The sequence below is a fragment of the Bacillus sp. AFS018417 genome (genome assembly GCF_002560985.1).
Taxonomy (GTDB): domain Bacteria; phylum Bacillota; class Bacilli; order Bacillales; family Bacillaceae_G; genus Bacillus_A; species Bacillus_A rhizoplanae.
Genome location: NZ_NTTM01000017.1, coordinates 1 through 49,371, shown reverse-complemented (window position 1 = coordinate 49,371; position 49,371 = coordinate 1). Strand labels below are relative to the sequence as shown.

At 36.2% G+C, this 49,371-nt stretch carries 42 protein-coding genes, 5 pseudogenes and 1 riboswitch; of the genes and pseudogenes, 11 read left to right on the top strand and 36 right to left on the bottom strand.

Features of this window, described 5'->3' with window-relative positions:
* Positions 1-156 precede the first annotated feature (156 nt).
* Positions 157-1,794, top strand: coding sequence for a peptide ABC transporter substrate-binding protein (locus CN326_RS09395; protein ID WP_098308579.1), 1,638 nt, complete (start codon positions 157-159; stop codon positions 1,792-1,794).
* A 448-nt stretch (positions 1,795-2,242) separates the two neighbouring features.
* On the opposite strand, the pseudogene CN326_RS24130 reads toward CN326_RS09395, so the two are convergent.
* The 8 genes and pseudogenes from CN326_RS24130 to CN326_RS09355 form a co-directional block, all read right to left on the bottom strand.
* Positions 2,243-2,338 (bottom strand): annotated as a pseudogene (locus CN326_RS24130) (recombinase family protein); the annotation flags it as partial.
* A 193-nt stretch (positions 2,339-2,531) separates the two neighbouring features.
* Positions 2,532-3,629: a HupE/UreJ family protein gene (locus tag CN326_RS09390; protein WP_098308577.1), complete on the bottom strand. Its 1,098-nt coding sequence runs from the start codon at positions 3,627-3,629 to the stop codon at positions 2,532-2,534.
* A 97-nt stretch (positions 3,630-3,726) separates the two neighbouring features.
* Positions 3,727-4,104: an S-layer homology domain-containing protein gene (locus tag CN326_RS09385; RefSeq protein WP_255258113.1), complete on the bottom strand. Its 378-nt coding sequence runs from the start codon at positions 4,102-4,104 to the stop codon at positions 3,727-3,729.
* Positions 4,105-4,373: 269 nt separating this feature from the next.
* Positions 4,374-7,568 (bottom strand): DUF7402 domain-containing protein, encoded by a 3,195-nt coding sequence (locus CN326_RS09375; RefSeq protein WP_218007845.1) that lies wholly within the window; start codon positions 7,566-7,568, stop codon positions 4,374-4,376.
* 598 nt (positions 7,569-8,166) lie between these two features.
* Positions 8,167-8,490: an abortive phage infection protein gene (locus CN326_RS25035; RefSeq protein ID WP_255258112.1), complete on the bottom strand. Its 324-nt coding sequence runs from the start codon at positions 8,488-8,490 to the stop codon at positions 8,167-8,169.
* A 21-nt stretch (positions 8,491-8,511) separates the two neighbouring features.
* Positions 8,512-9,348 carry an alpha/beta fold hydrolase gene (locus CN326_RS09365; protein ID WP_098308574.1) on the bottom strand — a complete coding sequence of 279 codons (837 nt, stop codon included), beginning with the start codon at positions 9,346-9,348 and terminating at the stop codon, positions 8,512-8,514.
* A gap of 171 nt (positions 9,349-9,519) precedes the next feature.
* Positions 9,520-9,969, bottom strand: coding sequence for an amidohydrolase family protein (locus tag CN326_RS09360; protein WP_255258111.1), 450 nt, complete (start codon positions 9,967-9,969; stop codon positions 9,520-9,522).
* 40 nt (positions 9,970-10,009) lie between these two features.
* Complete coding sequence (locus CN326_RS09355) at positions 10,010-10,129, bottom strand: DUF1427 family protein (RefSeq protein WP_253629201.1); 120 nt, start codon at positions 10,127-10,129, stop codon at positions 10,010-10,012.
* Between the two features lie 325 nt (positions 10,130-10,454).
* On the opposite strand from CN326_RS09355, the gene CN326_RS09350 reads away from it, so the two are divergent.
* The 5 genes from CN326_RS09350 (at position 10,455) to CN326_RS09330 (ending at position 15,120) form a co-directional block, all read left to right on the top strand.
* Positions 10,455-11,012 carry an NADPH-dependent FMN reductase gene (locus CN326_RS09350; protein ID WP_098308572.1) on the top strand — a complete coding sequence of 186 codons (558 nt, stop codon included), beginning with the start codon at positions 10,455-10,457 and terminating at the stop codon, positions 11,010-11,012.
* A 203-nt stretch (positions 11,013-11,215) separates the two neighbouring features.
* Positions 11,216-11,860 carry an isochorismate family cysteine hydrolase YcaC gene (gene ycaC, locus CN326_RS09345; protein WP_098308570.1) on the top strand — a complete coding sequence of 215 codons (645 nt, stop codon included), beginning with the start codon at positions 11,216-11,218 and terminating at the stop codon, positions 11,858-11,860.
* A 176-nt stretch (positions 11,861-12,036) separates the two neighbouring features.
* Positions 12,037-12,681: a hydrolase gene (locus CN326_RS09340; protein WP_098308568.1), complete on the top strand. Its 645-nt coding sequence runs from the start codon at positions 12,037-12,039 to the stop codon at positions 12,679-12,681.
* A complete protein-coding gene (locus CN326_RS09335; RefSeq protein WP_098308566.1) occupies positions 12,678-13,271 on the top strand; it encodes an antibiotic biosynthesis monooxygenase in 594 nt (197 codons plus the stop codon). The genes CN326_RS09340 and CN326_RS09335 overlap by 4 nt, the downstream gene beginning before the upstream one ends.
* Before the next feature lie 13 nt (positions 13,272-13,284).
* The gene (locus CN326_RS09330) at positions 13,285-15,120 is read left to right on the top strand and encodes an amidohydrolase (protein WP_141525012.1); all 1,836 of its coding nucleotides are present in this window, start codon (positions 13,285-13,287) and stop codon (positions 15,118-15,120) included.
* 196 nt (positions 15,121-15,316) lie between these two features.
* Here CN326_RS09330 and CN326_RS09325 read toward each other — a convergent pair.
* The 6 genes and pseudogenes from CN326_RS09325 to CN326_RS24575 form a co-directional block, all read right to left on the bottom strand.
* Positions 15,317-15,445 (bottom strand): annotated as a pseudogene (locus CN326_RS09325) (DDE-type integrase/transposase/recombinase); the annotation flags it as partial.
* A 64-nt stretch (positions 15,446-15,509) separates the two neighbouring features.
* Positions 15,510-16,388: a LysR family transcriptional regulator gene (locus tag CN326_RS09320; RefSeq protein WP_098308562.1), complete on the bottom strand. Its 879-nt coding sequence runs from the start codon at positions 16,386-16,388 to the stop codon at positions 15,510-15,512.
* Positions 16,389-16,441: 53 nt separating this feature from the next.
* Positions 16,442-16,651: pseudogene (locus tag CN326_RS09315) on the bottom strand (DMT family transporter); the annotation flags it as partial.
* Between the two features lie 151 nt (positions 16,652-16,802).
* A complete protein-coding gene (locus tag CN326_RS09310; RefSeq protein WP_098308560.1) occupies positions 16,803-17,249 on the bottom strand; it encodes a MarR family winged helix-turn-helix transcriptional regulator in 447 nt (148 codons plus the stop codon).
* Positions 17,250-17,653: 404 nt separating this feature from the next.
* Positions 17,654-18,844 (bottom strand): MFS transporter, encoded by a 1,191-nt coding sequence (locus CN326_RS09305; RefSeq protein ID WP_098308558.1) that lies wholly within the window; start codon positions 18,842-18,844, stop codon positions 17,654-17,656.
* On the bottom strand, positions 18,837-18,980 hold the full coding sequence (locus CN326_RS24575) for a hypothetical protein (RefSeq protein WP_176524567.1): 144 nt from the start codon (positions 18,978-18,980) through the stop codon (positions 18,837-18,839). The genes CN326_RS09305 and CN326_RS24575 overlap by 8 nt, the downstream gene beginning before the upstream one ends.
* Before the next feature lie 232 nt (positions 18,981-19,212).
* Between CN326_RS24575 and CN326_RS09300 the strand changes: the two genes are divergently transcribed.
* Positions 19,213-19,791, top strand: a complete 579-nt coding sequence (locus CN326_RS09300) for a TetR/AcrR family transcriptional regulator (RefSeq protein ID WP_176524565.1) — start codon at positions 19,213-19,215, stop codon at positions 19,789-19,791.
* A 525-nt stretch (positions 19,792-20,316) separates the two neighbouring features.
* Here the strand turns inward: CN326_RS09300 and CN326_RS25030 are convergent.
* A pseudogene (locus CN326_RS25030) lies at positions 20,317-20,430 on the bottom strand (DUF6262 family protein); the annotation flags it as partial.
* 114 nt (positions 20,431-20,544) lie between these two features.
* Between CN326_RS25030 and CN326_RS09290 the strand changes: the two are divergent.
* On the top strand, positions 20,545-20,970 hold the full coding sequence (locus tag CN326_RS09290; RefSeq protein ID WP_098308554.1) for a MarR family winged helix-turn-helix transcriptional regulator: 426 nt from the start codon (positions 20,545-20,547) through the stop codon (positions 20,968-20,970).
* A gap of 3 nt (positions 20,971-20,973) precedes the next feature.
* Complete coding sequence (locus tag CN326_RS09285; RefSeq protein WP_098308552.1) at positions 20,974-22,011, top strand: beta-carotene 15,15'-monooxygenase; 1,038 nt, start codon at positions 20,974-20,976, stop codon at positions 22,009-22,011.
* A 263-nt stretch (positions 22,012-22,274) separates the two neighbouring features.
* Here the strand turns inward: CN326_RS09285 and CN326_RS09280 are convergent, their stop codons facing one another.
* From CN326_RS09280 to CN326_RS09260, 5 genes are all read right to left on the bottom strand, one after another.
* Positions 22,275-23,207 (bottom strand): response regulator, encoded by a 933-nt coding sequence (locus CN326_RS09280; RefSeq protein ID WP_098308550.1) that lies wholly within the window; start codon positions 23,205-23,207, stop codon positions 22,275-22,277.
* 4 nt (positions 23,208-23,211) lie between these two features.
* Positions 23,212-24,522, bottom strand: coding sequence for an ATP-binding protein (locus CN326_RS09275; RefSeq protein WP_141525011.1), 1,311 nt, complete (start codon positions 24,520-24,522; stop codon positions 23,212-23,214).
* 95 nt (positions 24,523-24,617) lie between these two features.
* Positions 24,618-26,351, bottom strand: a complete 1,734-nt coding sequence (gene malS / locus CN326_RS09270; RefSeq protein ID WP_098308581.1) for an oxaloacetate-decarboxylating malate dehydrogenase — start codon at positions 26,349-26,351, stop codon at positions 24,618-24,620.
* Between the two features lie 51 nt (positions 26,352-26,402).
* On the bottom strand, positions 26,403-27,842 hold the full coding sequence (gene aspA / locus CN326_RS09265) for an aspartate ammonia-lyase (RefSeq protein ID WP_098308546.1): 1,440 nt from the start codon (positions 27,840-27,842) through the stop codon (positions 26,403-26,405).
* 176 nt (positions 27,843-28,018) lie between these two features.
* Positions 28,019-29,290, bottom strand: a complete 1,272-nt coding sequence (locus CN326_RS09260) for a cation:dicarboxylate symporter family transporter (RefSeq protein WP_098308544.1) — start codon at positions 29,288-29,290, stop codon at positions 28,019-28,021.
* 378 nt (positions 29,291-29,668) lie between these two features.
* Between CN326_RS09260 and pyrH the strand changes: the two genes are divergently transcribed.
* The gene (pyrH, locus tag CN326_RS09255) at positions 29,669-30,412 is read left to right on the top strand and encodes a UMP kinase (RefSeq protein ID WP_098308542.1); all 744 of its coding nucleotides are present in this window, start codon (positions 29,669-29,671) and stop codon (positions 30,410-30,412) included.
* Positions 30,413-30,534: 122 nt separating this feature from the next.
* Here the strand turns inward: pyrH and CN326_RS09250 are convergent, their stop codons facing one another.
* The 15 genes from CN326_RS09250 to CN326_RS09180 form a co-directional block, all read right to left on the bottom strand.
* Positions 30,535-31,203 (bottom strand): nucleoside/nucleotide kinase family protein, encoded by a 669-nt coding sequence (locus CN326_RS09250; protein ID WP_098308540.1) that lies wholly within the window; start codon positions 31,201-31,203, stop codon positions 30,535-30,537.
* Positions 31,204-31,543: 340 nt separating this feature from the next.
* Positions 31,544-32,755 carry a phospholipase D-like domain-containing protein gene (locus CN326_RS09245; protein ID WP_098308538.1) on the bottom strand — a complete coding sequence of 404 codons (1,212 nt, stop codon included), beginning with the start codon at positions 32,753-32,755 and terminating at the stop codon, positions 31,544-31,546.
* 212 nt (positions 32,756-32,967) lie between these two features.
* Complete coding sequence (locus tag CN326_RS09240; protein ID WP_098308536.1) at positions 32,968-34,113, bottom strand: ABC transporter permease; 1,146 nt, start codon at positions 34,111-34,113, stop codon at positions 32,968-32,970.
* A gap of 1 nt (position 34,114) precedes the next feature.
* Positions 34,115-35,224: an ABC transporter permease gene (locus CN326_RS09235; RefSeq protein ID WP_098308534.1), complete on the bottom strand. Its 1,110-nt coding sequence runs from the start codon at positions 35,222-35,224 to the stop codon at positions 34,115-34,117.
* A gap of 37 nt (positions 35,225-35,261) precedes the next feature.
* On the bottom strand, positions 35,262-36,197 hold the full coding sequence (locus CN326_RS09230; RefSeq protein ID WP_098308532.1) for an ABC transporter ATP-binding protein: 936 nt from the start codon (positions 36,195-36,197) through the stop codon (positions 35,262-35,264).
* A 133-nt stretch (positions 36,198-36,330) separates the two neighbouring features.
* The gene (locus CN326_RS09225; protein ID WP_098308530.1) at positions 36,331-37,434 is read right to left on the bottom strand and encodes a sensor histidine kinase; all 1,104 of its coding nucleotides are present in this window, start codon (positions 37,432-37,434) and stop codon (positions 36,331-36,333) included.
* Positions 37,435-37,438: 4 nt separating this feature from the next.
* Positions 37,439-38,077 carry a response regulator transcription factor gene (locus tag CN326_RS09220; RefSeq protein ID WP_098308528.1) on the bottom strand — a complete coding sequence of 213 codons (639 nt, stop codon included), beginning with the start codon at positions 38,075-38,077 and terminating at the stop codon, positions 37,439-37,441.
* 194 nt (positions 38,078-38,271) lie between these two features.
* Entirely contained in the window at positions 38,272-39,159 is an 888-nt protein-coding gene (locus CN326_RS09215; protein ID WP_098308526.1) for a Vgb family protein, read from the bottom strand.
* A gap of 264 nt (positions 39,160-39,423) precedes the next feature.
* Positions 39,424-40,671 carry a DUF445 domain-containing protein gene (locus CN326_RS09210; protein WP_098308524.1) on the bottom strand — a complete coding sequence of 416 codons (1,248 nt, stop codon included), beginning with the start codon at positions 40,669-40,671 and terminating at the stop codon, positions 39,424-39,426.
* 189 nt (positions 40,672-40,860) lie between these two features.
* Positions 40,861-42,528 (bottom strand): potassium-transporting ATPase subunit KdpA, encoded by a 1,668-nt coding sequence (gene kdpA / locus CN326_RS09205; protein ID WP_098308522.1) that lies wholly within the window; start codon positions 42,526-42,528, stop codon positions 40,861-40,863.
* A gap of 125 nt (positions 42,529-42,653) precedes the next feature.
* A riboswitch (cyclic di-AMP (ydaO/yuaA leader) is annotated at positions 42,654-42,793 on the bottom strand.
* 145 nt (positions 42,794-42,938) lie between these two features.
* Entirely contained in the window at positions 42,939-43,367 is a 429-nt protein-coding gene (locus tag CN326_RS09200) for a DUF3995 domain-containing protein (RefSeq protein ID WP_098308520.1), read from the bottom strand.
* 273 nt (positions 43,368-43,640) lie between these two features.
* Positions 43,641-44,870, bottom strand: a complete 1,230-nt coding sequence (bcbE, locus tag CN326_RS09195) for a bacillibactin exporter BcbE (RefSeq protein ID WP_141525010.1) — start codon at positions 44,868-44,870, stop codon at positions 43,641-43,643.
* Positions 44,871-45,058: 188 nt separating this feature from the next.
* Positions 45,059-46,387 carry an MATE family efflux transporter gene (locus CN326_RS09190; protein ID WP_255258114.1) on the bottom strand — a complete coding sequence of 443 codons (1,329 nt, stop codon included), beginning with the start codon at positions 46,385-46,387 and terminating at the stop codon, positions 45,059-45,061.
* A gap of 63 nt (positions 46,388-46,450) precedes the next feature.
* Positions 46,451-46,807 carry a GIY-YIG nuclease family protein gene (locus CN326_RS09185; RefSeq protein ID WP_098308514.1) on the bottom strand — a complete coding sequence of 119 codons (357 nt, stop codon included), beginning with the start codon at positions 46,805-46,807 and terminating at the stop codon, positions 46,451-46,453.
* Positions 46,808-46,842: 35 nt separating this feature from the next.
* Positions 46,843-47,607: a DUF2087 domain-containing protein gene (locus CN326_RS09180; RefSeq protein ID WP_098308512.1), complete on the bottom strand. Its 765-nt coding sequence runs from the start codon at positions 47,605-47,607 to the stop codon at positions 46,843-46,845.
* A gap of 773 nt (positions 47,608-48,380) precedes the next feature.
* Here CN326_RS09180 and CN326_RS09175 point away from each other — a divergent pair.
* Positions 48,381-48,905, top strand: coding sequence for a GNAT family N-acetyltransferase (locus tag CN326_RS09175; RefSeq protein WP_098308510.1), 525 nt, complete (start codon positions 48,381-48,383; stop codon positions 48,903-48,905).
* A 244-nt stretch (positions 48,906-49,149) separates the two neighbouring features.
* Here the strand turns inward: CN326_RS09175 and CN326_RS09170 are convergent.
* Positions 49,150-49,371 (bottom strand): annotated as a pseudogene (locus CN326_RS09170) (DinB family protein); the annotation flags it as partial.

Sequence of the window (49,371 nt, the reverse complement as noted above, 5' to 3'; positions counted from 1 at the left end):
AAGTGGGGGAGTATTCATATTTCATGTTCATTTCTTTTACTCTGCACGAACTATATCATACAATCCCTATAAGTTTTTATTAATCCTAAGTTTATTTTATTGAATTTTCAGAAATATAAGTTTATACTTATGGACAAATAAACAGGAGGACGAAAAATGCAACCAAAACTAAAACTGTCCATTGTTCTTATTCTTATGATTTCTATTATTTTATCAGCATGTAACCAAAACAAATCAGAAACAGCCACTACTCAAACGCAAGAAAAAAGAAAACCAGTTTTAAATATTGTAGAATCAGGCGAAATCTCAACTTTAGATTCTTCAATTGCCTCAGATGGCTTATCCTTTGGCGCTCTCAATAACGTCATGGAAGGCTTATACATGCCTGGCCTTGAGGGAAAGCCTGTACCTGGAGCTGCAGAATCTCATACAGTGAGTAAAGATGGATTAACCTATATATTTAAACTGCGTGATACGAAATGGTCAAACGGCGATCCTGTAACAGCTCATGATTTTGTGTATGCATGGAAACGTGCAGTAAACCCTGAAACAGCTTCAGAATATGTACAAATTCTATTTGATATTAAAAATGCGAAAAAAATTAATAAAAAAGAACTTCCTTTAAATGAATTAGGTGTAAAAGCACTCGATAACAAAACATTAGAAGTTCAACTTGAACATCCTGTTCCATACTTCCTTGGATTAATGGGATTTGCCACGTTTTATCCTTTAAATCAAAAGTTCGTAGAATCACAAGGGAAAAATTTCGGATTAGAAGCTAAAAATGCAATCTATAACGGACCATTCGTACTAAGTGAATGGAAACATGAACAAGAATATAAAATGACGAAAAATCCAAATTACTGGGATAATAAAAATGTAAAATTAGAAGAAATTAATGCTCATATCGTCAAAGATATTTCAACAGCTGTCAATCTATTTGAAGCAAAACAAGTAGACCGAGCAACTATTAACGCTGAATTCGTAGATAAATACAAAGATAGTGATAGCTTAAAAAAATTAGCACGACCAACAACAGTTTTCTTACGTTTCAATCAAAAAAATCAAGTTCTTGCAAATAAAAATGCGCGAAAAGCCATTAGCTTAGCTTTTGATAAAAAAGGCGTTGCTAATACAATTTTAAACAATGGTTCTATTCCAGCCAATGCACTCATTCCACAGGGATTTGTAAAAGGACCTGATAACAAAGATTTTCGCAGTACAAGTAATGTAAAAATAGAGACGAATGTTGCAGAAGCAAAAAAATTATGGGAACTTGCTAAAAAGGAATTAGGCACCCAAACTATAACATTAGAAATTTTAAGCACTGATGATTCAAATGATAAAAAGATTACTGAATTTTTAAAAGGTGAACTCGAAAAAAATTTACCAGGATTAAGCATTACATTAACGCAACTTCCTGTTAAAGTATATTTAGAACATGAATCTAAAGAGGATTACGAAATTTCCCTTTCTGGATGGGGTGCTGATTATCCAGACCCAATGACATTCTTAGATATGTTTATAACAGGTAGCTCATTTAACCGAATGAACTATTCCAATCCAAAATACGACGAGCTTATCCATAATGCTGGTTCTTCCCTACTAACAGATTTACCTGCTCGCTGGAAGGCTTTCCAAGATGCCGAAAAAATTCTCATAGAAGACGATACAGCCATTGCTCCTATTTATCAAGCTGGACTTGTGTATCTGGAACGACCATATGTGAAAGATGTTTGCATTAGACCTTTTGCTGGAGTGTATAGTTATAAATGGGCGTATATTAAACAGTAAGGGAAATTATCATTGTAACTAAATAAGAAAGTTGTTTAAAAAATATTATCAAGACCTAATTCGTAAAAAGTCATAAAAAATAAAGGGTGATACATATTAGTCATATATAATATGTATCACCCTTTTACTTCTTGTTCAACAATCGCGCCCTTTAATTGAATAACTAAAATGTAGGGGCTTTTTTATTATTTCTAATTTTAATTCAAGTAAAAAGAAGAGCTTCAGCAACTCGTGCCTGACCATTCGAACCTATTGTTCTAATTTAATGTTTTCTCTTGAATAATATTTAACTAGCATACTGAAGGTTCTTTTTAAAATTCCAGGAAAACGACTAGTAGGCAGCTGGCCTTTTCTCTACAAGGATACTGAAAAGATATAAGACAGACATAGTGATTTTGGCCACTTAATTATCCTGCGTTTCAAATTATTTAATTGAATCCTGCTAATATCATTTTATAAGTATCTTTCTTTTAGCTCGGATTAAGGTACTTTTAGAAATTCCGGTCATTTCCTCTACATGTCTATAAGAGTGGGTTTCTAATAATCCTCCAACACATACTGTGAACCCCGATCAGATAGGATCTCTTCACGAGCTGCCTGTCAGCTACGAGCCGACTAGGCTCTTACCTCGACCGGACTATACCAGCTAGTTGTGCCTGACTTGGCTAGACACGCAATAATAAAAAAGAGCTAGCAAAAATACCGCTAACTCTCGTATTGATCAATAAATAGCCTAATTACAATCTTTGAATCAACCAATAAAATGCCAGCACAAAAATAAGGCAAGACGTTGAGATCATCATTTTACGATACCAAGGGAACCTTCGTAGCCATATCAAGAGGGGCAGTACTAGGCATAAGATCAATAGTTGGCCTGTTTCCACACCTAAATTAAACATCAGGAGTGAGCCAATCAGATTTTCTTTTGGAAGTCCTGTTTCAGCTAAAGCCCCGGCGAAGCCCATACCGTGAATCAGGCCAAATATGGCTGTCAATATCCACCTCCATTTCGCCTTTTGAACAAACATATTTTCCACTGCCACATAACAGATCGTCAGGGCAATCAAGGCTTCGACCCAATGCGAACTGACCTGAATACGGTCGGTGGCCACCAAGAATAGTGTTATGCTGTGGGCGATTGTAAAAGCAGTAACAATTTTCAACGCATCCTTGAAGCGAGATGCGATTAATACTAAGGATAACAAAAACAACAAATGATCATAACCTGTCAAAATGTGTTCGATTCCAAGCTTAAAGTATTTCCACAAAACAGCGCCAATCTTAGGCTGGGGAACGTCGCTCAGATTATCACTTTTAGTGCTATCAATATGGGGAAGGTTGATCAGAATATCTCTATTAGTGCTATCAATCATATCCTGCTGAAAATATTCCCCTGCATGGACCATGAGTACACTCGTATGAGCAGGCGCATCGTCAAACACCAAATCGTAATGAAGATTAAATTGTTTGATTTCTTCATCGGCGATAAACTTCAGTTGAAATTCCATGCCTCTTACGGTACCCTTTTGCGCCATGTTCATCGAAACCAATTCCATCATTAAGGGCTTCGAATCCGCATCTATGCGAAGACCTTTCTGTAGATAGGATTCGATTTTTTGCTGGGCCAGTTCATCGTTCACCAGATTATCCAGGTCAGTACCGAATTTTGGAAACAAGTCTGTTTGTTCAATAAAAAGATCATAGAGAATCTCGTTCCCTTCAATGGTTAAATCCGAGTAATTCATATTTACGGAATGCGCAAGTGAAGTTGTGGCAGTCCCAAAAAATAATAAGATCATGATGATGAACATGGACAGAAATGAACGCTGCTTCATAGCGGAACCCCTTTTCATGAAATGTTAGTAATACAATCTGCAATATAGCTTATCCGGTTACGAACGTTCAATCTGCAACTTGAACATGTCGCTCGACTTATTTCAAGCTGTCCAAGAGTGTTTTTACTTGTGGGTTAAGGGTCAATGCGTTCAGAACGATCGTAAGTACCTCTGCGCGTGTGGAGTTGCCCTTCGGATCAAATAAGCCATTGCCCTTGCCGCTGATGATTCCCGCTTTTTCCGCATCCTTGACTTGGTTTGCTGCATAAGAGCTTGCGCTTGCTATATCCGCAAAGTTGCCCCTTTGGCAAGCATCTTTGTCCACTTTACTTAAGTCCACAATACGGGATAGAATAATAACCACTTTTTCACGGTTAATCGTTTTGTTCGGTTTGAACGTCCCGTCATCATATCCGGTAATCACTCCTGCGCTAGCAAGCTTCTCAATGGCGTCTTTACCCCCAGTGTCTGTCAATATCTTTCACAACAACCGACTGACAACAATTAGGTCAATTTCTACACCGACGGCGCCAGCGACTGTCACATTACATATGAAATATGAGCCGGTATCCCGTTGCAGAGCGAGGAAATGCAGCTTTAGTACACCTTGGGTACCATTAATCGTCCAAATAATGAGGGGGAGAAAATTGATCTCCCCCCGTTTCATTACCGATCCATCCTAAATGTCGCTAATGTGATGACACCTGTGTGAATTCAATACAATAAATTCTTTTAAGTTAGAAGCTAATTCTTTACAGTTTCTGTTTCAAGGACGCTAATCTCCGCAGCCGGAAGCGCCGGCGCGAAAATTTTCATTTCCGACAAACCGACATTTGGTCCACTTCCACCGGATACCTGGAATTTGACCCATGTCACCGTCTTTTCAGGGAAAGTTACAGAATAAGCGCTCCCGTCATTCGGGATTCCTGAAACCGTCACAGTGCTTCCGTCGCTAAAGGTAAGCGTTCCGCCGGGCGCCCAGTCATCTAAATTGGGCCGATCATTGAAGATAATCTTGTTGAACGTTTGATTCGTCGTCCAATTCAGCTGGATCCATGGATTCTGTTCTCCCTTGGACGCCCATTCGCCTCTACCCGATTGCCCTATGGTGCCATCGAACGCTTTGTCGGGAGAATAATCGGCATTGTAATACGATGAAGCGGTAACTGCGGCGGTCCACGCTGGGATCTTATTAACCGTTACTTTAATACTTGTTGTCAAAGGCACGTTATTGGGATTTTTCACCCCAGCTGGCAAAGTTACAGTTCCATTTACAGTAAAGGTCTGTGCAGTCTTTACAGTGGGATCATAGTTTGAAGCATCTACATTCCATGTCACATCGGCATCCACCCTGTTTTCTAGATCGGAAACCAAGGATACTGTCTTTGGCAATCCAAGGGCGTCCGCTGTCTTCGCCGTTCCGATTGCCACCCCTGTTATGTCAGCAGGCGTAGTGATGCTGTTTAAATTAACACTTTGAGCCTCAATGTCAATATCCTGTGACGAACGGTTATACATGGAATCGTCGGCGAATACCCTGAGTATATATGGAGTAGTCGGCGACAAATCTGTAAACTTATAATGTCTGTATTCATCGAATGGTTTGTCTAACGGCAGCGAAAGGCTGTTAAACGATTTGTCCACTTTCCCCGTGAGCTTGTTGATAAGCTGAATATTATATTCCAAAACGCGCACATTGTCTTTTGCTTGCTTTATTGTAAAAGCAAGTTCGTTGTTTTTGTAGGAATCGACCGTAATACCCTCTTCAAACTGCGGAGCTATGAGTTCTCTTATATCGCTCCTGCTATAGGTAAAGGCCTCTTTGCCTTCACCAACGACTTTTACAGAAGGTGTGCCTACATATTCATCTGTACTTAAATTATACTGTTTGATGATAATTTTTGAACCGTAAACCTCTATGAAATTCGCGATGCGAGGTGTGGTTTTGTAATTGATATACGAGCCTTCTATATATCCGCCGTACGGACCGTTATCAATATAGCTGGAATATGAACTCGCACCGCTGTCGAGATACGTAGCCGCACCTTGATAGTGAGAACGTTCGTCGGTCGGGTCGTATTGCGTATGACCTGACATATATACCACCTGCGAAAAATTATTGTCGGCAATATATTTACCTACATTATTACTTGCCGCGCTGCTCCATGCCGATCCCCACACGGTTCCGCTTATAGGGTAGTGAGAAGATACAAATATGGGTTTGGTTGGATCGTAATCCGCTTCTTTTTTAATTTGGTCAAGGAAATTTTTGGTTTTCCCCACCGTATTGTCGTTGTTATAATTTCCGTCAAAACCCACAAAATTATATCCTTTTACCTTTACCCTATAAGCACTATTAAAGAAATCGTTATCGTATGAATTCGTTGAGGCGTTCCACGCGCCCGCCGAACCGACAGGTATAAATTGTTCGGCGCCGCCCATATCATGGTTGCCTCTTACCATATAAAGCTTCGTATTGTCAAACAGACCCTCACCTTTAAGTTTATTGTATATGTCTGTGAGATTTTTCATCCACACATATTCATTGGCGTTGTTACCGCCGGTAACGTCGCCAGGAATAAAGAGTACGTCGGCCTGTGGGAATAGTCTCAGTTCTGTTCTGTAATCTTTTTCAATGCGCGCGATTGTTGCGGGATTAGCACTTACTTCCGGGTCGCTGTCCACAATCATATTTAAACCGGCGGGAGTTAATGTTTTATTGCTTTTTTGATAGATGAATATGGCGTTGTTTAGTTCACGTTCGTAATAATTGATGGTTTCCTGTGTATATAATTTTTCTTTTTGCGTTGTTGCAACCGTATTTGCCGTATTCAAGACCTTTTTCAAATGATCAAAATCGGTTTCGCTGAAGCCGTTGCCGAGACCGTCTGCTATTATTTTATTTGCTTCTGATATTTTGTCGTTAAGTGCCTTCATATCTACTTTATTTACAGCGTAACTATTATAATTCGCTTGAACTACATCACCGCTAAATGCACCTTTCCAAACATTAAGATCAGCTATATCGAATGAATTACCGCCATGTTTGCCCAATCCGTCGCTACCTATATTTAATGGGTTCGATGTATCTAAAGTTCCGACCCCCAGCGAAGTTTCAGTCATTTTGTAACCATCAATATACAACGATGCGAGCATTTTATCTCTGTCTACAACAAATGTCACGTAACGCCAATCGGAAGCATTAAACGTGTCGCGCCCAAATTTTACTGATGCGGTCGGGAATCCTAAATTCATATTGACCGAATTAGCTGATGTATAAATCGCCCAGCCTTCGTTAGAGCTCTTAGTAAAATCCTTGTTTGATAATATTACCTGATTATTGTTAGTGTCACCCTTATACCAGAAGGATGTGGTAAAACTGTCATTACCAAAATTCAAGCTATGCTTCGTACCGACATAATTGCCGTCTCCGCTTTCTAAGTGCAGAGCTTTGGTCCCTGGTAACACACCGTCTACATAACTATAATTTCCATTTGCTGTCAAATCCTCTTGATTTACATCGTCCTTTAAATTATTATCGAATTTCATCGATGCAATAAGGGGGTTGGCATTTAATACTGCGTTCGTGGGTAATGAAGTTTTTTTGTCACCATTTGATGGTAAACTAACTACAACGCGTAATTTTTTACCAATATCATTTAACGTTACGGTGTAGCTTTTGGATGTACCACCCGATTTGACATTAATATATTTATCGCTTATACGTGATTCCTGTACTTGCCATTGAAATGTGAGATTTTTGCCATCTGACCCATGACCCATGATTGCACTGGCGGTGATCGTTTGACCGTAAACTGGCTGCATATTGTCGATTTTGACGAGTTTGTCGTCCGATTCGTTTGCAAGTGCGTCTGTGGTGGTCGATAACATAACGAATATCATCGTGAATACGAGGGAAATAGATAATATTCTTTTCATTACAGAAAACCTCCATATTTTAAGTATTTTAAGAGTCTGTTCAAAAAGCTTGTAAAATTGAGTAAAAAAACAGAGCCGTAGTGAAACTTTGATGCGGAACTCATTGATTATATCAATCATGTCGACGACTCCATTGTGCTGGAGAAGGTCGCCCCGCTTTACAAGGATGGCGGGCATCCTCCCATCGATCGGGATGAGAGGAGATTTTTCGTCACGGAAATCCCCCTTTCGTTTCCAAAAATGGTACTTTTTTAATAGGCTCTTTTTGAATTGTAATGTAAAAATATTATATTTATATTTTCTCAGAGTTAATTTATTGTAAAGTATGAAAATTTAGATTTATGTAAAATAATGGTATTGTAGGTAAAAGTATCTAGTATATTCAAGGGAAACTTAATAGTTTATCAACCAAATATTTTATTTAAGGGGTACCGCCACATGTCCATCAAGCTAAGGTTTTGAAATATCCCCAAAACGAAAAAACGTTATTCTCTCTGTAGAAATATACAGGAAGAATAGCGTTTTTTGACCTCTTCTATTAAATGTGCATGCTATGTTTACACATGATGTGATGGCTTGTATTAACCCTTTATTATTACTAAAGTAGGAAGTATACCAAAATAACATGTCCCAAAGCGTGTGCAATCATCGCATATTGTAATCCCAGCTTCTGGTACATCCAACCAAAAGCCATTCCAAAAATGCTATTGAGTAAAAAGCAGCGTATCAGGATAAGGTTGTTCAGACCGCCAAACATCGTAATTGTTGCATTATTTTTAAATAGAAAAACGTTATCTTTTCTTGCAACAATATAAAAAAGATAACGTTTTTCTTTATTATGATAAAAGTTGATATTTAAGAGTGTAACTAATCGCTTACCAACAACCTTTTCAGAAAAGGTAAAATGCCCCTCTTCTATCAATTAACAACTATTCATTTGTAATCAGTCCTTTAAAAATGATAGCAGTGCTTCATTAAATTCTTTAGCATGTGTTGCATTTAACCCATGTGGACCACCCTTTATTAAAGCTACCTTAGAATTAGGAATTGCTTCATGTGTTAGCTTCCCACTATATTCAAATGGAACAGTTGCATCTGAATCACCATGAATAACAAGGGTAGGTATATTAAACTTGGCTAAATCTCCTCTGAAGTCCGTTTTGCTGAAAGCAGCGATACAATCTAGTGTTCCTTTAGGCGATGCACCCGCTGCAATATCCCTATTGTAAAGTCGGAATGGTTCACTGACTAAGTCAGTTCGATCTCCAGCAGCAAAAAATCCTCTCGTAAACTCATCAAGAAATGCTAGGCGATCACTTTTTACTCCATTTTCAAATCCTTGAATTGCTGCATCATCTAATACTCCCTCAGGATGATCTGCTGACTTGTAAAGAAATGGTGGTACAGCTCCTGCAAATACAGCCTTCTCTACTCTATTTGTTCCATAGTTTCCGATATAGCGAGCTACTTCTCCACCACCCATTGAAAATCCGACCAGTGTGACATCTTGGAGATCCATATGCTCTAGTAACAGATGTAAATCAGTAGCAAATGTATCATAGTCATAACCGTTCCATGGCTGAGAAGATTTCCCGAACCCTCGACGGTCATAAGTTATGACTCTGTATCCAGCCTCGACGAGAGCAGGAACTTGGTATTCCCAAGATCGACCACTTAATGGCCAACCGTGAATTAATACTACTGGCTTCCCTGTACCATGATCCTCATAATATAGCTCAATGGGTGCTTGATTTTCGGTTCCTACAGTAATTTTTGCCATTCTTCTACCTCCAAAAAATATTCTAATATATATTCTTTTCTTCAATAATCCGGATGAATCTCGTAACCTATTTATGCACGTTTATGTTGTGGACTCTAAGCATGAAACTCTATTGTTTCGATGAATTCATTTTCTGTTTTTGTAACAATTCCCCATCTAATACTTTTTTCATCATGAAATTAACCTAAAAGACGAAGCAATCCGATTAATTTCCTCTAAGGTCGGCATCCGTCGTTCCTGAAATTGAAACTCAGTCCACCTTCCAACTACTCGAACCCAATGAGGGGCGAGGGTTCGATCCACTTGTTTTTTCAACTTGCGCAAAGCATCAGCCACCGATGGAACTCCATCCCAACGTAGCTCTAAATTTAAATTTAATCCTCCACGTATGAGATGAATGTGGGAGTCATTTAATCCAGGAATTAGGAGTCGCTTATTTGCATCAATCACTTTAGTCGAAGACCCTTTGTATTGCATTACATTTGAATCGTTACCCACAGCTAAGAAACGGTCACCTCTAATCGCAACTGCTGTTGCCATCGGATTAGCTATGTCCATAGTCACAACATTTGCATTGTGAATCAATATTTCTGCCTCTAAAGTGTTTGTTTCATGCGACATAATCTAATTACCTCCTTATTAAATAACGTTATGTTAATAATCATTGATGGTTTAACCACATCTTAGTCCAAGGAACTAACCGTTCTCCTAAGAACATGCTAATTAGACCTATTAATCCTAGAATAGGAGGAGCAGGTCCCAGAATACGAAGTGTTTGCAAAAAAAGCCAAGGATGATACCTGTACCTAAAACTAATAAAGCAGAACAAATTAACTATCTTCCTTAAACAAATGGTCTTAATTGCTGAACATTCCTCATATTCAATTCTAATAACAAAAATAGGTGACTATCAATATTGTTCTATCTATAGAATGTATAGGTAAAACCAATCAATTTTATGGTAAAAATAACTATAGTTACCATCTATAGAAATTATAGATAATTTAGAATTGATTAATGAATTGGTTTTCAAATACTATAAATTTGTATAGCGCTTCATGTTCTGTGAATGCTGCTATAACTAATATAACGAAAGGAGGAAATATATGACTAAGACCATAGGCCTTATTTGTGGTAGTTTAAGAAAAAACTCTTATAATCGAATCATTGCTCAATCATTAACAGGGATGGATGATTCCCATCAATTTCGTTGGATCGAGATAAATGATCTACCTTTGTTCAATGAAGACTTAGAAATAAGTGTTCCAGAAACAGTGACATCATTTAAATCTGCTATTCAGGACGTTGACGGTATCATTATTGTAAGTCCAGAGTACAATTCTGGAATTCCAGGCGTATTAAAGAATGCATTGGACTGGGCATCAAGACCTCGGGAATCTGCTGTTCTTAGCAGAAAACCAGTTGGTTTAATTGGTGCAACTCCTGGGGGATTAGGTACTGTTTATGCTCAAATGCAAATCAGAGAAATACTAGAAGCCATGCAAGTTCATGTTATTCCATTTCAAAAAGTACTGATTTCCCAAGTACATGAAAAGATTGATTCCGATCAGAAAGTACTTACTGACGAACAAACAAAACGTTATCTTCAGCGTTATTTACAACAATTTATAAATTGGATAGATAAAGCTCCTATTTTAGATTAATAAAAGGAGATCAAGCATTTTAAAAAATTAGTCTAACTTTTTTCTGATTTTTAAGAAAATTATTGACGTGTCATAAGCTTATAGATAAATTAATTTTAACGGTCAGTTTAGTTATAAACTAATCGTAACAAACGAAGAAATTTATGATAATATTCCACTTTTTAAACTTTCTTCGATTACTTAATTTTTAGGAGGAATACATAATGTCTGATCTCTATTCTCGTATTAACAAAGATGATGCTGTCGTTCTTTTAGTAGATCATCAAACTGGTCTTATGTCCGGACTAGTACGTGACTATGGTGTTGATGAATTCAAGAACAATGTTTTAGCTCTTGCTCACACTGCTAAGTTTTTTGATTTACCAGTTATTTTAACAACAAGCTTTGAAAACGGACCTAACGGACCTTTAATGCAAGAATTGGTTGATCTCTTTCCTCACGCACCAAAAATAGCTCGACCTGGACAAATTAACGCATGGGATAATGATGATTTTGTAAAAGCAATCGAAGAAACTGGAAAAAAACAACTTATCATCGCGGGCGTAGTTACGGATGTTTGCGTTGCTTTCCCGGCACTTTCCGCTATAAAAGCTGGATATGAAGTATTTGCTGTTACTGATGCTTCAGGAACTTTCAGTAAACAAGTTGCAGATGCTGCCAATACGCGTATGGCACATAGTGGCGTGCAACTTATGAACTGGTTTAGCGTAGCGTGCGAATTACAACGCGATTGGCGCAACGATGTCGAAGGTTTTGGCAATTTGCTTGCTAGTAATCTTCCAGGTTATCAAAATATAATTGGAAGCTATATGGGAGCTCAGCGAGATCTTAGTAAACAAAATGCATAAATTTATTCCTAAGAAATAGCTATAAATCACTTTTTTTAAAAGTGGATAGTATAAATTTAGCGCTGATTTAATCAGCGCTCCCTTTTAAATTAAGAAGTATAGCAAGCTTTTATTTTTACGATTACAGCTGAAATTAACAGAAAATATAATTGTTTCAAAAAAAGGAGTGTTTTATTATGAGTAATTTAGAATTGTTAACCCCGGAGAACAGTGCATTAATTTTGATCGATTTTCAGCCTCAAATGACTTTTGGGGTTGCAAGCATTGACAGACAAACATTGATTAATAACGTTATGCTGCTTGCTAAATCAGCAAAAGCTTTTAACGTACCTACTATTCTTACTACAGTTGAAACACGCAGCTTTTCTGGTTATTTTTGGCCACAAATTCTTGACATATTACCAAACCATGAAATTATAGAACGTAGTTCAATGAACTCTTGGGAAGATTCAAAATTTGTTGAGGCAGTTAAAGCAACAGGTAGAAAGAAATTGATATTTGCAGCACTTTGGACTGAAGTTTGCCTTGCATTCCCTGTGCTTGAAGCAATTAAAGCTGGCTATGAAGTTTATGCAGTTGATGATGCTTCAGGTGGTACTAGTTTGACAGCACATAATGCTGCTATGCGTCGTGTAGAACAAGCTGGAGCAATTCCAGTGACAGCAATTCAAGTTTTACTTGAATACCAACGTGATTGGGCACGCAAAGACACTTATGATGCTGTTATGGAAATTGTAAAAGAACACACTGGCGCTTATGGTCAAGGCGTGGAATACGCATATACTATGGTACATGGCGCGCTTCCAAGCAGGAAAATATGAAACAAGAAAGAGTAACTGTCGGAGAAACTCATACAGGGAACACGATGGATGCTGGCGGTGCAGTAACAACGATTGTTACATGGGAAATTCAAGAAGGTAGAGAAAAACAGTTTGAAACATGGAGACATGAAATCGAAGCTGCCGCTACTAAATTTCCAGGGCATTTAGGCGTAAATCTAATAGTCCCCAATAACGGATCCAGGGAGTATACTGTTATTTTTCGCTTTGATACGTATGAGCATCTACGTGCTTGGCAAGAATCAGATATTCGTCGAGATTTGTTAAAAAAGGCAGAACAATTTCAAGCTACTAATCCAACTTACAAAACTGAAAGCAGTTTGGCTTATTGGTTTGTTACTCCGAAAACGCCAGTTCCACCGCCAAAATGGAAAATGTCTATTGTTACCCTTCTGGGTGTATGGCCTCTTAGCATGTTGGTTCCTAAAGTGATAGGACCTATTATAAAAAATATGAATCCTATTATGTCAGCTTTTTTTGTTTCTGTATGTATAGTGTCCTTACTATCATGGGTAGTCATGCCGATTCTCGGTAAAACATTTCATCCATGGTTACAGAATAATAGGAAGTAGATGAGGTGTGAACATGAATTTACCGGATATGATCTTATATAACGGAAAAATCACTACCCTTGACCCATCTCAGCCTGAGGTATCGGCTATCGCCATAACTGATGGTTTAGTCACTGCAGTAGGTGGAGATGAGCTTCTTGATAGTGCCACAGAAAAAACCCAAAAAATAGACCTTAAAAGAAAGAGAGCTATTCCGGGCTTGAATGACTCTCATATACACGTTATTCGTGGAGGTCTTCATTATAATATGGAATTGCGCTGGGAAGGTGTGCCATCACTTGCTATTGCTCTGGAAATGCTCAGAGAGCAGGCAAGGCGTACACCTGCTCCTCAGTGGGTAAGAGTAGTTGGAGGTTGGTCTGAATTTCAATTTAAAGAGAGACGGATGCCAACTTTGGAAGAGATTAATGCTGTTTCTGAAGACACGCCTGTCTTTGTGCTACATCTTTACGATAGAGCACTTGTAAATCGTGCAGGGCTGCGTGCACTGGGATACACAAAAGATACCCCAGACCCTCCAGGCTGTTTAATTGAGCGGGATAAACGAGGTAATCCAACGGGGCTTTTAATTGCCAATCCTAACGCTTCTATTCTTTATTCAAGTTTGGGTAGAGCTCCAGTACTTAATTTTGACGACCAGATTAACTCAACTCGCCATTTTATGCGCGAATTAAATAGATTAGGTATTACAAGTGCCATTGACGCAGGTGGTGGGTTCCAAAATTATCCTGATGATTACAAAGTTGTTGAACATTTAGCCGAGAAGGAACAATTAACTTTGCGTATTGCGTATAATCTATTTACGCAAAATCCAAATCATGAATATGAAGACTTTGCTTCATGGGCAAAAATTGTTTCTCCGGGTCAAGGAAATGATAAGTATAAAATGAATGGTGCCGGAGAAATGTTAGTATTCTCGGCAGCCGATTTTGAAAAATTTCAAATGCCGCGGCCCGAACTAGCTACGGTGATGGAAGCTGACTTAAAGAAAGTAATTTCTCTATTGGTGGAAAACCGTTGGCCATTCCGTTTACATGCAACTTATGACGAGTCAATAACACGTTTCTTAAATGTTTTTGAGGAAGTCAACAGAGAAATTCCTTTTAATGGTCTACGCTGGTGGTTTGATCATGCAGAAACAATCTCAGATCGTAGTATGGAACGTGTTAAGGCTTTAAATGGCGGTATCGCCATCCAAGACCGCATGGCTTTCCAAGGTGAATACTTTGTTGATTTATACGGAAAAGAAGCTGCAAAGCGTACTCCTCCGATTTATCGTATGCTAGACCTGGGTATACCTGTTGGCGCCGGTAGTGATGCAACCAGGGTTTCCAGCTATAACCCTTGGGTTGCTCTTTACTGGATGGTTGCCGGAAAAACCATTGGTGGTCTTTCGATATACGATAAAAAAAATAAACTTGACAGAAAAGTAGCCCTGGAACTATATTCCAAAGGAAGTGCGTGGTTCTCTGGTGATGAAGGTAAAAAGGGAACCCTTGCAGTAGGTCAGTTTGCTGATATTGCTGTATTGTCTGCTGACTACTTTACTGTGCCGGAAGAAGAAATCAAAGACCTTGAATCATTACTCACCATTATGGGTGGGCAGGTTGTTTATGGAAATGATGAATTTAAAAATTTGTCACCTGAATTGCCGCCAGCATCACCTGATTGGGCACCGACGGGAGTTTATGGTTATGGTGGTGCTAACCTAGCCCACAATATACTTTCTCACGATGCCCATGATCACAAGTTACATAGTTGCAGTAACCCTCTCCATCAACACACTCATACCGTAATAGGAAAAGATGGAACTAAATGGGGTATTGGTTGTACTTGCTTTGCTTTCTAAGTCAGAACCACCGGTCTAATGCCGGTGGTTTTCTTTCTACAATAAGGGTTTGGGACCGAGGACGGACCCAAATAGTAATGGTATTAAGATCATATGCATGACTGCTAATCTCAAAATAATAGATGTAGCCGTGTCAAGAGACTTGAATCTTAACATTGGAAGGACTCAGCTCTTAATAAAATGAGGAACAGGCGCATATGAAAAGATACTTGGCTAATTTGATTTTTCCATTTTTCCTTAAATAAAAGTCAATGGTATTCCCTTTTGAATCGACTGCACCATACATATACATCCACCGCCCTTTGACTTTAATATAGATCTCATCCCAAGATTTATAGATTATTTTCAATTTTCCTGAAATTTTCACACTAGAATCATTATTGTATCTATTATACTGATACTTTTTCAGGATCATTTAACTTCTGCATAAAGATACGTGCTGCAAAACTTAAAAATTTATCATCAAAGTGAATAAGATTAATATCTTGACTTGGTGTTGGATCAACAATACGAACTATGCTCAAGGAATCATTATTAACAAAATCAACCAGTGAGAGTGGTATTATGGCAACCCCATGTCCATTGCATACAAGACTCAATAGAGAAATAGAAGATTTTGTTTCTATATTTGCCTCAGATAAAGATAACCCTAAATTTTCACAATATATCTTAATTGATTCACGACAACTGCTTGAAGCCATTATTCTACTCAGCCCTACTAATTCTCGAAAAGAAACAAATGATTTTTCATTCAAAGGATGATTTTTTGGAACCACAAGGACGAGCTCTTCCCTATACAAAAGAGTGCTTATTAATGTGTCTGGAGTTTGAAAACTACGTGTGATCCCTATATCAATATTTTTTTCAACGATTTGATTTACAGCAACTTCTGATTCTATGATTTTTACTAAGATGTTGGGATAGTGTTGTTGAAATTGCATAATATAAGGTGTTAAATAGGTGAGGTCCTCTAATAACCCTCCTATAGTAATCACACCTCTTTTCACACCCTTTAATTCAAAGATCTCATTATGAACCTCGTCAAATAGCTGCATGATAAATTTACCTTTATCAAATAGTAACTTACCTGCTTCTGTAATTTTGATACCTCTTCCAACTCGATGAAATAAAGGTGTATCAAGTTCACCTTCTAACACACGTATTTGTTGACTTAAAGTCGGCTGTGAAATACCTAGAACTTCCGCAGCTTTAGTAAAACTACCATTATTACAAACTTGAATAAAATACTCTAAATGGCGTAATTCCATTGTTGACACCCACTCTCAGCTTTTATTAAAGATTCACTCTTAAAAGAACACTTAGCCCCCGCACTATATAAGTAGAGCGGGATTCCTTTATGAATCTTAATTTTTAATTTTCTCACTAGTAAAATGATAATAACCGCAATCAATCCAACAATGTGAATAAGAACGCTGGCTTTATAGTTTCCTATAACTTCTGATAAGATGCCGTTTAATGGGATTATAAGTGCGATGAGAGCACCAATAAGTGCGGAAAGTAATTTATACATACCGCTTCTCCCTTGCATTTTTAAGGTTAATTTATCATGATTAGATTAACGAGTATTATGACATATGTCATAATCCAGAGGGGATTTTTTACTTTTATTCAATTTATATTTAATTAGGATATTACTAATTCGAGATATATGTTCAAAAAATTTATAGTTCTTGCGCATAATATCCTAATTTTTTCAACTGTTCGATTATCACTTTTTTCTCACTAGAGTCCAAACCACCAAATATTTGCCGAATCGCCTCTTTATGCTGAGGGAAAATAGTATCCATCAATTCAATACCTTCTGAAGTAATTGACGCATACGTGACACGGCGGTCTTTAGGACATGGTTTTCGTATTAAGAACCTCTTCTTTTCCAACTTATCAACTACATACGTGATACTGCTACTTGCAAGTAATATTTTGTCTCCAATTTTTTGTATAGGCTGATCGCCTTTATTGTATAGTAACTCAAGAACTGCAAATTCAGTTGGATTAAGTCCATAACTTTTTATATCTTCTTCAATACGCTTTGTGATTGACTGTACTGCTCGTGATAATATAACAAATAACTTTAAAGATAAATTCTCATCATTATTAATCACACTCATAATCACCAATCCTTTGTAAAATATTTCTAATTCGAGATTTATTATATGATCGTCAAAATATTATGTCAATAATTCATTTTAGTTTTATCAAACCACTTATAATTTATTTCTCAACATGAGACGTATGGAATCGTAATAAGTCAATTGGTAATATATAGACATCTCAATTACGTTATTTCTTTTAAAGAGAGCTTGTTTTTTGACACAAGCTCTTTTTTTATCATAGTCTACATAGAATTCAGACATATTTTACATGGTGAGTTTTGTCCCCTTACAGCGATAGAGACAAAAAATCTGGTTCTGGTGCAAAAAGCTCAAAACAATTGCAATTAATCTCTAAAGCTTGGACATACCAAAACTTAAGCAGTCAGACGAATCCTGACTGCTTAAGTTTAATTAAAGAACTATTTCTCTGTGGCAAAATAAAACAGTGCTATGATTGGAAAAGCGATTCCCATCCATAATGCTGCACTCCATCCCCCTGAGGCGTATGCCCATCCTCCGATAGAGGATCCAACAGCACCACCCAAAAAGAAAATAGCCATGAATAATCCGTTTAATCGACTACGAATTTCTGGCTCCAAAGAGAAAATCAAACGTTGACTAAGCACAAGATTTGCGGATACTCCCATGTCCAACAGAATAGCTGCAACTACTAAAACAGCTATTCCAACGGGCGAACTACTCTGAATCATGAGTGGTAGTAATAAAGAAACGATAACAACAGCGAGAGCTATCCCAGTGGCAAGCCGAGTCCATCCGCGATCAGCTAGACGGCCACCTACTGGCGCAGCTATCGCACCCGCAATTCCGACAAGAGCATACAGTGCTATATCTTTCTGAGAAAAATGAAAAGTAGGGCTAGACAATAATAACGGAACAGTAGTCCAGAATAAGCTGAAAGTCCCGAATACACACGCATGATAAATTGCGCGACGGCGTAAGATCGGGGTAGTTCGCAGTAGTTTCCACATTGAACCGAGTAAGGCCGTATAGTTTGTGTTTGCCATTGGCCTCCTAGTAGGGAGTACTTTTGATAATATGATCGCTAAGAGAAGAATTACTGCCGCAGACAAGGCAAATATTGCATTCCATCCCCAAATGTCAGCTACTAGGCTTGATATCGGACGTGACAGCATGATGCCAAGTAACAGACCACTCATGACATTACCAACAACGCGACCGCGTGTAGCTTCTGATGCAAGGTATGACGCAAAAGGTACGAGAACTTGTGCTGCGACCGATCCCAATCCGATGAAGAATGAAGCCACTAGGAAAAGAATTCCGTGTTTCACAAATACTGTGGCAGTCAGGGCGACTGTACTTAGAAGTAAAGATATAACTACTAGCTTTCGGTTTTCAACAATATCTCCTAAAGGCACAAGAAATAGTAAGCCGACAACATATCCAATTTGAGTTAGCGTTACAATCAATCCAGCACTACTAGTAGAAAGTCCAATTGCAGAGCTAATTAACCCAACCAAGGGCTGTGCATAATAAAGATTAGCTACAATGATACCACATGCAGTTGCTAGAAGTATGGTTAACCCCGTTGAAATATCTTTATCAATTGTTTGATTTTTTAAATTAGACATAGTTAACTCCTCCTATACCATTATCCCGAAGTTCTTGGATCATCTTGGCAAATGCTGCCGCAGTGTCAGACGCCATTTTACTAAATTGAGTCTGAACTGCATCCAACTCTTCTTTCAAGACTTTCAATTGTGCCATCTCTCCCCTCTCTTTTCCCATGTATTATTGTAATAAGTTCTTGTGGAGTCTTAGGCTTAGTTGCATCAGTTAACATCGTAAGATTTTTTAGCTATTAAATACTAAACGTTTAGTTCATTAATTAAAATAAATAATATACTAAACGTTCAGTTTTGTAAATAGGTTATTTTATTTTGTATTCAAATTAAGTATACTAAACGTATAGTTTATATTTTTGAAAGGAATGATTAATGTGCAAAGTAAAAGAGGTCGGCCGCGTAATGTCGAAACGCATAAGTCTATCCTTTCCGCATCCTATGAGTTATTGTTGGAAAAGGGCTTTAAAGCGGTCACGGTCGATAAAATTGCAGATCGTGCTAAAGTTAGCAAGGCCACGATTTATAAATGGTGGCCTAACAAGGCAGCTGTGGTAATGGATGGTTTTCTTTCTGCTACCGCTGCCAAGTTGCCTGTGCCTGATACGGGCTCGGCATTAAATGATATTCTAATTCACGCCACGAGTTTAGCCAGGTTTTTGACAAGTCGGGAAGGGATCATTATTACGGAGTTAGTAGGCGAAGGGCAGTTTGATTCAAAATTGGCTAAGGAATATCGTACCCGATATTTTCAGCCCCGGCGACTCCAAGCTAAGCATCTTCTGGAGAAGGGAATTCAGAGAGGAGAATTGAAAGAAACTCTCGATATTGAAGTAAGCATCGATCTCATTTACGGGCCGATTTTCTATCGTTTGCTCGTAACTGGCGAAAAGTTGGATGATTCCTATGTGCATCATTTGGTGATGAATGCATTTGAAGGAATCCGATTGACCTGAATAACATTCGAACAAAAATTTATTTACCATGAAATTGCCGATTCTCCACTCTCTCGATATAAACCGTCATGACCTTTCATCACTTTAATATAGCTGAGCGATATCGACCACCGGAGAATCAAAGAGCACTTTTTGAATCTATACCTGACCGATAAACTGGGTTTCCAACCACATTAATGAATTGGATAGTGTGAATTTAGAGAGTATTGAGGAGCATTATATTTTACGGATACAAATTTATCTTAAGTTGATGGGCATGGGGTACCGCCAACATTTCGGAAATTTTGTACGCTAAGCGAATTTTAACCTAAAAAAAGTCGAATTCCTGTACGCTAAGGAACCGACTTTTTTAGATTGGCTTGTTCAACTATCCTGCTCCGTTAGTTTAAGTACATTCCTTCACAATATTATCTATATATTAACATGAATATCCAGTCTTCTTTAAAGTTGTTGTTCAATTATATGGCCCGATTGTGGAAAAACAAGAGCTTTTTTGTCCCACTAAATAAGATCTGCCTTATCAAACTAGAACTTTTTATAAACCTCCGCGTATACACTTTTCAATTGCTCACGTAATTTTTTATTTTCTTCCTCTAACTTCTTATCCTTACGTTTAAGCGATTCAATAAGAGCCTCCTTTTATTATACAACAAACGCGAAAACATTCTGATTATTAACATTTATTCTATGTACTTTTAATTTAGTTTACTTTATAGTTAAGTTAACTTAATTATTAAGCGAGGTGTTTTATGTATGAAAAATGATCTTATTCAACAAATTAACAGTTTACAAAATCATTTAAACGTTCAATTAGCAAGTAGATTTGAGCATAAAATTGATAATCAACTTACAGCTAAGCAAGTTTTATTATTAGAGCTAATCCGGATAGGTATCACTTCAACGAAAGATTTAGCTACCCAATTGAATATTTCAACGAGTGCAGTTAGTCAACTTCTTAATAAATTAGAAACAAAAGAATACATTACCCGCAATATTAATAAAGAAAATCGTCGTGAAATCATATTAAAATTGGCGATAAAAGGCGAGCGGTATTTCGAAGAATTGCAAATGCTCGAAGATGAAATCAATCACAATGTTTATGGACAGCTACCCTTAGAAGACTTGAAACATTTGGTCCGTATACTTGAAAAATTAAATACGATTGTAAAAGGGGAATAATCTATGTATGTGATTAAAAGAGGAAAGTACATTTGGTTATTATTGCTTTTCGCTATTTTTTGTAGTAATTATATGCTCTATCACACGCAAATAGGAAATAATCTTCTCCCACCAGAAACAAATATGGTAGTATTAGGGTCATTATTAGACCTAATTATTATGTTGCCTTTATTCTTTATGTTGTATAGCAAGAAGTTTTCTGTAAAAACAGCGATTATTTTATCAGCGACAGGATGTATATTAGCTAGGTTTCTAATTCCAAATCATCTTTTAGAACCATTTGTAGCTATTACTTGGGCTGGAATTGTAATAGAGGCTGCGTTAATCATCTTTGAAATTATATTAATTGTTACATTTGTTCGTTACATGCCAAAAATCGTGAGAAAGGTGAAAATGAGCAAATTACCGGTAGTTTTTTCTTTCCCACATGCAATTGATGACTATGTAAAGAAAAATTCAATTATCCATGTGATTTGTTCAGAGGTGATGATGTTTTATTATGCTTTCTTCAGCTGGGAAAAGGCGCCACCTACAGGTATAACACTATATAAAAGTTCAAGTTACATAGCATTTCAAATCATGATGATTCATGCAATTGTTATTGAAACATTAGGTTTCCATTGGTGGCTTCATGATAAATCGATGGTTATTTCGATCATCTTATTAGTTCTTAATATTTATTCTGTAATTTTTTTCTTAGCGGATATTCAAGCTATTCGATTAAATCCAATTTATATAAACAATGGATCTATGTTTCTCTCTCTTGGATTATTAAAGCGTACAGAAATTCAATTTAAAAATATTGAGTGTATTATCGAAGATCCAGCGATTCTAGAAAGTAAGTTATCGAAAGATACGATTGATTTTATTGTACGAGATTTTGAAAAAGTTTATCCAGACATGATTTTAAAAATGAAAAAACCTGTAAGAGCAACACTATTTATGGGAATTCAAAAAGAATATTCACAAATAGCTATTCGTTCTGACAATCCAACACAACTTAAAGAAATTATTTTAAATAAAATAAGAATAAAAACCTAGATTTTTAAAATAGTCTATTAAACTATCTATTTGAGCTGCTGGTCCTTCTTGAATAGAACCAAAATAAAAAATCCATATTTTCTTTTAGATAACTAACTTTAAAGAGCCTTGCTACATAAAAATTGTAGGAAGGCTCTGATTTTTTTAGCTAAAAATTAAACGACCTTATTAGCTCTATATAATCCTTATATATACATAAAGATGTTTGCTACAAACGAGCAAACATCTTTTCTTTCAGCATTCTTTCTCAGAACAGTATTCACTTAGTCTACTTCGGTCAACCGCTTCGCTTCAAAATATAATACTTGAATAAATTTCTTCGTATTAATTCTCGTATGTCCAGATGGGGCTGGTTCATCTTTTGTCAGTTCTGTCATACGTTTTCGTATAATTGTAAAATCAAAAAATTTCGGAGCATAGCTTTCAAACTTCGGATTTGAAAAATCTGTTAAACCGAGAGAAGCTAAATGATTTAACGATTGATAAATCGCTCGGCGTACCCGTTGTTCAGAAGCTTTTCTTTCTTTATCAACCTCCGCTTCCGAAGCCGTTTCTCCTAATTTTTTAACGGTAATATGTTGAAAAATATCTTTTAATGCTGGGAATCCATACTCAAAGGTTTCTTTCTTTTCTTGCCCAAATAAATATTCTAACATACTCAGTAAATCTTTACTTCCGTTCTCTCCGGCAATTCCGAGTTCCGATAATAAATACTGGCCCGAATCAATAATTTTTTTCTCTTCTAACTGTGGTTCACTTCGTAAACCAGGCTTCTCCCACTGAAATACATTATTCAATGATTTTTGAATATCTTGAATGGATCGTTCTAAACGAATACGTTCTATTACTTTTCGTACAACCGACACAACTTCAATTTTATTAAGAGGTTTTGTAATATAATACTCTACCCCAAGGGAGTAAGCTTCACCAATTAATTGCTTTGATTCTACTTGAGAGATCATAACCACTTTTCCTGCAAATGACGGGGCAATGTTTCGAACAGTTTCAATCCCATCTCGAAGGGGCATTAATAAGTCAATAAATAATATATCTACTTTTTTAAAATTCAATTGATCTCCTTCTATGAAAGCACCATCTTCTGCTTCTCCTACTATTTCTCCAAGGTCTTCATCTTCAATGATTTGTGATAGCATAGAACGAAATACTTCGTCATCATCTACGATGTAATAAAACATCCCCTCACCCTTCCTTAGTCAGACTAGACTCCGGCAGTCTCACAATAAACTTGCAGCCTCTTTCATTGTCTCCGTCTTGTAGTATAACCTCTCCTCCGAGTTCCGTCACCATCTCTTTTATATAAGACAGTCCAATTCCTGTTGATGGCGTTCCTGTTTGATCATACTTTGAGGTAAAACCAGGCTTAAATACTAGCTCCTTATATTTTACTGGGATTCCCGGACCATCATCCATCACTTCAAATATGACGAACGCATCCCTCTTCTTTACATGAATTGTAATGGCACCAGTGCTATCAACTGCCTCTACAGCATTGGCAACTAAATTATTTAAAATCGACAAAACAGTGTATACATGATACTGCGTATGCTCCCCTTCTAAACGTTTAGAAAATGATATTTCTTTCTCTAATAACTGCGCATACTTCTCGTTAATTCTTATAATCATTTCTATTAGTTCATTTCCATTTATATATTCTGAAAGATTTTTATCTAAAAGAAGTTTGGATAACCCCGCAAAAATTCTTTGATTATCTTTTTTTATTTCGTGTACTTCCCCTGCAATTTTCAGCGCCTTTTTACTATACGCTTCTATATCATTTTCAGTGTTTCCTACTTTTTTCTGTTGTAAGTTCCGATATAGTTGATACGCTTCTTGTGTGATTATTTCCGCATTTTGCAGCGTTTTCTTCAAATGAACAGATTCCACATACAAATTAGAAAGATGCATAAACATCTTTTCATTTTCTTTCCGAACCTGAGCTTCTTTTAATTTTGTTTCATATAAATTCATCATATTTAAAAAACCAAGAGCAAAAAAGCTCCGAAAAATAGCAATGATAATAATTTTATTGAATTCTGAAACTGTAACCATCGTGCCAAGCACAAAAACATGATAGAAAGCAAGTTCTGACATACTCGAGATAATTTCAATCGTTATCCCAAAACATCCAATGATAAATGGTTTTTGGTGAAATCTGTTTACTTTACATAGTGAAAAAAGACTTCCATAAACGAGATAGTAAAAAAAGACTGGGTAACGCATAGAAAAGGAGGTTGAAAAATGAAAAGAACCTTGCAGCATCCAGTCAAGACCAATGCGAAATGTTACAACAGCCGCACCAACAAGTAAACCTGCTAAAGCAGCTGGAATTTTCCTTAAAAATAATAATAAAAAGAAAAAAATTGGTGTTCCAAAGCTAACACGAAACGTATCATTAAATGGATGAAAATTCAGTTCTCCAGCTATCGGAACAATCAAAATTGCAAGGATTAAAATTGAAAAATCTTTCTTCCATAATTGGTGCCAGCTCAAATATGCCACTTCCTATTATTTAGTATTCTTATTTTGACTCGTAATATTGAAACATAATAAGGAAAGCCCGCTTATTATATAAACGGGCTTTATTTCTATATTGTTACCTTTTCAACTGCTTTTATTTGACGATAAACAGGTTGCCACATTGCAGCTTGAACAGCCTTCCTGATATCGTTATCATTTAATTCCTCACGAGCAACGCCTTCAGAAACTGCCGCTTTTGCCACTGCAATTGCAACTATCTCTGAAATATTACGCAGTTCTTCTACTTCTGGAAGAATCGGTGCACCAGGCTGACTTGTATCTACCATACTCGCTACCGCTTCTGCCGCTGCTGCAAACATGCCATCCGTCATCACACGAGCATGAACAACAATTGTACCGAGACCAAGACCCGGGAAGATAAGCGCATTGTTAGATTGTCCAATTACATAAGTAACACCATTATATGTAACTGGCTCAAACGGACTTCCCGTCGCAACAAGTGCTCGTCCTTCTGTCCAAGAAATTAAATCTGCCGGCTTCGCTTCTGCAAGAGGTGTCGGATTAGACATTGGTAAAATAATTGGTCGTTCCACATGAGCTGCCATCTCTTTTACGATTTCTTCTGTAAATGCCCCAGCAACTGTTGATGTACCGATTAAAATAGTCGGTTGTACATGTTTCACAACTTCAGCAAGACCAATCGTTTCAGCTTTCTTCCATTCTTTCACTTCTGATTCTTCACGCGCATACGGACGTTGGAAATCAAGAAGATCCTCCATGTTATCTGTAAGTAAACCATAACGGTCAATACACCAAAAACGGCGATTTGCTTCTTCCTCTGATAAACCTAAGCGAACCATCGCATCACGTACTTGATCTGCAATTCCAATTCCAGCAGTACCCGCACCGAAGACAACAACGCGATGTTCACAAAGCGGAATACCAGAAGATTTCACAGCTGATAACACTCCTGCAAGTGAAACAGCACCTGTTCCTTGTATATCATCATTAAATGTACATACATTATCGCGATATTTATCTAAAATTCTACGTGCATTTCGTGAGCTGAAATCTTCCCAATGTAGTAATGCATTCGGAAACTTGTTACATACAGCCTTTACAAATAAGTCAATAAATGAATCATACGCTTCTCCAGTTACACGCGGATGACGATTTCCAATATAAAACGGATTATTTAATAAATCTTCACGGTTCGTACCAACATCTAAAATAACAGGTAATACACGGCTTGGATCGATACCAACTGCCGCTGTATAAACGGCTAGCTTACCAATGGCAATATTAATACCACCTACGCCCCAGTCTCCAATTCCTAAAATACCTTCACCGTCTGTCACAACGACTAAATCGATGTCTTCTGCAGTTGCACCAATGTTAGAAAACGCTTCTTCAATGCCGCTAGGATCATCGATTGATAAATATACACCACGTGGTTTACGATACTCATGACTATATCTTTGAATCGCTACACCAACAGTTGGTGTGTATACAATTGGAAGCATTTCTCGCAAATGATCTGTAAGCAAACGATAAAATAATACTTCATTACGATCGTGCAATGCTGTTAAATATACGTTCTTTAATAAGTCATCGGGCTGTGAACAAAACTGCTCATACGCACGTCGCGCTTGTTCATCTAACGTTAACACAGCTGGTGGTAACAATCCTTTTAATCCTAGTTCTTCTCTTTCTTCAGCTGTAAAAGCGACACCTTTATTTAAAAGTGGTGTTGCTAATACTTCTACTCCTCGTAGTGACGTTTTTAACGTTCCATCCGAGGAAACCATAAATTTACTCATACAATCCCTACCTCTATTTATATATGCCATTTCTATATTGTAAATAAAAAAAGGGGGAAAATCCCCCCTCTTTTAATTTTTCTTTAAAAGAGTTGCTCCCGCAATTCCTGGGTGCGTCATTTCATATGGATCTAAAATTAAGTCTAATTCTTCTTGTGTTAATACACCGTTTTTCAAGCAAAGTTCTCGAACAGATTGACCAGTTGCAATTGCTTCTTTTGCTAAACGAGCTGCTGCTTCATATCCAATATGTGGATTTACAGCTGTAATAATACCAACGCTTTTCTCAACATACTCTTTTAAGCGTCCTTCATTTGCTTCAATTCCTTTTAGACAGTTATCTGTAAAAGCACGGAATCCATTATTCATAATGCTGATGGATTGAAGTAAGTTAAAGACAAGTACTGGTTCCATTACGTTTAGCTCTAATTGGCCCGCTTCTGAAGCAAGACAAATCGTATGATCGTTCCCAATTACTTGGAACGCAATTTGGTTAATAACTTCTGGCATTACAGGATTTACTTTTCCTGGCATAATAGAAGAACCAGGTTGACGAGCTGGAAGCATAATTTCACCTAATCCAACGCGTGGACCGGATGCCATTAAGCGCAAGTCATTTGCAATTTTGGACATATTCATCATACATACTTTCAGTGCAGCTGATACTTCTGTATAAGCATCTGTATTTTGCGTTGCGTCAACTAAATCCTCAGCTCCAACAAGAGGAAGCTCACTAATAGCAGCTAATTGTTTTACTACAGCCTCAATATACTGTGGATCTGCATTTAATCCTGTACCAACAGCTGTCGCTCCCATGTTTACTTCATATAAGTGTTGACGAGATTGCTCAATACGCTTCATGTCACGTCCAAGTACACGAGCATACGCTTTAAACTCTTGTCCAAGACGAATTGGTACAGCATCTTGTAAATGTGTGCGTCCCATTTTAATTACATGATCAAATTGTTCTGCTTTCAATTCAAAGATATCATGCATATATCCCATTGTTTGCAATAATTCTTCTAATGAATTTAACGTTGCAATATGAATTGCCGTTGGGAATGCATCATTTGTTGATTGTGCCATATTTACATGACTATTTGGGCTAATATAATGATAGTCACCCTTTTCCATTTCTAATAATTCAAGGGCACGATTGGCAATGACTTCATTTGCGTTCATATTCATAGAAGTCCCTGCTCCTCCTTGAATTGGGTCAACGATGAAATGCTCATGCCATTTTCCTTCTAAAATCTCTTGTGCTGCTTGTGCAATTGCTGCACCTTTCTTTAACTCTAATCGTCCAACATCTGTATTCGCAAGCGCAGCCGCTTTTTTCACGATTGCTAATGCTTTAATTAATCCTTCATGGATTTTATAACCTGTAATCGGAAAGTTTTCAACTGCACGCATCGTTTGAACACCGTAATACGCATGCATCGGTACTTCTTTTTCACCTAAAAAGTCTTTTTCAATTCGTACATCTTTTTTAGCTTCAGTTATTGTTGCCATGTTTGTTCACTCCTCAATCTATTTTGTCCCTCATTAACAAACAATCATTCCCATACCTCAAAAATTGTGCAAGAAATAAAAAATTGGGCAGGAGATATACTACTCGTAAAGATCCGATTCGTTCAACGAATAATCAGCGAGAGATAAAAATCCCTCACTGATTAAAATTTCATTTTTTACGCTGCTTCTGTTGTGTTTACAGTTTCTAGATAATTCTTCGCTTTCTCTTGATCGAATTCACCTTCCCATTTCGACATGACAATTGCTGCTAATGCGTTTCCTAACACATTGACAGCCGTACGAATCATATCTAAAATGCGGTCAATACCAGCAATTAAAGCAATTCCTTCTACTGGAAGTCCCATAGAACCTAACGTTGCCAATACAACAACAAAGGAAGCACCAGGAACACCAGCCATTCCTTTAGATGTTAACATTAGAACAAATAACAATGTAATTTGTTCCGTCAATGACATGTGTACATTATACATTTGTGCTACAAATAGTGCTGCCAGCGCTTGATAAATAGCTGATCCAGTTAAGTTAAATGTATAACCAGTTGGTATAACGAAAGAAGCAACAGCCTTCGGACAGCCGAACTCTTCCATTTTCCGCATCAGATTTGGTAAAACCGCTTCTGAACTTGCTGTTGTAAAGGAAAGAATCAGTTCTTCTTTTAAAACTTTCATTAAGGTGAAGATATTTACTCCCACCATTTTTGCATTAATGCCTAATACAACAACAACAAATAAGATAACTGTTACATAAACGGCAAGCACTAATTTTCCTAGCGGAAGCAGTGTACCTACTCCAAATTTCGCAACCGTTACAGCAATAAGTGCAAATACGCCAACCGGAGCAAATTTCATAACTTGGTTTGTCACCCAAAACATCGCTTCTAATACACCTTCAAAGAAATTAAAGACCGGTTTGCCTTTTTCTCCAATTGCAGCAACCCCTAGGCCGAATAAAACTGAGAAGAAAATAATCGGTAATAAATCACCTTTTGCAATCGACTCAAATACGTTTGTTGGCACAATATGAGTAATTGTATCTGCAAAGCCTTTTTTCTCCGTTGCCTCAGCCGATGCTTGGTATGATGAAATATCACTATGCTGCAAATGGCTCATATCAACGCCCGTTCCCGGATGGAACACGTTTGCTGCGATTAAGCCCATTAAAATTGCAATCGTTGTAATAATTTCAAAATAAAGTATTGTCTTTCCGCCTAATTTGCCGAGCTTTTTCATATCTCCTACACCAGCTACTGCTACAACAAGTGCAGAAATAACAATTGGAACAACAATCATCTTAATTAAATGAATAAAGATATCTCCAAGCGGTTGAATATAGGAAATAGCTGTTTTATTACCAGAAAAGATTGCCCCTACTACAACCCCTAAAACAAGTGCTACAAAAATTTGTGTAGCTAATCCGAATTTTTTCATGTATTTTCATCCCCTTCATGCGAACGCTTTCAATTTGAATGTATAAAAGCTTTATTCACATGATATAGATAAACCTACAAAATCAGACAAAAATCTACAAGTTCGTCACAAAACTTTCAAAAATTTTTCTTAAAATGTTCATTGATGCGCATCTTCAGTATACAACTAAAAAATAGTATTGATAAAACATCTAATTATTTTGTATAATCTAAAAAATACGTCTATTTTAAAAATGAAACAAAAAGGAGTGGATGTTATGAAAAAACATACAATGACTTTCATTATATACCGTTCTTTTTTGTTTCATTTTCTCGTAAAGGAGCAAAGGCATTCGCCTTCGCTCCTTTTTTATTGTCATTATTAAAGGGGGAAGTAACAATGAAGCCGTATAAGCGAGTATTAATCAAACTAAGTGGAGGCGCTCTCGCCGATCAAGATGGAAACAGTTTTGGTTCCAAACACTTAGAACATATCGCAACTGAAATTTTATCTATTGTTGATTTAGGTATTGAAGTTTCTATTGTTGTGGGTGGAGGGAACATTTTTAAAGGGAATTTAGCTGAAACATGGGGTATTGATCGCGTAGAAGCAGATAATATAGGTACATTAGGCACAATTATTAATAGCCTAATGTTACGTGGTGTCTTAAAAAGTAAAACAAATAAAGAAGTTCGCGTCATGACATCTTTTCCCGTTACAGCTGTTGCCGAACCCTACATTCATTTACGAGCTGTTCATCATTTAGATAGAGGATATATTGTTATTTTGGGCGGTGGAAATGGCCAACCTTTTGTTACAACTGATTATCCAAGTGTACAACGAGCAATCGAAATGAATAGCGACGCCATTTTAGTCGCAAAACAAGGCGTAGATGGTGTCTTTACAAGTGACCCTAAACAAAATAAGTCAGCAAAAATGTATCGTCATTTAAATTATAATGATGTTGTTCAGAACAATATAAAAGTGATGGATCAATCAGCCTTATTACTTGCTCGTGACTATCATTTACCAGTCCATATCTTTAACTTTGATGAATCAGGAGTAATGAAAAAAATATGTTTAGGAGAACATATCGGCACCTTAATCAGTCATAAGTTAACAAAGCTTGAAGATGAAAACTAGCCTTTTCAAAAAATTCTACTGCCATTATGAAATAAGGTGCGAATTATACCGCACCTTATACTTTCTACAAGAGGGAGCGAGAACATAGAAATATTCAACTCCCATAGTTCATAACCCTACAATCACAAACCATTAAATACAACTACCGGTTCTTCTATATTATTATTAATCAAAACTACATCTGCACATTCCTTTGGCGCATGCTCTTCTATGTACATGTGACAAGCCGCATGATATCGCTGTAAAAACATTTCGCCTGCCTTCTCTTCACTTCCAAAAGCTTGCGCCTCTCGCTTGGAACCACGTTCTCTAGCAATATTAAAATCTGTTTCTACAAATATTCTATAATCAAACAACTGTTTTAGTTCTTGCTTAAATAAAAAGGTTCCATCTACTATAAATATCGTATCTTTTGAAGCCAATATTGGGTCTGAAGGAATATACATATCTGTCTCTAAATCATGTGATTTTATCTCATAACGCATCGTACCATTAGGCCCTAATGGCATTAATAACCGTTCAGAAAATGCTTTATAATCATGAGCATCTTCATAATACCCTTTCGCTGATTCCTTCCCTTGTGAATATCTAATTGCCCTCGGATGATGGAAATAATCTATACTTGTTCGAATTACTTTTCTTCCTTGATTTTGGATTTCTTTTGCCAATTCATTTGCAAATGTTGTTTTCCCTGAAGCTGTAATGCCGCTAACACCTACTCTTACAGGATGATTGAATTCAAGCATACATATATACTCTGCAACCTCACGAATAGCAGTTTGACGTTTCACAATAATTCCTCCTCATGGAATCTCATCACATATTTTCCCGTATTAATGGAAAATAATTGCTCCCTGCCATTTTAGTTTATCATCCCAAATATATGTTGTAAAAATATGTTTTCGTTTCTCGAAGGATTATTATAAAGTGAAACTTCCATCAGTGGGGGTTTTCTTCCCTCCCACTGATGGTTAGTTGAACCAATCGGGCTTTTACGGGCAGTTATCCCCCACCTATCTTCTTCGCTTCTCTCTCATTCTTGAGGTGGGGGGTCATACTGCCCGTTAATGCGGGATAAACAAGAAAAAATGCCGCATTACGCCGCACTTTTTCTTATTTATATTACTACTTCTATAAATAATAATTAAACAACCCTGCTATCTTTTCTTTACACCGATCCCAAAAAGATAAATTATCAAAGAATGATATCGTCATTTCTTTTGAATCTTGAAAATCTTGTGCTAATACCTTATTTAATTGTTGAAGAATAGGACCACCCTTTATATAGAAATTCATCTCGTCATTAATACGAAAACTACGTGAAGTAAAATTTGTTGTTCCTGTAACGATTGTTTCATTATCAAATACCATAGCTTTTCCATGAAACATTCCTTTTTTATATCCGTATACGGAAATGCCATTCTCGATAGCTTGACGAATATAAGGATATGCAGCCTCTTTTATAAGAGGGATATCCGGTTTGAAAGACCAAAGTATTTTAATGGAAACACCACGCTGCCTCGCTTGAATTAAGGCATTCATAAGTTTTTCATCTTTTGGTATAAAATACGGTGTGGCAATAATGATAGATTGCTTTGCCTGCTTTATTAATTCAATGTACTTATTTATCACATCATGACCATTATAACAAGACAATGTGTGTAATGTTTTTCCTGGGACAATCTGCTTAGAAGTACTTGTTATTCCTTCAGAAGTATCTCGTTTCCAGTCTAATACAAACTGTTCTTCTAAATCTTTCACTCCTTCTCCCTGTATTCGTACATGATAATCTCGCCAATATCCAAAACGCTTGTCTTTTCCTAAGTACTCATCGCCTATATTGAAACCACCGCTATACCCTATTTTTCCATCAATTGTTGTAATACGGCGGTGATTCCGATGATGCAGTGAATAAAAAAAGAATGGAAATTCAGGTTTTCTACTATATGTAAAATGAACACCGCTCGCTTGTAATTCATTTTTCATTTTTCTTTCGAAAGACAAATCATTAATCCAATCTACTGATAAGTATACTTGTACACCTTCTTCTGCTTTTTCTTTTAACAAATTCAAAAAAGAATGACTGCTTTTATCATCTGAAATAATGAAGAAATAAGTGAAGATGGAATGTTTCGCCTCTTTTATATCAGAAAATAACTGCTCATATAAGGATTTCCCCTCAGCATATAATTGGAAATCACTATAGTGCAGCTCATATTCTTTAGATTGATTTTTTTTCGCTTCTATTTTTCTCCCTAGTGTTACATCAATATGCATCCAAATAATGAGAAAAGCTAATATGGCAATAATAATAGAAATAATCCGAAATATCTTTTTCACCATTTTGTTTTCCTTCCGCACAAAATAATTTTCTCTACATAGTATTTCAAAAGTTGCTTGCTTTAATGCTTAACGTCATTACGAATAGTATTTTTCTTTTAGAAGGAGACTGTATAGAACTCTATAAAAGCATATCAATATTACATAAGCTGCTTTAGTTAGCCAAGATACAAAAAGGGATGCAGTATCAAACTGCATCCCTTTTGTATCTTGAATTAAATAAAATTCCTCGCATCGTTATTACGCCCAAACTTATAAATTGCGATTAGGAAAAAGGCAATGGCAAAGGCAAATAAGATTAAAATGTTTAAATATAAATCTGCGAAATGTGTTCCTTGCTGTAATTTCATGATTGTGTCTAATAGCCAACGCTGCGGAAGAAATTCAGCAACTTTTTGCACAGATGCTGGCATAATTTCAAATGGAAAGAAGCATCCGGCAAGCAAGCATGTTGGTGTAATAATAATATTTTGCATTGCATTCGCAGAAGTTGAGTTTTTCGCAAAAGATACAATCGCTAACGATAAACCAATTGCGACTAAGCCAAATAGCATCAGTACTCCAATCATAACAATTAAAGGCATATTTATATCAATATGAAACACATTGGTCATAAATAATACTGTTATAACAATTTGCACGATCAAAATAAGCATATTAACAGCAACATTAGATAAAATATATTTCTTCCCATCTATCGGTGTTGATAATAACCTGAAATACGTTCGGTTCTCTTTTTCTTTCAAAATTAATTCTGAGAAATTCACTGCTGAAAAAAGCATAAACATAATGAGATAGCCAACTGTTTGATTCGTCATATCTTTATTTTTCGAAGTATCCTTAAGCGTCTCGGCTGTTAACTTAAATGAATTTTTTTGATAACTTGCATACATCTTCTCAAACTTACTTTGATCATCTTGTGCTACTTTACTAATTGCCGTTATATTATCAATATAATTATACAAATACGATTTTATAAACCCTGTTACTTGAGCACCTTTAATTGAAGAAATTTGAATGTGACTCGGTTTACCATTTCGAACACTTTCTGAAAAACCTGAATCTAACGTAATCACTGCATCAAGTTTTTTCGAGGCAAGCTTCTCTTCGACTTCTGATTCTTTAATTTTACTCACTTTCACATGATTTAATCCTTCTATAAATTTCACGGTATCATTTGCTATATAATGATTTTCATTATTTACAACCCCGATGTTTAATGTCCCTTGCCCTGCATTTCCATACATCAGAAAAGAAATTAGTGCTCCCGCTATCGGTAAGCCGATAATAATAAGTAACCCTTTTTTATTTTTCAAAAGTACCGATAATGTTTTTTGTATGAGCCATAAAATATCTTTCATATTATAGCCCCTCCCGTCTGCGTAATACGATAATCGCAATCAATAAAAACAATGCTGAAATTCCAATATTCAAAGAAATTACCGGAAGTGCTGCCCCTAAATCATTCGCATAAATAATTTTCATAATTGCTGTATTTGCCCATGTTAATGGCGACATATTTGTAAGCACATTTTCTTCGACTACAAAATATGCTCCACCAAAAATAGAAGCCAATTGTACAACAACCATAATCACCGCTTTAGCTGCCTCACCCGTTTTCGTAATATATCCAATCCCTAATCCGAAGCTAATTGCAAGGAATACTTCTGTTAGTAAAATCAGAAAGACTACTCCAAGATGGTCCCCCCAATTTGCGCCATAAACAAATTTACTAAAGACAACGACAAGAAGAAGACAAAGTGCATTTACTACAAGACTACCGAGTATTTTCCCAACGAAGATTTCCGCTTTACTAACAGGCGCGGCAATTAAACGATCTCCCGTTCTTCGTAATCGCTCTCCGCGAATGAGATAACTCGCTCCCATCGCTCCATACAAGGCAATCATCGTCGTCATCACAACCGCATAATAATCCATAGAGCTTGGTTTTTTAGCAGCTTGTAAAGATGTCTCTTTTATATAATCATCATGATTTCCACTTGAAATAACTGTGCTAACTTTCCCTGGATCTACTTTCGCAACTTCTACCGCTACGTTGTACTTATCAACAAATGTAGTAAGCATCCCCTCAACAATACTTCCTTCAATACTATTTCTATCACTCTCATATAACTTCACGCCATCTTGATTCATTTCTACATAGCCAGCATATTTATTTTGTTTCACTTCTTCTTTTCCATCTACATCAGTTGAAGCTTTTTTAAAGTGAATTCCAGATTTATCTGCTTCTTTTATAAACGCTTCAAAGGCCTGCGAAAACTGACTATTAGCTTCATCTTTATATAATACCTGTATATTTTCAATAGAAAGACTGTCACTATTAAATGCATTTGTTAAAGCTGTTCCCAAGACTAGCATAAGTACAATTGGGAATGCTAACATAAAAACTAATGTTCTTATATCTCGAAAATCTCTTTTAATTTGCACGATAGCAATATTGAAGATGTTCAAGCGATGAACCTCCTTTTTCTATTTACTATTAATCTTGTTAATCTCGTAATTTTCTCCCCGTTAACGTCAGAAACACTGTTTCTAAGTTGGGTGCCTGTTCTTCTACCGATCGTATTTCTATATCATGACTAATAAAATATTGAATAATTTTATTTAAATTGTTCACTCCTGTATCGGAATTCACTTTAATTACGTTTTCTTCTATTTGAACAGCTTTAACCCCGCTAATTTCTTTTAGTTGATCCATATCCATATCTTCAATTGCTTTTACTTCAATCCAAATATCTTTCGTATCAGTAATGATTGCTTTTAACTGTTCTTTCGTTCCTTCTGCAATAATCTTTCCGTGATCAACAATCGCGATTTTTGTACAGATCTCCTCCACTTCCTCCATATAGTGACTTGTGTAAATGATTGTGCTACCCATTTCGTTTAATTTTCGTACAGACTGGAGGATGTAGTTTCTTGACTGTGGATCAATCCCTACTGTCGGCTCATCCATAATAATTAACTTCGGACGATGTGCAAGCGCACAAGCAATGTTAAGTCTTCGCTTCATTCCACCAGAGAAGTTTTTCGGATAGCTTTTATGTCTATCACTGAGCCCTACAAACTGGAGCGCTTCTTCTACTCTCTCTTTCAATTCAGTTCCTCGCAATCCATATAATCCTGCAAAGAATTTTACATTTTCATAGGCGGTTAACTCCTCGTAAATCGCTATGTCTTGCGGCACAATACCAATGTTCATTTTTGCAAATCGGCTATACTTCTTACTATTTTTTCCTAATATGTTAATCTCACCTTCATTACTTCTTAGCAATCCAGCAATCATATTAATTGTTGTACTTTTACCAGCACCATTTGAACCTAAAAATCCAAATATTTCTCCTTGTGCGATAGATAAAGACATATTATCAACTGCGATGAAATCACCAAATTTTTTCGTTAAGTTTTTTATCTCTAATGCGTTCATCATTTCACCCCTATTTCGGTTTCTCTGCTGTTATTATAAACAAAAAGAATGAACCTGCTCAGTGCATAAGTTCATTCTTTTCACATGAGAATATTCACTTTTTTCCAGTGAGATCATTCATCTTATCTATTCCTTACTGTATCGGCAATAACATTGTTACTGAAAAACCATTGGTCCCATCTACAATAATTTTCCCATTAATAGACGCTGTTCTCTCCTCCATCCCAATGATACCGAGGCCTTTCTTAACAATGGTTGCCCCTTTTCCGTTATCTTTCACCTGCACCTTTACCATCTTGTTAAGCACATTAATATCTATTGAAATGACCGTCGCATCAGCGTATTTCATCGTATTCGTTAACGCCTCTGTAACATTTTCACCAATGATCTTCCATTGGATAGGAGAAATTGTATCCAAATTTCCTTTATGCACAAACGGAATTTTTATATTATGCTTGCTCGCAAATTCATCTATGAATAATTTCATACGATGAATTCCAATTTGTTCAGTTGGCGGTTTCATATTTTTAAGGGTAATTCTAATACTTTCAATACCATCTTTAGAAATATGAATCGCATTTTGAAGTAACTCCGCAGCTTTGTCTTTATCTATTTCCATTAACCTCTTTGCTGCTTCCATTTGAATAAGTGCCCCTGTCATGGAATGACCAATTTTATCATGAATTTCTTGTGATAATCGATTTCGTTCTTCTAGCTTAAATGTGTATTCAGATTGCCTTATGTATTCTTTATTTTCATGCAAACTTTTTGTGAGCCTTTGCATATCTTTTCGCATGATGTCATTTTGCGTTTCAAATTTCACCAATTTTTCCGTATATAGCCTTGCCATTGTGAAAATAACAAAACTAAATACAGCGATTAAACCGTATGTCATACGTATATCTTCCTCAACAAACAGAACCGGAAGAAGCATAATGAAAAACATCAGCCATTTTTCATATATGTAATAAAAAGTAAATTCATATAAATTCAGAGGTAAAAATAAAAATAATAACGGATGAACCTGTCCATATGAAACAATTGTAATGACAATCGATGCCAATATAACTACTTTCTTCGCTGTATCTTTTTTCAAAATATAAATCGTAACATTTACACAAAGATAAAGAAGTAAAGTAAATACAATCCATGGTAGATTCGTAACGTTGGAATGGGCATAACTGAACACAATATATAGGAAAACTATGAGCTTACTAATAATGATCCAAAATTCCATATTTCTAATCCACTGTTCCCGTTAAATAGTAAATGGCGATTTGCGTACGATGCTCAAGCCCCGTTTTACTAAGAATTGAGGTAATATAGTTCGCAATCGTCCCTTCTGATATAAAAAGCTGTTTTGAAATCTCTTTATTTGAAAAACCTTTTGCAATAAGAGCAATAATACTAAGTTCTCTTTCTGTGAAAAGACTCTTATCTATTTTCGGTTCTTCTTCTTTATTTTCTTGTAAGTTTGATTTAATTTTATCGAGGACTACATCTTGTATCACAGTATGTCCGTGATAAACACTTTTTATCGCATCTCGTATTCGCTCCGGATCATTATTTTTTAATAAATAACCTTTCGCTCCATTTTTTACTGCATCTAAAATGTATTCGTCATCATCAAATGTCGTTAATATGAGCGGCTTTGTTTTTGTTTGTTCACAAATTAATTTCGTTGCTTCCACGCCGTTCATATTCGGCATACGTACATCTAAAAGGGCAATATCAACATCATGTTTTTTGCAATACTCTAGTGCCTCTTGCCCATCATTTACTGTTACTAACACTTCAAATTCCGCGTATGTACTTAAAATGATTTTCATACCTTCTCTAATAAAAGAATTATCATCAGCTATTATCACTTTTATTTTCATAGTTGTTAGTAGGTGTTACCTTACTAACATTCGCCTCCTTTCAATATACAAATTTCACCATCTCATAAGTAACATTTTTCATTTTCTTTCCTACTCTTCAGTTACAGTAAAAGTTTCTTTCTTATCCTATTAAATTCACTTTTTCAGCACCCTTATTACTGAAATACTAATAAGGTATTTAGAATTACACAATTTTATAAACAAATTAACTGTCCGATCTGATTACATTCTTCTGCAAACCATATTGCTCCATCTGGTCCTAGTACAATCCCATGCGGTTCAGAGTTTTTCGTAGGAATTTGATATTCCGCAATTTCTCCATTCACCGTAATTCGTCCAATCTGATTACTTCCCCACTCCGTAAACCAAAGTACTCCATCCTCACCTGCAACAATAGCATGTGGTCGGGCATTTACAGTTGGGATAGGGTACTCGCTAATTTTTCCCGATGTCGTAATTCTTCCTATTTTATTTCCGTTTATTTCTACAAACCATAGCGCTCCATCAGGTCCATTTGTAATGCCTACTGGAGCAGAATTCATTGTAGGTATAGAGTACTCAATAATTTGACCGGATGTTGTAATTTTCCCTATTTTATTACTTTTGTTCTCCGTAAACCAAAGTGCCCCATCTGGTCCTGATACGATAAATGACGGATAAGATTCCGAATTAGGTAATGTATACTCGGTAATCTCGCCTAACAATGAAATTCTTCCTATCTTATTACTTGTTAGTTCCGTAAACCATATTGCTCCATCAGGTCCTTCTGTTATTCCATACGGAGCTGATTTTGTAGTAGGTAGCATATATTCAGTAACCTCGCCTTGCATTGTAATCTTTCCAATCTTATCCGTCTTGTATTCTGTAAACCATAGATCCCCATTCGCCCCAGATACTATACATGAAAGCCCAGCATCTGATGTAGGAACGAAGAATTCCTGTATTTCACCGGTTACAGTCATTCTTCCTATTCTATTTCCCTTATGTTCCGTAAACCAAAGCGCTCTATCAACACCCACCGTAATTCCATATGGACTTGATTCAGCCATAGGAAGACGATATTCATTAAATCTTACTTGCATTGTACTAAAACCTCCTTTTTGTTGATGCGTGCACTTATCATATGAAAATAAATATGTAAGTATTTCCGTGAATATAATTCATATACCTTCATTACTTAGAAGAAAAAACTACAAAAAAATTGCACTCAATAAAACATTGAAGGAAAACCCCAAAAAAACCTTTCACTGCTACATTTAAAGCCGTGCAAGGTTTTAATTTTTATCTTTTATCAGTATGAAGAGGATATATAGATTTTTCCGCATCACTATTCAAGTTGTTTTTCATTATATAACCGCTTTTAAGCTTTCTAAAACCAATCCAATCATAAATCCACAAACAGCACCATTTACACGAATCCACTGCAAATCTTTTCCTACGTTATTTTCAATCATCTCAATAAGTGTTTTATCATCTAATTTATCTAAATTTTCCTGTACAAGTTTTCCGATTTTAGAATGATTGCTTTCAACGACGTTTACAATTTGTTTTTGTAGCCAATCTTCCATACGTTGAACTGTTGCTGCATCTTCTTTTATTTTATTCATTTGTGTCGTCATAAACGGTAGAAGATATTTGTCCGCAAATTCATCTTTTTGAATAAAATCTACAAATTTTTGCTTTGCTTGCTCAAGAAATTCTGTTATCTTCTCAGCTGCCTCCCAATTCACAATCCAATTTTCTTTCCAATTCTCTAGTTCTTTTAATACCGATTCATTTTCCTTCATATGTAGGATTTCGTGGCGAATTTTCATCAATAGAGCTTGTCTCGTGCTATTATCAACGTTTTGCAAACTACTAATATTATTAATAATAAACTTTTGCAGAATGCTACCAACTTTTTCTTCATCGGCAATACTCATAAAGGATTTAAGCGCAAACTGTAAGAAACCATCTACTTTTATATTTTCTAGCGCCTTCATACCTAAACTACCAAGTTGATATCGAGCTGCATCTTGTGCTGTCCATTCTTTCGCTTTGACTAATAAACAATCTAACGTCTTTTCATCATATTCTTGTGTAACTATTTGATCAACAAGCACTTGAAGAATATTACCTACGTTAATTGTATGTAAGTACGTTTTTAATTCTTTTTCCAAAACAATAGCTAACCGTTTTGTGTTCATTTGCAGAATCGCCTTTTCAGCAATTGTAACAATCCCTTTCTTTAACGCATCGGAATGCAGCTCTCTTTCCGCAATATGTAATACCGTTGCAGCCAACTTCATTTCTTTTATTTTATCGGTAATACTTTCTTTCGTAAGCCAATCATTTTCCAGCGTGGAAACAAGTCCTTTCGTAACCCGTTTCCGATTTTTGGGCAATAGAGCTGTATGCGGGATCGGTATCCCCATCGGGTGACGAAACAGTGCTGTAACTGCAAACCAATCCGCGAGTCCCCCTACTAAACCAGCTTCAAATCCACCTTGTATAATATTCCCTGCTATCGTTCCTTGAAATGGGATTGTTGCAACAAAACCAACCCCCATTATTCCAAGTGAAATTCCTGCTAAATATTTTGACTGTAATGACATTGTATTTCCACATCCTCTTATTATGTAAAGTAAACCTTTGTAAATTCATTGAATCATTTAGACCTTTGTGTATAGATTCCAAATTTTCTTCAACAAAAGCATATATATATACTATAATAAACCACGTTGAAAATAACAAAGAAATACATAACAAAAACGAGAGGATTTTACGCCCCTCGTTTTACAACTTCATGATATTGTTAACAATTCAGCAATTGGCCCAAGTACAAGTACTGGTAAAAATGTTAAAGCACCTACTACAAATATCGTACCAAGCAAGATTCCTCCAAACAAGTGATTGTCAGTTTGGAACATGCTAATAGTTTCAGGTACACTTTTTTTCTTTTTCAGTCCAACTGCAACGGCAAGCATCGTAATGATACTGAAATAACGACCAATATACATAACGATACCTGTTGAAATATTCCAAAATGGTGTATTATCATTTAACCCTTCAAATCCAGAGCCATTATTTACAACAGACGATGTATACTCATATACAACTTGTGTTAGACCGTGAAAACCAGGATTCGAAATTGCATCTGTTCCGAAATGTGTTGAAAAAGCAACTCCCGCAGCTCCAAGAATGAGAAGCGGCTGGGACACAATCGTAGTGGCAATTAATTTCATCTCTTTTCCTTCTAATTTTTTATTAAGAAACTCCGGTGTACGTCCTACCATTAATCCAGCTAAAAATACTGCTATCATCGCATACATGATCACATTCATAAATCCAACTCCAATCCCGCCAAACACAGTTCCTAGAAGCATATTTACAAGTGGAACCATTCCTCCAATTGGCGTTAACGTATCATGTGTTGTATTTACGCCCCCTGTCCCTGAAGCGCTTGTAACAGTTGCGTATAAAGCAGAAGATATAACACCAAGACGCATTTCTTTCCCTTCCATATTTCCTTGAGAACTGTCTATACCAATTTGGTTTAACAGTGGATTCCCTTTCAATTCAGATATAGCGAGTGTAGAAAACCCAACAATAAATAAAATAAACATCGATACAAAAAACATTCTTCCTTGTTTATGGTTTCCAACCATTCGTCCGTATACAAACGGAAATGCCATTGGAATTAACATTTGCAGCATCATCTGGAGTACATTACTAATCATATTTGGATTTTCAAAAGGATGTGCTGAAACTGTTCCAAAAAAGCCTCCGCCATTATCTCCAAGTTCTTTAATAGAGAGTAAAGACGCTACTGGTCCACGAGGAATTGCCTGCTCTGCCCCTTCTAACGTTTTTGCAATAATCGTAGAATCTAGTGTTTGCGGTGTTCCTAGCGCTAGAAAAATTAACGATGTTATAAATGAAATTGGTAATAATACCCTTGTAATAGATTGAACAAAATCAACAAAGAAGTTACCAATTTTTTTACCTGCTAAGACGCGAATAAACGTAATACCAATCGCCATTGAAGTTGCAGGTGCTGCAAACATCATAAACGTTACCCCAGCCATTTGAGAGAAATAAGATAAATTACTTTCGCCCCCATAGTGTTGTAGATTAGCATTTGTCATAAACGTGATAGCTGTATGAAATGCTAATGTCGGCTCCATTCCTGAAAAATGGTTTGGATTTAATGGCAGCATCCCCTGTAACCGAAATATGGAATACACAACAAGGATAAAAAACAAATTTGTTATGATTAAGCAAAACAAATAGTGCTTCCAGCTTTGACGATGCCCTTTAATTCCTGCGACTTTAAACAAAAATTTTTCCAATGGACCAAATATCTTTTGAAATGGTTCCTTTTGCTGAAAAACATTATATATGTAATCTCCCATTGGTTTTGCTACTACTACAAATAGACAAATTGTAATTAGACTTGTAAGCCAATTCATCCTTTTTCTCCCCTCTGTTTCTCCTACAGTTATTTTCTATCATACGTATTAATATTTTTGTAAAAATTTACCATTAACAGAATGAAAGAAAACACTAGGTTGCACCTAGTGTTTTTTACACACAAGTCCCCCCTCTCAAAACGCTGACGAGGTTAGCTGTCGGATTCGGGCCTTGAGAGTAGCCCTACCTAAAAAGGATTCACCCCAAGTGACAATGCACAAAGTTGGTTCCCCCGCTCCTAAGTGGATTAAGCGATATTCGGCTGTAAAGTTTGCTATTTGTTTGATAATATACTCCTCTAAATTCCCATTGTAAAGAGAGAAAATACAAAAAAAAACAAATTATTAAATAAATTCAAAAAAAAAAAAAAAAGAAACCCCCTTATTGATGAAAGGTTTCCTTCCGGATACTAACGACTATAAATCGCCACTACAAAAGAAAGTGCAATAAACAAACAAAACGGACTGTATAACCACGTATCATACACTGAAAATTTTGTTCCCTTTACCCTTTTAAAGATCCCAATATACTTCCTATCACCAACTGCACGTAACAAGAAAATTCCAGCTAAAGCCATACATCCCCATTTTGTATAACGACTCGGATTCCAGAAAGACAAGTATCCACTCTGTGCTAATAAAATCACAGCAAAACATAAAATTGCAAGTGCCACTAAAAAAGTCCCTATTTTCCGCGGAACAAAAGCATATTCTTCGCTATCTTTTTTCATCGGAAGAACAACCTTACTTCCCCAAGTTCCACCACATGCCCAATACATATGAATAAGGCTGATGAATGCAAGGATACCAGCGCATACAATGATTAAAAATGATGTCATTATATATTCCCCCTACTTACACCATTCTTTCTCCTCCATAATTTCTCTAGCTTCTAGTAACTTACCTCTTATTTCTTTTGTTCAATGTGTACAAGTGTAAAATTCATCCCGCTACTCGTGGGCAATAAGACCCCCACTGCTGTAAGTTTCACTTTATATTTGTACCCTTTAATCAGCAGCGTATGTACCAAAAAAAGAAAACATAACTTTACGTAAATTGAAGGTTTATGTTTCCTTCTTTATTATGAAATGTAATCTTTAAAATTTGTATTTTTATTGAGCGTTTTTTGGTTTAATGCATAGTAAAGATAATAAAGCTCCTACAAATGCTAAAAAAATTGACAGATAAAATATATAATTATCCGGCCCTTTCATTAATACTGCAAACAACGGAGGGCCTGCGGCTACTCCTACAAATCGCATTGAGCTATAAAGAGATGTAATCGATCCTCTCTGTTCCTTCTGGATTCCTTCTGTTACTAGAGCGTCTAAGCTAGGAAGAGCAACACCAATCCCAATTCCACTAATTACAAGACTCGTGATAATGATGTAAATGTTTTTGAAGAATATTGGAGTTATTAATGTTATTCCTAATAAGAAAAAACCAATACATATACACCACTTCATCATTATTTTCTTATCCCCAATTTTTTTCCCTGTTATATAAGAAGTAAGAGAAAGTGAAGCTAACGGAATAGCTAATACAAAGCCTTTCCAAACTCCCTCTAAGTGATATCGCTTTTCTAAAATGGAAGATAAATAAAAAAGGATACCAAACAGAATGAACATAATAATGCCTCCAAGTATAAAAATTGGAAAAAGCCAACGACCTTTCTCGCATAAAATTAACTTTACATTTTGAAGAAAAATACGTAATGGAGGAGCTTCTTGTTTTTGTTTAGGTGGCTTCACAAAAAAGAGAATTAAAATAATGGATATTATACACAAAATCGGGATGAACCAAAAAGGAAGGAACCAAACAAACGAAGCTAGTAAGGAACCTAAAATTGGGCTTAAAACCTTACCTAATGTATTCGATGTTTCGACTAGACCTAGGCCACTGCTTACTTGTTTTTCATCTTGAAACATATCACCTACACAAGGAATAACAACAGGCATCGCTCCAGCTGAGCCTATTCCTTGAATCGCTCTTCCTATTAAAATCCACGTATAAGGATTTTCGAGCTTCCATGATACCCAACCTGTAATAGCTCCCCCTATAGCTGCTATAAATAAACTAGGTATAATTACTTTCTTCCTTCCCCACTTATCAGATAAATAACCAGCTATAGGAATTAAAATAATAGCGACAACAGAATAAACAGTAATGATAAGAGAAACTTGAAAATCATTAATATTTAATTTCTTTTCAATTAATGGAAGGACAGGGATTAACATAGAGTTTCCAAGTGTCATAACTAAAGGAACAGATGAAAGGGCCCACAAGCTCCATTTTTCTTTTTTATCCATATTTATAGTATCTTCACCTCTTAATGACTTCATTTCAAAAATATAATTTTACTTTTTAATAATAAAGTTACTATTCCCCATGCCTGTATTTATGTTGCATGAAAACATAAAAATCCCCTCCAGATAAGCAATCTAGAAGGGATCTTTTGTTCACATAAATATTTTTGTATCTTATTTTTATTAGCGCCCATTTGTTTTAAAAGAAAAATGATACCAAACCTTTAGCTAATAAGACGTGTAATTCGCTTCTTCTTCCACGACAACCTGTAGTATCCATATTGTAAAAGTAAGCTCACAATAAATGCAGCTGGATATCCAATCCATATTCCTTTTATCCCAAGGCTCGTATGATACGACAGGAAATAGGCCACTGGAACTTCCACACCCCAAATCGATATAACCGCAAAAATAGTCGGCCACAATACAGTTCCACTCGCACGCATTGTCGCTCCAATAATTTGCGCATGACCGAAAATTAAGTAACTCCATAATGTAATCATAATGAGACTATGTGCAATATCAATCGTACTCTGACTCGTTAAAAAGAGCGCTAAAATTTCTTTTGAGAACAAATAAATAAAAGAAATTAATATTCCTCCAATTACATAGTTCATAACAAGTCCGGCTCGGATTACTTTTTGCAGACGATCAAATTGATTAGCTCCAATGGACTGAGCTGCAAATATGGAAACGGTAATCCCAAGACTCACAGCTGGCATCTGTACATAACTTGCCACTTGGTTCACTACTCCGTATGCCGCAGTTGCATCTGATCCAAAGCGATTTACAAAGGAAATAACGGCAATCTCCGATAATGAAACTAGTATCATATTAATACTTGCCGGAATGCCAAGACGTAATAATAATTTTAACAAATCCCAATCCATGCGAAGATACTTTTGAACTGTTGCATCAAATTGCAACGGATGTTTCGTTTTTCTTAAATAAACTAACAGAGCAATAAATGTAACAATTGTTGATATAACAGAAGCATATGCTGCGCCGTACACACCAAGTTTCGGCAGGCCTAACCAACCAAAAATAAGAATAGGTAATAATGCCATATTTAGTCCTGTACTAACAATTAAAAAATAAAATGGTGTTTTAGAGTCACCTGTACCACGCATAAAAGTCGTATAAGCAAAATATAAAAACAGAATTGGCATAGAAATAAATAAAATTCGTGCATAATGAACACTCATGTTGATTATGTTTTCTGGCGTACCAACAAGACGCATAATATCCATTGCAAACATACTACCCACTACCGCTAAAATCGCTCCAAGTACAAACGTAAATGTCAACGTTGTACCAACAATGGCCTTTAAGCGATCTTCATTACGAGCTCCAAAAGCCTGACCGATTAAAATCGAGCTACCAGAACCTATACCAATTACAAATGAAATAAGTAGAAAAAACAACGGGAAGAAGGCCGAAATAGCAGCTAAGTCATTAATGCCAAGCCAACGTCCCACCACTACCATACCAAACAATTGTCCAAGCGACTGCAATACATTACTTAACAGTAAAGGAATGAGAAACATAGACATAGAACGCCATATCGGTTTATTTTCTGTTCCTTCTTCAATTGTTTTCAAATTTCATAACCCCTTTTATCGAGATGTTTCGTGGTTATATCCACGCTCTCCATATGGCTGCAAATTCTCTAACCATTTCTCTTCTAGTTTCTTCAATTCTTCTTTTGCGTTAAAATATCCAGTATCTTTCTTTTTCAACACTTCTAATATTTCAAACTCAAAAGCATCTGCTCCGTATTCCTTCCAATCATTTTGCAATGCCTTATTCGTATGAGAACCCATATTAAGTAAAAGTCGTCTTCCACTCATCGTTTTTAAGTTCCTCGTACTCTCTACATACACTTTTCCGTTTTTCATATTCTTAATACAGTAAATCCCAGATTCTATTTCTGTTTCTTTATACAGTTGTTTTAACTCTTCTCTTCTATTCAATTTCCTTTCTCCTTTCACTTTTTCTATATTGTTCTCTATAATTTCACCCAGTACTGGCTTCCATCAGGTGTTCTGTCTAAGAAACCGTATTCGATTAAATACCTTCTTAACGTGACATAGTCAGAATATACATTTTCTAAAATCTCATTAACTTCTTTTTCTGTATACTTTTGATTGCTATCAAACTTTTTCACTAGATGTTTCAAAATAATTAGCTTTCGCTTTTGTTTCTTCGGAAATTTAGAAAGCGGTCCATCTAATCCTTCTGTAAAATGTAATTTCAAAATTTCTTCATTCTCATCTTCTGTAATATTATATCTTTGGTCGACCATTGTAGCTGTCCTATGAATTGGCAAGAATTTAGGCTGATTCGTTACCTTTTCTTCTGACAACTCCATCAGCGCAAGAAACACTTTTGCTTGCTTCATCTTCTCTCTTAATGTAAAACGATGATTCCGAATTGTTGATGTGCTTCCACCGTCCATTTCCTTCACAATTTCTTTATCGTTTAAACCCATATGAAAGAACTGTATCATCTTCTTTTGCAAGTCTGTTAAACCTGTTAACTTCTTATCTAACCCTAATAAATAGTCGAACATAGAAGTATGTTCATTTGCGATATGAAGCTGTGCAAACTTCTCTGCTTCATAAAAAACGTTTTGCTCTTGATAAATAATACCTTTCATAAATTTTTCTCCGCAAGCTAAACAAACGTATTCTTCAGTGTCCTTCTCAAATACATATCCTTTTTTTAATTCCTCAACCGTGGCATTCCAAAACCATTCTGAAATATCATTCATGCTAAACAATCCCCTAAAAAGTTTATTTTAAAAACAAACAAATTATGATTTGGTTTATTTTTATTTATAATACCACAACAAAAATAAACGTTTCAATATATCGTTTACCCATTTCTAAACAAAAATAAATAATGTTTGCTATTTTAGCAAACATCATTATTATCAGTTGCAGAGTAAATTTATTTTTTAAGTATGTAAATACAAGACAAAGAAGTGTAACAGATATGATAATTATTATTCACATCTCTTAGTCCACATACTATAACGTTTGTGATTCATAAACGTTACATGTATTCCCAAATAAAGCGAAACTTCCATCAGTGAGAATTTTCTTCATCCCCCACCTATCTTCTTCGATTATCTCTCAATCTTGAGGTGGGGGTCTTACTGTAGCATTTAAATTAAGTTTGATAAAAAACATCTTACAAACCCATATTTCTCAATAAATAAAAAGAATCCATTTTGAAAAAGATTGATCAAAATGGATTCTTATCTAGCAGATTTAAGTATCGATTTTATAAAAAAGTTTGATCATTTTCTACATGTGTTGCTCACCAATCGCGCCCGATTGCGGAAGATTAAAAAATGCGAAAGAGCTGTAAAAGTAGCTTCTAAATTATATTACTAACGCATCCGTTCGTAATATAATATTCAGTGCAATTTTTTTGGGTTTTAGGTATAATTTTTTTAGTAAGGTCCATCTAGTAACCGCTGTACAATCACTCCCTATCACGCACCCCATTGACTCCATACTGTCTTCAAAGGAGGATAACATGAATAATCAAATCTTTAGCGCACGCCTGACTCTCACAAGACTGGCATTACACGATTGGGAACTAATCCTCTCCATCTATTCCAACCCGACACTTATGAAACACATCGGAGTGGTGAAAAACCATGAAGAAATCCGCCGTAACTTTGAAAAAGAACTCGCTCCGTGGAGCATCGAATCCACACATTGGCTAACGTGGATAATCCACGAAACTTCCTCAGGTAACAACGTTGGCTTAATCAGCATCTGCACCCGTAACTTAGAGAAACTCACTGCGGAAGTAGGCTTTATAATACTGGAAGCATACAAAGGTAAGGGCTATGCTACAGAAGCAATCAAAATCATAATTGATTTCGCCGTGGAAACTTTAGAATTCAAAAAATTTATTGCGGTTTGTTCCGAAGAGCATATAGGATCACGCCGTGTTTTGGAAAAAACCGGAATGAGTCTGGATGAAATTGTGCCGGAAAGCACTCAAATCAATGGCAAGTTGGTGAATGATTGTTTTTATTCGTTAGAGAGATAACGGTTGTTTCTCCCTAACGATAGAGCTGCTAAGGGAATCTCAAAGGAAGTGAAAGGAGTAATCTGTTACAAGGCCCTTGCCGAATATCTCACAAGTCTTTGTTGCGCTAAACTTGAATAACTTATAGTTCGGTTACTTACGAATGATCCCTTCTCTTATTCAAGAATATGGGGCAATATATAAAGAATGAGCACAATTCTTGCTACAGAATTGCGCCCTTTAATAGAATAACTAGAACGTTCAGTCAACGATTTGATGGCCATGACCCCTGCATTTTCCTTAATTGAATAATTTGGCCTGTATGATAAGCATCATGAAGCATGATGTCCAGTAATTTCCCCTCAAGTGAATTTTGCTCAAGCTCTTTTTCGGAAATTGCACTCAATACCTGTCTTAAATTGCGTTGAGCGTTTTCAGAACGTTCAACGACTTTCCTCCATTCCTTATCATCATTAGATTGATTGGT

Excerpts from the sequence above, each read along its gene's own strand:
- CN326_RS09285 (WP_098308552.1), top strand. The coding sequence starts at position 20,974 with ATGTATGTGATTAAAAGAGGAAAGTACATTTGGTTATTATTGCTTTTC.
- bcbE (WP_141525010.1), bottom strand. The coding sequence starts at position 44,870 with ATGAAGTCATTAAGAGGTGAAGATACTATAAATATGGATAAAAAAGAA.
- CN326_RS09350 (WP_098308572.1), top strand. The coding sequence starts at position 10,455 with ATGACTAAGACCATAGGCCTTATTTGTGGTAGTTTAAGAAAAAACTCT.
- CN326_RS09360 (WP_255258111.1), bottom strand. The coding sequence starts at position 9,969 with ATGTCGCATGAAACAAACACTTTAGAGGCAGAAATATTGATTCACAAT.
- CN326_RS09330 (WP_141525012.1), top strand. The coding sequence starts at position 13,285 with ATGAATTTACCGGATATGATCTTATATAACGGAAAAATCACTACCCTT.
- CN326_RS09305 (WP_098308558.1), bottom strand. The coding sequence starts at position 18,844 with ATGTCTAATTTAAAAAATCAAACAATTGATAAAGATATTTCAACGGGG.
- CN326_RS09375 (WP_218007845.1), bottom strand. The coding sequence starts at position 7,568 with ATGAAAAGAATATTATCTATTTCCCTCGTATTCACGATGATATTCGTT.
- CN326_RS09280 (WP_098308550.1), bottom strand. The coding sequence starts at position 23,207 with ATGTTTTATTACATCGTAGATGATGACGAAGTATTTCGTTCTATGCTA.
- CN326_RS09180 (WP_098308512.1), bottom strand. The coding sequence starts at position 47,607 with ATGAATGATATTTCAGAATGGTTTTGGAATGCCACGGTTGAGGAATTA.
- CN326_RS09260 (WP_098308544.1), bottom strand. The coding sequence starts at position 29,290 with ATGAAAAAATTCGGATTAGCTACACAAATTTTTGTAGCACTTGTTTTA.
- pyrH (WP_098308542.1), top strand. The coding sequence starts at position 29,669 with ATGAAGCCGTATAAGCGAGTATTAATCAAACTAAGTGGAGGCGCTCTC.
- CN326_RS09215 (WP_098308526.1), bottom strand. The coding sequence starts at position 39,159 with ATGCAAGTAAGATTTAATGAATATCGTCTTCCTATGGCTGAATCAAGT.
- CN326_RS09225 (WP_098308530.1), bottom strand. The coding sequence starts at position 37,434 with ATGGAATTTTGGATCATTATTAGTAAGCTCATAGTTTTCCTATATATT.
- CN326_RS09245 (WP_098308538.1), bottom strand. The coding sequence starts at position 32,755 with ATGGTGAAAAAGATATTTCGGATTATTTCTATTATTATTGCCATATTA.
- CN326_RS09340 (WP_098308568.1), top strand. The coding sequence starts at position 12,037 with ATGAGTAATTTAGAATTGTTAACCCCGGAGAACAGTGCATTAATTTTG.
- CN326_RS09210 (WP_098308524.1), bottom strand. The coding sequence starts at position 40,671 with ATGTCATTACAGTCAAAATATTTAGCAGGAATTTCACTTGGAATAATG.
- CN326_RS09240 (WP_098308536.1), bottom strand. The coding sequence starts at position 34,113 with ATGAAAGATATTTTATGGCTCATACAAAAAACATTATCGGTACTTTTG.
- CN326_RS09230 (WP_098308532.1), bottom strand. The coding sequence starts at position 36,197 with ATGAACGCATTAGAGATAAAAAACTTAACGAAAAAATTTGGTGATTTC.
- CN326_RS09310 (WP_098308560.1), bottom strand. The coding sequence starts at position 17,249 with ATGAGTGTGATTAATAATGATGAGAATTTATCTTTAAAGTTATTTGTT.
- CN326_RS09200 (WP_098308520.1), bottom strand. The coding sequence starts at position 43,367 with ATGACATCATTTTTAATCATTGTATGCGCTGGTATCCTTGCATTCATC.
- CN326_RS09390 (WP_098308577.1), bottom strand. The coding sequence starts at position 3,629 with ATGAAGCAGCGTTCATTTCTGTCCATGTTCATCATCATGATCTTATTA.
- kdpA (WP_098308522.1), bottom strand. The coding sequence starts at position 42,528 with ATGAATTGGCTTACAAGTCTAATTACAATTTGTCTATTTGTAGTAGTA.
- CN326_RS09175 (WP_098308510.1), top strand. The coding sequence starts at position 48,381 with ATGAATAATCAAATCTTTAGCGCACGCCTGACTCTCACAAGACTGGCA.
- CN326_RS09190 (WP_255258114.1), bottom strand. The coding sequence starts at position 46,387 with ATGTCTATGTTTCTCATTCCTTTACTGTTAAGTAATGTATTGCAGTCG.
- CN326_RS09335 (WP_098308566.1), top strand. The coding sequence starts at position 12,678 with ATGAAACAAGAAAGAGTAACTGTCGGAGAAACTCATACAGGGAACACG.
- CN326_RS09320 (WP_098308562.1), bottom strand. The coding sequence starts at position 16,388 with ATGGAATTACGCCATTTAGAGTATTTTATTCAAGTTTGTAATAATGGT.
- CN326_RS09365 (WP_098308574.1), bottom strand. The coding sequence starts at position 9,348 with ATGGCAAAAATTACTGTAGGAACCGAAAATCAAGCACCCATTGAGCTA.
- CN326_RS09290 (WP_098308554.1), top strand. The coding sequence starts at position 20,545 with ATGAAAAATGATCTTATTCAACAAATTAACAGTTTACAAAATCATTTA.
- aspA (WP_098308546.1), bottom strand. The coding sequence starts at position 27,842 with ATGGCAACAATAACTGAAGCTAAAAAAGATGTACGAATTGAAAAAGAC.
- ycaC (WP_098308570.1), top strand. The coding sequence starts at position 11,216 with ATGTCTGATCTCTATTCTCGTATTAACAAAGATGATGCTGTCGTTCTT.
- CN326_RS09220 (WP_098308528.1), bottom strand. The coding sequence starts at position 38,077 with ATGAAAATAAAAGTGATAATAGCTGATGATAATTCTTTTATTAGAGAA.
- CN326_RS09395 (WP_098308579.1), top strand. The coding sequence starts at position 157 with ATGCAACCAAAACTAAAACTGTCCATTGTTCTTATTCTTATGATTTCT.
- CN326_RS24575 (WP_176524567.1), bottom strand. The coding sequence starts at position 18,980 with ATGGCACAATTGAAAGTCTTGAAAGAAGAGTTGGATGCAGTTCAGACT.